Annotated in this window: 48 protein-coding genes, 2 tRNA genes and 1 rRNA gene; 19 read left to right on the top strand and 32 right to left on the bottom strand. The window is 49.7% G+C overall.

The window, feature by feature from the left end; genetic code table 11:
- Positions 1-26 precede the first annotated feature (26 nt).
- The gene (locus ACFVVF_RS26890) at positions 27-1,766 is read right to left on the bottom strand and encodes an ABC transporter ATP-binding protein (protein WP_387816054.1); all 1,740 of its coding nucleotides are present in this window, start codon (positions 1,764-1,766) and stop codon (positions 27-29) included.
- A 164-nt stretch (positions 1,767-1,930) separates the two neighbouring features.
- Here ACFVVF_RS26890 and ACFVVF_RS26885 point away from each other — a divergent pair, with 164 nt between their 5' ends.
- From ACFVVF_RS26885 to ACFVVF_RS26865, 5 genes are all read left to right on the top strand, one after another.
- The gene (locus tag ACFVVF_RS26885) at positions 1,931-3,376 is read left to right on the top strand and encodes an ABC transporter permease (RefSeq protein ID WP_387816052.1); all 1,446 of its coding nucleotides are present in this window, start codon (positions 1,931-1,933) and stop codon (positions 3,374-3,376) included.
- 14 nt (positions 3,377-3,390) lie between these two features.
- Positions 3,391-4,899 carry an ABC transporter permease gene (locus ACFVVF_RS26880; protein ID WP_387816050.1) on the top strand — a complete coding sequence of 503 codons (1,509 nt, stop codon included), beginning with the start codon at positions 3,391-3,393 and terminating at the stop codon, positions 4,897-4,899.
- 135 nt (positions 4,900-5,034) lie between these two features.
- The gene (locus ACFVVF_RS26875; protein ID WP_387816048.1) at positions 5,035-6,861 is read left to right on the top strand and encodes an ABC transporter substrate-binding protein; all 1,827 of its coding nucleotides are present in this window, start codon (positions 5,035-5,037) and stop codon (positions 6,859-6,861) included.
- Between the two features lie 105 nt (positions 6,862-6,966).
- The gene (locus ACFVVF_RS26870; RefSeq protein WP_387816046.1) at positions 6,967-7,446 is read left to right on the top strand and encodes a hypothetical protein; all 480 of its coding nucleotides are present in this window, start codon (positions 6,967-6,969) and stop codon (positions 7,444-7,446) included.
- Between the two features lie 436 nt (positions 7,447-7,882).
- A tRNA-Arg gene (locus ACFVVF_RS26865) sits at positions 7,883-7,959 on the top strand.
- A 609-nt stretch (positions 7,960-8,568) separates the two neighbouring features.
- Here the strand turns inward: ACFVVF_RS26865 and ACFVVF_RS26860 are convergent.
- Positions 8,569-9,519 (bottom strand): hypothetical protein, encoded by a 951-nt coding sequence (locus tag ACFVVF_RS26860; RefSeq protein WP_387816044.1) that lies wholly within the window; start codon positions 9,517-9,519, stop codon positions 8,569-8,571.
- Positions 9,520-10,180: 661 nt separating this feature from the next.
- Here ACFVVF_RS26860 and ACFVVF_RS26855 point away from each other — a divergent pair.
- The 9 genes from ACFVVF_RS26855 (at position 10,181) to ACFVVF_RS26815 (ending at position 19,012) form a co-directional block, all read left to right on the top strand.
- A complete protein-coding gene (locus ACFVVF_RS26855; protein WP_387816042.1) occupies positions 10,181-10,552 on the top strand; it encodes a hypothetical protein in 372 nt (123 codons plus the stop codon).
- 378 nt (positions 10,553-10,930) lie between these two features.
- On the top strand, positions 10,931-11,755 hold the full coding sequence (locus tag ACFVVF_RS26850; RefSeq protein ID WP_387816040.1) for a hypothetical protein: 825 nt from the start codon (positions 10,931-10,933) through the stop codon (positions 11,753-11,755).
- A 134-nt stretch (positions 11,756-11,889) separates the two neighbouring features.
- A complete protein-coding gene (locus ACFVVF_RS26845) occupies positions 11,890-12,342 on the top strand; it encodes a GNAT family N-acetyltransferase (RefSeq protein ID WP_387816038.1) in 453 nt (150 codons plus the stop codon).
- A 91-nt stretch (positions 12,343-12,433) separates the two neighbouring features.
- Positions 12,434-13,456 carry a LacI family DNA-binding transcriptional regulator gene (locus tag ACFVVF_RS26840; RefSeq protein ID WP_387816036.1) on the top strand — a complete coding sequence of 341 codons (1,023 nt, stop codon included), beginning with the start codon at positions 12,434-12,436 and terminating at the stop codon, positions 13,454-13,456.
- 197 nt (positions 13,457-13,653) lie between these two features.
- Entirely contained in the window at positions 13,654-14,991 is a 1,338-nt protein-coding gene (locus ACFVVF_RS26835; RefSeq protein ID WP_387816034.1) for an ABC transporter substrate-binding protein, read from the top strand.
- Positions 14,992-15,055: 64 nt separating this feature from the next.
- Complete coding sequence (locus ACFVVF_RS26830; protein ID WP_387816032.1) at positions 15,056-15,919, top strand: carbohydrate ABC transporter permease; 864 nt, start codon at positions 15,056-15,058, stop codon at positions 15,917-15,919.
- 3 nt (positions 15,920-15,922) lie between these two features.
- Complete coding sequence (locus ACFVVF_RS26825; protein ID WP_387816030.1) at positions 15,923-16,747, top strand: carbohydrate ABC transporter permease; 825 nt, start codon at positions 15,923-15,925, stop codon at positions 16,745-16,747.
- A 30-nt stretch (positions 16,748-16,777) separates the two neighbouring features.
- Positions 16,778-17,893, top strand: coding sequence for a Gfo/Idh/MocA family protein (locus ACFVVF_RS26820; RefSeq protein WP_387816028.1), 1,116 nt, complete (start codon positions 16,778-16,780; stop codon positions 17,891-17,893).
- Between the two features lie 54 nt (positions 17,894-17,947).
- On the top strand, positions 17,948-19,012 hold the full coding sequence (locus tag ACFVVF_RS26815) for an NAD(P)-dependent alcohol dehydrogenase (RefSeq protein WP_387816026.1): 1,065 nt from the start codon (positions 17,948-17,950) through the stop codon (positions 19,010-19,012).
- Positions 19,013-19,106: 94 nt separating this feature from the next.
- On the opposite strand, the gene ACFVVF_RS26810 is transcribed toward ACFVVF_RS26815, so the two are convergent.
- Positions 19,107-20,402, bottom strand: coding sequence for an amidohydrolase (locus ACFVVF_RS26810; protein WP_387816151.1), 1,296 nt, complete (start codon positions 20,400-20,402; stop codon positions 19,107-19,109).
- A 177-nt stretch (positions 20,403-20,579) separates the two neighbouring features.
- Between ACFVVF_RS26810 and ACFVVF_RS26805 the strand changes: the two genes are divergently transcribed.
- The 3 genes from ACFVVF_RS26805 (at position 20,580) to ACFVVF_RS26795 (ending at position 22,745) form a co-directional block, all read left to right on the top strand.
- Positions 20,580-21,119, top strand: coding sequence for a YcxB family protein (locus ACFVVF_RS26805; RefSeq protein WP_387816024.1), 540 nt, complete (start codon positions 20,580-20,582; stop codon positions 21,117-21,119).
- Between the two features lie 66 nt (positions 21,120-21,185).
- Positions 21,186-22,079, top strand: a complete 894-nt coding sequence (locus ACFVVF_RS26800) for an alpha/beta fold hydrolase (protein WP_387816022.1) — start codon at positions 21,186-21,188, stop codon at positions 22,077-22,079.
- 6 nt (positions 22,080-22,085) lie between these two features.
- On the top strand, positions 22,086-22,745 hold the full coding sequence (locus ACFVVF_RS26795) for a nucleoside/nucleotide kinase family protein (RefSeq protein ID WP_387816020.1): 660 nt from the start codon (positions 22,086-22,088) through the stop codon (positions 22,743-22,745).
- Positions 22,746-22,820: 75 nt separating this feature from the next.
- Here ACFVVF_RS26795 and ACFVVF_RS26790 read toward each other — a convergent pair whose 3' ends face one another.
- From ACFVVF_RS26790 to ACFVVF_RS26750, 9 genes are all read right to left on the bottom strand, one after another.
- A complete protein-coding gene (locus ACFVVF_RS26790) occupies positions 22,821-24,326 on the bottom strand; it encodes a Vps62-related protein (protein WP_387816018.1) in 1,506 nt (501 codons plus the stop codon).
- A gap of 144 nt (positions 24,327-24,470) precedes the next feature.
- Positions 24,471-25,469 (bottom strand): ABC transporter ATP-binding protein, encoded by a 999-nt coding sequence (locus ACFVVF_RS26785; protein ID WP_387816016.1) that lies wholly within the window; start codon positions 25,467-25,469, stop codon positions 24,471-24,473.
- The gene (locus tag ACFVVF_RS26780) at positions 25,462-26,565 is read right to left on the bottom strand and encodes an ABC transporter ATP-binding protein (RefSeq protein ID WP_387816014.1); all 1,104 of its coding nucleotides are present in this window, start codon (positions 26,563-26,565) and stop codon (positions 25,462-25,464) included. Before ACFVVF_RS26780 ends, ACFVVF_RS26785 begins: the two co-directional genes overlap by 8 nt.
- On the bottom strand, positions 26,523-27,752 hold the full coding sequence (locus ACFVVF_RS26775; protein WP_387816012.1) for an ABC transporter permease: 1,230 nt from the start codon (positions 27,750-27,752) through the stop codon (positions 26,523-26,525). Before ACFVVF_RS26775 ends, ACFVVF_RS26780 begins: the two co-directional genes overlap by 43 nt.
- Before the next feature lie 6 nt (positions 27,753-27,758).
- Positions 27,759-28,757, bottom strand: coding sequence for an ABC transporter permease (locus ACFVVF_RS26770; protein WP_387816010.1), 999 nt, complete (start codon positions 28,755-28,757; stop codon positions 27,759-27,761).
- A gap of 119 nt (positions 28,758-28,876) precedes the next feature.
- On the bottom strand, positions 28,877-30,853 hold the full coding sequence (locus tag ACFVVF_RS26765) for an ABC transporter substrate-binding protein (RefSeq protein WP_387816008.1): 1,977 nt from the start codon (positions 30,851-30,853) through the stop codon (positions 28,877-28,879).
- A 218-nt stretch (positions 30,854-31,071) separates the two neighbouring features.
- A complete protein-coding gene (locus ACFVVF_RS26760; protein WP_387816006.1) occupies positions 31,072-32,259 on the bottom strand; it encodes a substrate-binding domain-containing protein in 1,188 nt (395 codons plus the stop codon).
- A gap of 159 nt (positions 32,260-32,418) precedes the next feature.
- Positions 32,419-32,958: a PadR family transcriptional regulator gene (locus tag ACFVVF_RS26755; protein WP_387816004.1), complete on the bottom strand. Its 540-nt coding sequence runs from the start codon at positions 32,956-32,958 to the stop codon at positions 32,419-32,421.
- Positions 32,959-33,022: 64 nt separating this feature from the next.
- Positions 33,023-34,180, bottom strand: a complete 1,158-nt coding sequence (locus ACFVVF_RS26750) for a YhgE/Pip domain-containing protein (RefSeq protein WP_387816002.1) — start codon at positions 34,178-34,180, stop codon at positions 33,023-33,025.
- A 252-nt stretch (positions 34,181-34,432) separates the two neighbouring features.
- On the opposite strand from ACFVVF_RS26750, the gene ACFVVF_RS26745 reads away from it, so the two are divergent.
- Positions 34,433-35,482 carry an NAD(P)/FAD-dependent oxidoreductase gene (locus tag ACFVVF_RS26745; protein ID WP_387816000.1) on the top strand — a complete coding sequence of 350 codons (1,050 nt, stop codon included), beginning with the start codon at positions 34,433-34,435 and terminating at the stop codon, positions 35,480-35,482.
- Positions 35,483-35,521: 39 nt separating this feature from the next.
- Here ACFVVF_RS26745 and ACFVVF_RS26740 read toward each other — a convergent pair whose 3' ends face one another.
- From ACFVVF_RS26740 to ACFVVF_RS26725, 4 genes are all read right to left on the bottom strand, one after another.
- Positions 35,522-37,111 (bottom strand): glycosyltransferase, encoded by a 1,590-nt coding sequence (locus ACFVVF_RS26740; RefSeq protein WP_387815998.1) that lies wholly within the window; start codon positions 37,109-37,111, stop codon positions 35,522-35,524.
- Entirely contained in the window at positions 37,104-38,210 is a 1,107-nt protein-coding gene (locus ACFVVF_RS26735; RefSeq protein ID WP_387815996.1) for a glycosyltransferase, read from the bottom strand. Before ACFVVF_RS26735 ends, ACFVVF_RS26740 begins: the two co-directional genes overlap by 8 nt.
- Positions 38,211-38,283: 73 nt before the next feature.
- A complete protein-coding gene (locus tag ACFVVF_RS26730; protein ID WP_483875037.1) occupies positions 38,284-41,283 on the bottom strand; it encodes a beta strand repeat-containing protein in 3,000 nt (999 codons plus the stop codon).
- Positions 41,284-41,567: 284 nt separating this feature from the next.
- Positions 41,568-42,359 carry a glycosyltransferase family 2 protein gene (locus tag ACFVVF_RS26725; protein ID WP_387815994.1) on the bottom strand — a complete coding sequence of 264 codons (792 nt, stop codon included), beginning with the start codon at positions 42,357-42,359 and terminating at the stop codon, positions 41,568-41,570.
- A gap of 139 nt (positions 42,360-42,498) precedes the next feature.
- Here ACFVVF_RS26725 and ACFVVF_RS26720 point away from each other — a divergent pair, with 139 nt between their 5' ends.
- Positions 42,499-43,827, top strand: a complete 1,329-nt coding sequence (locus ACFVVF_RS26720; protein ID WP_387815992.1) for a nucleotide sugar dehydrogenase — start codon at positions 42,499-42,501, stop codon at positions 43,825-43,827.
- Positions 43,828-43,868: 41 nt separating this feature from the next.
- On the opposite strand, the gene ACFVVF_RS26715 is transcribed toward ACFVVF_RS26720, so the two are convergent.
- From ACFVVF_RS26715 to rrf, 16 genes are all read right to left on the bottom strand, one after another.
- Positions 43,869-44,330, bottom strand: a complete 462-nt coding sequence (locus ACFVVF_RS26715; RefSeq protein WP_387815990.1) for a NucA/NucB deoxyribonuclease domain-containing protein — start codon at positions 44,328-44,330, stop codon at positions 43,869-43,871.
- 130 nt (positions 44,331-44,460) lie between these two features.
- Entirely contained in the window at positions 44,461-45,825 is a 1,365-nt protein-coding gene (locus ACFVVF_RS26710) for an FtsW/RodA/SpoVE family cell cycle protein (protein WP_387815988.1), read from the bottom strand.
- On the bottom strand, positions 45,822-46,154 hold the full coding sequence (locus ACFVVF_RS26705) for a PadR family transcriptional regulator (protein WP_387815986.1): 333 nt from the start codon (positions 46,152-46,154) through the stop codon (positions 45,822-45,824). The genes ACFVVF_RS26710 and ACFVVF_RS26705 overlap by 4 nt, the downstream gene beginning before the upstream one ends.
- 205 nt (positions 46,155-46,359) lie before the next feature.
- Complete coding sequence (locus ACFVVF_RS26700; protein WP_387815984.1) at positions 46,360-47,070, bottom strand: DsbA family oxidoreductase; 711 nt, start codon at positions 47,068-47,070, stop codon at positions 46,360-46,362.
- Positions 47,071-47,138: 68 nt separating this feature from the next.
- A complete protein-coding gene (locus tag ACFVVF_RS26695) occupies positions 47,139-48,191 on the bottom strand; it encodes a hypothetical protein (RefSeq protein ID WP_387815982.1) in 1,053 nt (350 codons plus the stop codon).
- Positions 48,192-48,337: 146 nt separating this feature from the next.
- Complete coding sequence (locus ACFVVF_RS26690; protein WP_387815980.1) at positions 48,338-48,490, bottom strand: small acid-soluble spore protein P; 153 nt, start codon at positions 48,488-48,490, stop codon at positions 48,338-48,340.
- Between the two features lie 34 nt (positions 48,491-48,524).
- Complete coding sequence (locus ACFVVF_RS26685; RefSeq protein WP_387815978.1) at positions 48,525-48,701, bottom strand: hypothetical protein; 177 nt, start codon at positions 48,699-48,701, stop codon at positions 48,525-48,527.
- A 14-nt stretch (positions 48,702-48,715) separates the two neighbouring features.
- Positions 48,716-49,063, bottom strand: a complete 348-nt coding sequence (locus ACFVVF_RS26680; RefSeq protein WP_387815976.1) for a hypothetical protein — start codon at positions 49,061-49,063, stop codon at positions 48,716-48,718.
- A 192-nt stretch (positions 49,064-49,255) separates the two neighbouring features.
- Positions 49,256-49,344, bottom strand: a tRNA-Ser gene (locus tag ACFVVF_RS26675).
- Positions 49,345-49,428: 84 nt separating this feature from the next.
- Positions 49,429-50,712, bottom strand: coding sequence for a serine--tRNA ligase (gene serS, locus ACFVVF_RS26670; protein WP_387815974.1), 1,284 nt, complete (start codon positions 50,710-50,712; stop codon positions 49,429-49,431).
- 20 nt (positions 50,713-50,732) lie between these two features.
- On the bottom strand, positions 50,733-51,314 hold the full coding sequence (pdxT, locus tag ACFVVF_RS26665) for a pyridoxal 5'-phosphate synthase glutaminase subunit PdxT (protein ID WP_387815972.1): 582 nt from the start codon (positions 51,312-51,314) through the stop codon (positions 50,733-50,735).
- A gap of 32 nt (positions 51,315-51,346) precedes the next feature.
- On the bottom strand, positions 51,347-52,228 hold the full coding sequence (gene pdxS, locus ACFVVF_RS26660; protein ID WP_042170906.1) for a pyridoxal 5'-phosphate synthase lyase subunit PdxS: 882 nt from the start codon (positions 52,226-52,228) through the stop codon (positions 51,347-51,349).
- Between the two features lie 157 nt (positions 52,229-52,385).
- Positions 52,386-53,681, bottom strand: coding sequence for a D-alanyl-D-alanine carboxypeptidase family protein (locus ACFVVF_RS26655; protein ID WP_387815970.1), 1,296 nt, complete (start codon positions 53,679-53,681; stop codon positions 52,386-52,388).
- 199 nt (positions 53,682-53,880) lie between these two features.
- The gene (gene guaB / locus ACFVVF_RS26650) at positions 53,881-55,338 is read right to left on the bottom strand and encodes an IMP dehydrogenase (RefSeq protein ID WP_387815968.1); all 1,458 of its coding nucleotides are present in this window, start codon (positions 55,336-55,338) and stop codon (positions 53,881-53,883) included.
- A 134-nt stretch (positions 55,339-55,472) separates the two neighbouring features.
- Positions 55,473-56,684: a GNAT family N-acetyltransferase gene (locus ACFVVF_RS26645; protein ID WP_387815966.1), complete on the bottom strand. Its 1,212-nt coding sequence runs from the start codon at positions 56,682-56,684 to the stop codon at positions 55,473-55,475.
- A 910-nt stretch (positions 56,685-57,594) separates the two neighbouring features.
- Positions 57,595-57,671: ribosomal RNA gene (gene rrf / locus ACFVVF_RS29240) — 5S ribosomal RNA — on the bottom strand; the annotation flags it as partial.

Below are 57,671 nucleotides of genomic sequence, written 5' to 3'. Positions count from 1 at the left end.
GTCGCGCCCTGTTCTTCGGTTTCCGGTTATGCTTCTCCGGCTACCGCTACCCAGTGCCCCTTCGATACCTCCAAGAAGCTCGAATGCTCAAGACCATAAGGATCGGCCTTCGATGCTTCTGTGCTCACGATGAGCTTCTTGCGCGACTCAATCTTCGGATCTGGAACCGGAATGGCCGCGAGCAGCGTCTTCGTATAGTCATGAAGCGGATTCGCATACAGCTCCTCGCTCTCCGCCAGCTCTACGATCTTGCCCTTGTACATGACGGCTACACGGTCGCTAATATGCTTCACCATGGACAAGTCATGGGCAATGAACAGATAGGTCAGGCCAAGCCGCTGCTGCAGCTCTTCAAGCAGCTTCACGATCTGCGCCTGTATGGACACGTCTAGTGCAGACAACGGTTCGTCGCAGACGATAAACTCCGGTTCAACGGCAAGCGTCCGTGCGATCCCGATCCGCTGCCTCTGCCCGCCCGAGAACTCATGCGGGTAACGCATAGCGTGAGATGCGTTAAGCCCCACCATGTCGAGCAGCTCCTCGATCCGCTTCTGGCGTACCTCCTTGCCGGAGGACATGCCGTGCACGTCCAATGCTTCGCCGATAATGTCCGCCACGCGCAGCCGCGGATTAAGCGACGCATATGGATCCTGGAAGATCATCCCCATATGACGGCGCATCCGCTTCATTTCCCCGCGGTTCAATTGCTGCAGCGGAATACCGCGATAGAGCACCTCTCCTCCCGTCACTTCATTCAAACGGAGGATGGAACGGCCCGTCGTCGACTTGCCGCTTCCCGATTCGCCTACAACGCCCAATGTTTCGCCTGCACGAATATCAAAGCTGATGTTGTTGACCGCCTTCAAAATTTGACCCTTGCCCAGATCAAAATGCTGTCTCAGCGATCTAACCTGCAGCAGCGGCACATCGTCCTCGGAGCGCTTCACAAGCGGCACCGGCTTAGGCTTCTTCTTCTCATCCAGACGAGGCAAAGCGTTCAGCAGCTTGACTGTATACGGGTGCTGCGGATTCGCGAACAGCTCCTCCGTCGTTCCCGTCTCCACGATCTCCCCGTCCTTCATAACAACGACGCGGTCGCACATCCCGGCTACAACGCCCAGATCATGCGTAATTAATATAATAGAAGTGCCAAGTTCCTTCTGAAGCACCTTCATTTGGTTCAAAATTTGCGCTTGGATCGTCACGTCGAGTGCAGTTGTAGGTTCATCTGCGATAAGCAGCGACGGCCGGCATGCAAGCGCAATTGCGATCATGACACGCTGGCGCATCCCGCCGGAGAACTCATGCGGATACTGGGAATAACGCGTCTCGGCGTTCGGGATACCGACCATTTTCAGCATCGCAATGGCCTCGCCTCTAGCCTCCGCTTTACCCATCTTCCGGTGCTTAATGAGACTCTCCTCGATCTGCTTGCCGATCCGCATCGTCGGATTAAGCGACGACATCGGGTCCTGGAAGATCATGCCGATCTCCTTGCCGCGAATCGCCTCCATCTCCGCGTCGCTTTTGTCCGCCAGATTTTTTCCTTGAAACAGCACTTCCCCTCCCTTCACCATAGAAGGAGGAGACGGCAGCAGACGCATAATGGTACGCGCCGTTACGCTCTTGCCGCTGCCGGACTCGCCGACGATGCCGAGCGTCTCGCCCTTGCCCACCTCGAAGCTCACATTTCGAACGGCCTCTACTTCCTTATCTCTGGTAAAAAAAGATACCGATAATTGATTAACCTGAAGCAATGCATTCATGATGTCACCTTTTTTTATATATTTTTACGAATTTGTTCAACTCTTCGCGGTCAGATTAAGATTAAATATGAGAAAATAGAATGAAACTTGACTTTTATCTACCCTTAAAATAAAATCTACTATATCTATCGGAATAATGCAATTAAAAAAGGAGCGAATATAGATTGACTGGCGATGCTGCTGCAACGGGATACGGCTTCACAGATCGTATTGCCGCCATCTATCGTAAAATGTATATCAACCCCGCCTACCGGCTGCTGTTACTTCTACTTGGGGCACCAATTACACTAATTGTATTCGGGGTTTATCAATATCGCAAATCTTCAGACGGCTCTCGCAGACAAGCGGAAGAACTAAGAGCCAGCCTCATTGCCTCCGGCAGCAAGGAACGGCTGTTAGAGGAAGCGAGGGACCAACTGAGACGCAAGCATGCTTTCTTTGGACAGACCGTCTCAGCAGAGCAATTGAACCGCGAGGCGGAACGATTGGCTTCGACCAAGTTCGAGGCTCTTGTTCAGGAACGACTTCGTGATGGAGCCTTGGGCGGCAATTACAAGCAACACTTGGATTTTGCCGAAACATTCCACTCTCTGCTCGGCAATTCGTTATTTTTCGCCCTATCGTGGCTGCTCGGATTGCCGATGTACGTGCTAATGGCGGTATATGCCAGCGCTTATGCCAAATATATCGCAGAACGGCTGTTCATGACGCTGTTCGTTATTTTGGGCGTCTCGTTCGTTGTATTCACGATTCTATACATCTCACCCATGAGCCCTGCCGCCAATATTCTTGGCGAGACAGCGACGGATGAGCAAATCGCGAACTTCAACCATCTATACGGACTGGACCAGCCTTACCTGGTGCAATTATGGAATACGCTCAAGGGCATTTTCACCTTCGATCTGGGACGCTCTTTCTCCGGCAATGAGAACGTGACTGTGTCTATCGCTAATAAGTTTCCGGTTACGCTGACGCTTACGTTGATCTCCACCTTGATCGCCGTATTGATCGCGCTGCCAATCGGCATTATTTCGGCAACTAGGCCGAACTCGTTTTTCGATTATACGTTTATGTTCATCGCACTGCTCGGATTGTCGATCCCGAACTTTTGGCAGGGCCTGATCTTTATTCTGAATTTCTCGATCAAATGGTCCTGGCTCCCGGCTACATACAGCCCTAACAACTGGCTGTCTGCAATCATGCCGATCATCGTGCTTGGCACGGGATTAACCGCTGCAGTAGCCCGGATGACGAGATCTTCGACGCTTGAAGTCATTCATGAGGATTATATTATTACAGCCCGGGCAAAAGGACTCGCTCGCAGATCCGTGCTGTGGAAGCATGCCGTTGGCAATGCGCTTATTCCGATCATTACCGTAATCGGCCTTCAATTCGGAACCATGCTCGGCGGAGCTGCTGTTACCGAGAAGGTATTCAACATTAGCGGTATCGGCAGCTATATTGTAGACAAGCAATTTATACCCGACATCCCGAGCATTATGGGCGGCGTGGTCTATACAGCCATTACCATCTCAATCATCAACGTTATCGTTGATTTGATGTATGCATTCTTTGATCCGCGAATTCGTTCGAAGATGAAACAATACTAAAGCAGGTGCAACTCGTGACGAATCCAGCAAGTACGAAACAAGAAATTAATTTTCGGCTGAAATCAGCCTCTGAATATGGACAAGCCAGCTTCGCAGGCATCGTATCGTTGGGGCTGGCGCTAGTGTTCCTTCTTAATAGCTACTCGGCAGCGGAAGGCGCGTTCAAGCCGGCTGTGCTGATCTTCAGCATCGCTTACTTCGTCTTTGCCGGCTTGCAGCTTGCAGTATGGGCGCTCATCCGCAGCAACCTGATCCGCAGGGGTGAAATCACCGCCGCAACGAGAAGCCTGGGGTATGTGCTCCTGTTGAGCTTGTTAACCGCCAATATTTTCATAGCTGCTGTGGCTTTCCAACTCATTAAGCGGAAGAAAACCGCAGCCTATACGTTAGCTGTCTATGCGCTGATGACCACCTTGCTCGTATTCGCAGTATCGGCGCTCAACCTGTTTAAGCCTTACGTTTCGGACACTTTCCTGATTGGCATGGTTCTGCTGCTGTTATCAGCAGCGGTACAGCTTATCGCCGTGCTGCTTGTCGCTAAATTCGCGAATGGAACGCTGCTGCCTTCATGGATGTGGCTGATCGCCGTGCTGCTCATTATTACCTCGGCTTCCGGCAATCTGTTCGCCCTGTTCCTAGGCCTGCTGCTGATCGCGAAACTTCGGGACAAAGGCTACACGGCCGGCTCCAAGCTTAACGACATCGTCGACCGGTTGTCCAGAAGCTCGACCTCGATGCTGGGCTTGCTCTTCATTCTGTTCCTGCTTACCGTATCGGTCACAAGCTACTTGACCTTCGATTACGGAATGGCCATCGACAACAATTACAGCGCGATCTTCCAGCCGCCAAGTCTCGAATATCCGCTCGGCACGGACAACTTCGGCCGTGACTTGTTCTCCAGAATCGTATTCGGAGCACGCATTTCCCTTGTCGTTGGTTTATTGTCAACCTTGATTCCGGTACTGATCGGCGGCGCGCTTGGCGCGATATCCGGTTATTACGGCCGTCAAGCGGACAACATTATTATGCGTGCGCTCGATATTTTGTACTCGATTCCTGGTATCCTGCTGGCAATCGCTATCATCGCCGCATTCGGAGCCAGCACGACCAACCTGATTGTTGCGCTCAGCGTTGGAGCCATTCCAACATATGCCCGTACGATGAGGGCGAACGTCATGCTGGTATCCACACTCGAATATGTGCAAGCAGCGCGTGCCTTTGGTTCCGGTGATATGAAGATTCTGTTCAAGCATATCGTGCCGAATTCCTTGGCGCCGATGATCGTCAAATCCACCCTTACAATCGGAACGGCCGTCATCTCAACGAGCAGCTTAAGCTTCCTCGGACTGGGCGTTGAGCCGCATATTCCGGAATGGGGCAATATATTAAAGCTGGGCAGCGCATATTTGGAGACTCATTCCTATACCGCTATCTATCCGGGTCTAGCCATTATCGGCCTGGTGCTGTCGTTCAACTTCCTTGGCGACGGCTTGCGCGATGCGCTTGATCCGAAGCTGGACTAGCTTTTAGCCAAAAGCAACATCTACCTTTAGTAACCTCATTCATATTCTATCTACATCTACGTTTCGAAACCATGAATGGACGATGAATGAATGTGAGTTAAATATAAATAAACATCTTTTCAGGAGGGGAATATCATGAAAAACAAAGGTAAATTCGCAGCCATTCTGCTCAGCTTGACCATTATGATCAGCGGCTGCTCGCTTACGACCAAGAAAGACGTTTCGGAGTCCCCGAAACCAACTGAAGGCACTGCCGTCGTTGACAGCAATCCCGTAGACATCGAGGTGCTCGGCATGAGCACCAACGAGGCCGATCTCAATATTATCCGCGATCAGCTGAACAAAAACGGTTTTAACGTTAAACTTAACGTGCAAGCCGACTACAGCAGCTTCAAAGCTCAGCAAGATGCAGGCAACTTTGATGTCTCGCTTTCGAGCTGGACAACTGTAACAGGCAACCCGGACTACGCCGTTCGCTCGCTCTTCAAAACTGGCGGCGATTACAGCATTCTGTCCGACTCGGAAATCGATGCGCTTATCGACCAGGCAGCTTCCCAGACGCCTGAGCAATTTGCAGCTACGTACAAAGATTTCGAGCAAAAGCTCGTTTTCGATAAAGCCTATATCGCTCCGCTTTACAGCTCGCTCAAAGCGCAAGCTTTCAACAAAGACGTGCTGAACCCGGCTTCCGTACGCCTGTCTAAATCCCGTTCGCTCCCATGGGAAGAGCTGGACTTCAACGACATATCCAAACGCAGCAAAGACGCACTGGTGCTTCAATCCACCATGCCTACACTGACGTCGCTTGACCCGATCAAAGGTAATGACGGTTCCATCAACATCATCAATACGAACCAATATGTTCGTCTCGTTAACCTGACAGATGACGATCAAATCACTTCTGTCGGTTCCCTGTCGCGCAACCACGCAATTGCTGATGGCAACTCCGACTACTACTTCATCCTGAGAGACGACATCAACTTTGCCCAAATCAAGGACAAGCTGGCTGTCGATACAGGCGAGCGCGTAGGCGCAGACGACGTTATCTTCTCGCTGAACCGTGCGAAGGACAAAAACTCCGTACCTGACCACCGTACCTTTACTTTGCACGAGCATATTAAATCTGCTGAAGTTGTAACGGATCTTGCTGCACTTGATGCAATCAAAGTATCCGGCGGAGATTCCACAGTTAAAGCTGCTCTTGAAAAAGGCCTGGATTCGAAAATTTCCGAGCTTGTCTCCGACAAGACGCAAGCAAACAACGCATCGGGCAAATACCAAGTTGTGAAGCTGACGACAACGACACCGTTCCCGCAAGTGCTCAACTACCTGGCACACCAATCGGCTGGTATCGTATCCAAGAAGCAAGTTGAAAAAATCAACACTTATGACGTTGCGAAATTCGATCCAAACAAAGATATCCCTTACGGCGACCAAAACACAGTAACAGAAGGCAGCGCGTACAACAACACGCTGTATACAAGCGGTCCTTACATCCTGTCGTACAAAAACGATTACGATGCAATCTTCTACAAAAACCCGGCCTACATGAAAGGCACGGAGCATGAGCCTAAAATCAACAACATCAAAATCCGCTTCATCAAAGATGCAGACAGCTCGTTGTCCGCGCTTCGCAGCGGCGAGATTCACCTGTACTACGGCGTTTCCGAGACGAAGTTCGATATCGTGAAGGGCGACGCTAAGCTTTCGCTCCAGACGCTTCCGAGCAACGCGGTTTCGTACCTGCTGTTCAATACGAAAAACCGTCCAGTTGCAGAAAGCGCAGATCTGCGCAAAGCTGTGCTGTACTCCCTGAACCAAGAAGACTTCATCACTTACTATGGCGGCAACAAATTCAAAGCGACATCAACGCTTACCCCTATGGTAAATACAGGTCTTGAACTGAAAGCTGATGCAGCAAAAGTGAAAGAATTCCTGAACGCTTACAAAGCAAGCAAATAAGCAGTTAGGAATAGATAAGAGACGCCCCCTGGTCGAGCGATTGGCCGGGAGCGTCTCTTTCATATAGGCGAGCCTAATTTAAATTAGAAATAAGGAGTGATCATTATGTCTCATACGAATGACAATAAAGCAAAACTGTCGCAATGGGATGCCTTGCAGCTGGAGTCGCTCAAATCGCTGGGTTGGACGAAGGAGCAGTTGATCCAACGTGTGAACAGCGGAGATCTGCCGCAAGACGACAGCAAGTTCAAGTTCGACTATGCCGGTCTGAAGACTTTGGCGTCCGAGGAACCAGCAGTGTTGAAAGATGCCGTGGAGAATGGCTATCAGATCAAATACAATACGATCCGCGGGATTCATAGCTGGATCTTGGCAGCACTTCAGCAAGATGCGGAGCTTATCCTCGAGCCGGACTCGGAGATCGTTGTCGCATCGCTGACGGAAGCTGAAGCAGCTCAGCTCGAGTCCGTGCTCTCGTTCGGCTGGGGATTGACTGTTGAGGATGGCGCTGTGGCCGATGCTAACGGGCGATCTGCGTATCGCGTTGCGCCTGCGCAGCGGTATAATGAGCTTTTTAGGAAGTGAAGCTGAAGTTACAGTCCTCTATTGAGGAAGGAAATGCACCCTGTAGAATGGTCATTGGGTTAACCGATGGGATTCTAAGGGGTGTAGCCCCTTAAATGTACATACTCGACCTCACGGCCAACTCTTCGGGGCTATCCGTTTCCAATAAGACCTTCAAAAGGCCTTATCACGACTATATGGCACGTTTCCCTCTTACTTAAGACCCTGGAAATACCTTAACTAAAGCTGACGGCCATGTAAATCGAGGATTTAGGCCATTCTCTTGTTAGTTAGAGCCCTGCTGAGCCTTTAAGGTAGCGTGCAAGTACTCCCCTTCTATACTTAACGCCTTTTGGGACCTCTAAGCGGACGGATGATATTTGAACAGAGAGCTATGCTAGCTCGCGACAGTTGAGTTGCACCCCAAAAGCCCCCATGTTAAAATAATACTTGCTGCGCGCCCGTAGCTCAGCAGGATAGAGCGACAGTTTCCTAAACTGCAGGTCGTACGTTCGAATCGTATCGGGCGCGCCATAAAAATGACTAAGAACCCTTGATATATCGAGGGTTTTATTTTATCTACCGCTTCTCTAACTATTGTTTTACAATGTTGGGAACGGAAGTGGAAACTGAAATGAGTTTTCTTGTACGGGCTGCTGCCTGTGAATAATATGTACAAAGAAACGTTTTCTTTCGTAAATGGTTGGGTGGTACCTCCATTTTACCAATAATGGGTTTCTTTTTGTTTGACAAAATAAAGGGGCGTCCCTTAATCATTTATGACTTTTAGGACACCCCCTTATTAATTTCGTTACAACGATAGTTCCTTAATTATTTGCTCTTGTCATTTGGGATTTGAGGTAATATCGTTAGAAAAAATCCGGCTACTAAAAACTGAATACAAAAATACTCAAAAACTATCGACTCATATCTTAAAAGCAAGAAACCAGCAATTAGAATTAATGCTAATCCAATAACGACTTTCTGAATGGGCGCTCTATTTCTAATGAAAAAATACAATAAGGAAAAAATTAGAACGCTCATTATTACAGTGAGAATTAAAAATGTGAATGGTGAAAACACAATTTTCCCCCCGTCTAATCAGAGTTGTTCTATTTAACTAAATAAAAGTTGAGTGGAGAATTAAAACAAAGTATCACCGCTGAAAGCAGGGAAAGATTTAGTCTGAACTGATGTTTGAACAGATACACCAGACATTTGACTACCTACACCAAAGGTAACATTACTAATTACCGAATTATCATATGTGTGAGTAAAATAACTTGTTGCGTTTCCATCATATGCTGAAAATTTAGCATTATATCTTGCTAGCCCAGCAAAATGTTTACCGATATAAGTAACAGTGGAGTTAATAGGACGGGCAACTTTAATTCTAAGGCTATCCTGAAGTCTGAATCCAAAACCTAAAGCACCATTACCATCTGATCGCACTGTAGTACTGATCTCATTCCCATCTCCATCAGACATGAAAGCATAAACCGAGTTAAGAGCTACACCAGTATAACTACCGCTTACATTTGTAAATCCCACGCCAAAAGCTTGTTCCCCTCCTACAGAACATGTTTGCCCAACTGTTATAGGACCTTGACACCACACTGTAGGCATATGTTGCTGCCAATTATCATTCTTCCAATAACCACCACCAGTAATAATCCATTGGCTTGAATTACTGTCAAACATAATAATAGGGTTGGTCATTTGCATATCAGTGGTTCCGACAGCAAATGGAGATATTGTTGTTTTACTTTCCGGCAAATCTAGTAAGTATACGCCATATTCCTGCATATTTTCAGCAATAACATCTTTGCTTGCGCCAGCGCTTACCATTCTTGTTAAAAGATGATTAATTTCCTGTTCATCACCTGAAGCACCAGTCAGTTTTTTTAATAAAGTAGCCTTTTTTACCAAATCTTGCTTCGCTTGAACTATATCAAAATCTCCTTGCTTTGCTTGAACTATATTTGAATCCCCTGATGCATTAACTTCTTCATAAGAATTTGCACTTAATACATTAGACAGCATAATAAACAAACACAATGCAATAAATAATGACTTAATTCCGCTCTTTTTCATCCCTATCACCTTTCAAATTAAGTATTTTATTTCAAAAAAAATATTTTGAAACTCCTCCTTTCCATTTATCTATTTCCAATTATAACACAACTATCTTATTTTAATAGTAAGTATTAAAAAAATGTAAAAATTAAAAAATCCTTTAATGGATTTAGTTAGAAAAATAGGTATATAAGTTCTTGTGATCAATATTTCCATATCCTTAAAGGGATAAGAAACTCGAAATTCTACCAGTGGCGATATGTTAACAGAATCCAATATTAAACTACAGGTCGTACTTTCCAATCGTATCGGGCGAGCCATACTAAAAAAATGAAGAATCGTACTGTTATGGTTTTTTTGTATTATTGGGCAATCTCTCTCTGTGGCACTGCCGTTCGGTAGAGGTCATACGTCAGCATCCTATCTGCCATTCTTTAAGACTTCTAAACCTGACTATTGTGTGGTTCTTTTGTTTTTGTGGGTATGTTTTCAGGAGCTGCCTGTCTTTCTACTGTCCTCGGTTGCCCTACAGGACAGCAGAAAGACAGCAAAGAGAAAAAAAATATAAACCAGTAAAACTGAGATATGGAACACAATTTTATAGACTTATAATCAGGAATTTTATTACAATGAAAGACGCACATGATCTGATCAGTCTCATCCGAGGAGTGAATTTCAAATGGGTAAAGCTATTAATGCGGAAATGGTTACCGTTTCATACGATTATGCAAAGAAGATTTATAAAGGACAGATCGATCAAGACAAGGCTCTCAATTACATCACCACTTCGAGCGATATGGATCGTGGGTCGGCTCTTACTTATGTGTATGTCTTCAAACATATGATGGAAGGGTCAGAATACCGCAGGACTATGAATACCGCAGCCACCCGTTACTATTTGTCAATGATTTTCCTCGATTTTGGAGAAAATCAGCTCATAAATGCCATCAGTGCCGTCAGACAGCATGTCGAATATTATCGAGCACAACGGAATGGAAATCTCCGGGCAATTGAGTCGCTAGTTAGAGAATTTGAATCGAGTCTCAGTTAACGTATATCCTAACGAGTCATCGTTACCTTATGCCACCATGGCGTGCCAACGTCCACTGTTTTCGGTGGCAAGCAAAACTACTAATATTAAAGAACCATCTTCAAGTCAGGACAGGTAAGATACCGCAATGACAACAATCGTTAACAAACGGTATTAAACTAGATTATTTTCCAATTTAATATAATTTCTATGCGATTAACCCCGCAGTGGGACGAAAAGAGGGAGTTCTTTCTGATGAACCCAATAACAAAAATTACCCAAAAAGTGTTTACTTATTTGATCTGAGAAAAAGCACTTATATTTGCTTTAACAGAGTAGTGAATCTATTTTTGTATCTCTAGCTTCCTAAAAGTTACGTAATAATCAGGAGGGTAACAATTGGAGAAATTAACACAGAAAGATTGGCTAGACTATATTAACCGATTACAAGAAAGAGAACGACAGAAAATAGCTTCGGGTGGGATCAACAATTGGGTATTATGTGTTGCGATAGGGACATTAGGTTATTTAATATTCCCGGAAATCCCATTAATGTTTCGGAATTTGGACAGACTCATTTTATATATTGCTATCTTTTTAAACTTTAGTAATAGTATCTTCCACGCTTTTAATCAAGAGTTTCGAATTCATAAAATTATTAATTATAGAAGAGTAGATGTGCCACCTCTTGAACTTCAATACAGAAAAATAATGAAATTTTTTGAACTCAATGTAGGAATAACATCAATTGTACTAACAAGTCTTGCAATCATCTTAAATTTAGACCTCAGAATAGATATACTTATGATCTTAGGTTGCAATGTACTTTTCATGTTAACGTTTGGGTTACTGGGTGTATTTGGAAAAATTTCCGCGATGAAGTATCAGAGAATTGAATCAACATTTAAAGGTAATGATTTTAGTCTTTATCTTCGTTACATAAAGTCTATCGGCACATATACTAATTTATATCCTCTTGTTATGATAGTTATTTTATATCATTTCAGTAATATTGACTTAAAAATAGCACTCTTTGGTTTAATATTTGTTCTTATCATTTTATTGCTTCAATTTCTTATCGTTATATTTACAAAGCGTCTTAAGATCGGTTGGCTAGAGGATTTCGAAAGAGAAATTATAACATCAAGTTTAAGTGATAATGAAATAAGGAAGAAGCTTAAAGAATCATATTTTAAGTTAAGCCATATAGATGATTTTTTTTGAAGCAGTAATTTCATCTATTAAATAATACTTCTCATTGATGCCTCTATCTATTACCAGCAAATTATCCCATATTCCACTTGATGATATACTCTACCCATGGACTTTAAATCATCCACATCAAGGAGTGAACCACCATGCATTTCCGAAAAGCACAAGAATCCGACCTGCCCGCTATTGTCCGCATGCTTGCGGACGACGAGCTCGGCTCGCAGCGCGAGCGCTTTGAAAACCCCCTTCCCGCACTTTACCACAATGCCTTTGCCGCCATAGAGGCGCAGACCGGCAATCAGATCATTCTAGCCATCGAAGACGAAGCAATTATAGGCTGCCTTCAACTGGTTATCATACCCGGCCTCGCCCGGCAAGGCATGCTGCGTGCTCAAATCGAAGGAGTGCGGGTCGACGGCAGCTATCGCGGAAAAGGGGTGGGCGAAGCTTTGTTCAAAGAAGCAATCGCCATTGCCAAGTCTACCGGATGCGGGCTTGTACAGCTGACAACGGACAAGCAACGCGGGGACGCCCATCGCTTCTACGACAGGCTTGGATTTACCGCCAGCCATGAGGGTATGAAGCTCATTCTTGAATAGAGGGCAAGCCTCATCTCAACAATTAGGTTGACAATCCCCCGTTAATATTTAAAGATAATATTAAACGTTTAAATTTTTCGAGGGGGCAATCATGAAGGCTACCATTAAAGATGTCGCTAGAGAAGCCAAAGTATCCATCGCTACTGTCTCCAATGTCATTAACGGCAAGGATATTGTAAAGAAAGAGACGCGGGAAAAGGTCACGCGAGTCATTGAAAAGCTGAATTACGTCCCGGATCAAGCGGCCAGAACGATGATCCGGAAGAAGACCAACACAATCGGTATGGTCGTCCCTTCCCTTTCCAATGAATTCTGGGGCTCTCTTGCCGGCAATATACAAAGACAGCTGCTGAACTTCGGCTACACCCTGCTTATTTTAACGACCGAATCCGACCCGAAGGTGGAGCAAATATCGTTGAACACGCTCAAAGAGCGCAATGTCGATGGCGTAATTATCGCCTCCCTTGGCCTTGGAAGCAAAGCAGACAAACGCTATGTCGAAGCGCTGCTGGAGTGGGGGATTCCCCTCGTTTCCTTCCACCCTTACGAGAAGAAGCTGACGACCGTATGGGGAGACTACATGGCTAGCTCCATGGAGGTAGTGGATCATCTGATCTCGCTTGGCCATACGAAGATTGCCTATATCGGGTCTTATTTGAGCGGCATTGAACGGGAGCTGGGCTACCGTAATTCGCTGATGCTGAATCGGATTCCTGTTGACGAACGGCTTATGATCAGCGGCCAGGAGGAGAAATTTGAGTTCTTCAGCCAATACGGCTACGACTGTGCCAAGAAGCTATGCAAGGATAACGTGGAATTCACTGCGATTTTTTGCTCTAACGATCTGATTGCAATCGGCGCAATTAAAGCCTTTGAGGACTTGGGCATGCATGTCCCAGCCGATAAAGCTGTGGTTGGATTCGATGACATTAATATGGCCAGCCTGTACCGTCCTGCTCTAACGACCGTCAGACAGCCGATTACCGAGATGGCGAGCTCTGCCGTTACCATTCTGATTGAGCAAATTGAGAAGCCGGATACCGATCATTTTGCAAAAACAGTCACGTTCCCTATGAAGCTGATTATTCGAGAAAGCAGCGGCGCCCAAATCTAATATTGACAGATGGGTGCCGATAGGCTATTCTTCAAAATATAAACGTTTCAATTTTATTTATAGTTGTAAGCGTTTTAACATGTTGTTCTAATTATAATTAAACGTTTTATATTATTTTGAGGTGGTGATGACAGATCCGTCTAACGGCTACGAAATCGGCAAGAGGCTACTACGAACATAAACAGGGGTGAATGTAAATGTCTAAAAGAATGTCGAAGAAATGGTTGACGGTTTTGTTCATTATCGTAATTGCTTTTTCTGTAACCGCTTGCAGCAAAGGCGGTAACGGTGAACCGCAGATAAACGGCTCCAAGCCGGGAAGCGGCACTGCAGAGAAGCCTGTAGAAATTAATTTTTGGGATATGGTCTGGGGTCCTCCATCCTATGTGGAGGAAGCGCAAAAGCTGGTTGAACAATTCAACAGCGAGCATCCGACAATTAAAGTGACCTACCAGTCCACGCCATGGAATAACTGGTACCAGACCTTTACGACCGCCATTGCAGCAGGCGCTCCGCCGGATATTAGTACAGGCGCAGGCTACCAGGCGTTTCAGTTCACGGACAATGATGCCATCCTTCCAATTGATGATGTCATTGAAGAGCTGAGAAGCGAAGGCAAGCTGGATGATTTCGTCCCAGGCAGCGTAGAGGCGCTCAAGTATAACGGACATTATGTCGCTTTCCCGTGGATGATCGACATCCGGGTTCCTTTTTACCGCAAGGATGTTTTCCAAGAGGCTGGCATTACCGAGCTTCCGAAGACATGGGACGAGCTTAGAGCTGACTTGAAGAAGATCAACGGCAACGGCAAATACGGCCTTGTACTGCCGGGCAATGACCCGAACTTGGGCCTTCAAGCACTATTCTCCCTCATGCTGAACAACGGCGGCGGCCTCTTCACACCAGACAAGAAAGTCGATTTGCTGAACGAACGCAACGTTGAGGCTGCTCAATTTTTGGCTGATATCGTTAGTGACGGCTCTGTCAATCCGGCTATGCTGGGCTTCAACGGCGACAGCGGCGTTAAAGAATTCGGCGCCGGACGCGGCGGTGTGTTCATTCACACGCCAAGCTTGCCGGACAGCTTCCCGGAACTGGCGGATAAAATCGGCGTGTTAGAGCCGCTCGCTGGACCTCATGGCGATAAAGGTACGCTCGGCTGGGTTAACAACATCATGATCTATAAAGCAACCAAACACCCGGATGAAGCAAAAACCTTCCTCAAATGGTGGTCCGAGAACAACAAAACGCTCTGGACGGAAGGCAAACAAGGCGGATTCCCTGTTAAGCAATCCTTCACTCAAGATCCTTACTGGCAGAACAATCCGATCCTGAAGCTGATTGCCGACGAGTATCTTGGCATTATGAAAACAACGGGCTTCCAAGCTCCGGGAGGATTCCCTGAGCTGAACGAAATCGAAGGCGACGGAACGACGCTGACGATGATTCAGAAGCTGATGTCCGGCAGACCAGTCAAGGAATCGATGGAAGAAACCGCAAAGAAATACGAGACGATCATGGGCAACAAAAAATGATGAACTTGGACGCGGGGAGTGCCGAAAGGCGCTTCCTCCGCATCCGGGAAAGTGAGTGACATCCATGAAAGAACAAGGCGTGAAGTGGCTGCAGCTTCGCATGCTGGGCCCGGCAATTCTATTTATATCCCTTGTCAGTCTGTATCCGTTCATCTCTGGCATTATCTATAGTCTGAAAGACGGGTCTCTGCTGGATTCCGGTTCCTTCGTCGGCTTGGAGAACTTCGCCGAGATATTCCGAATGAGCGAATTCTGGAAAGCCTTCACTTTCAGCATCGGATTTACGATCTGCTCTGTTCTCGGCAGCTATGTGGTCGGACTGTTCCTCGCCGTGCTGCTCAATATGAACATTCCGGGCAGAGGCATTTTCCGGGTAGCCTTGCTCGTGCCTTGGGTCGTATCCTCCGTCGTCTCGATGGTTGGCTGGCGCTCGATGATTGGAGATCAAACTGCACTAGTCAATACTGTCATTCAAGCGTTTGGCTTCGAACCGATTCTATTCCTAAGCTCGGAAAAATGGGCCGTATTCTCCGTTATCATGGTCAAAATCTGGAGAAGCTTCCCGTTCATGATGGTCTCCCTGCTGGCAACCCTACAGACGATTAACAACGATATGTACGAAGCAGCGAGCATTGACGGAGCCGGCAAATGGCGGACTTTTGTCAGCATTACGCTGCCGCAGCTCAAGACCGCAACCTTCGTAAGCTGGATTCTGATGAGCATTTGGAGCTTCAATGACTTTGACGTTCTGTGGCTGCTGACATCTGGCGGACCGCTTGATGCTACCCAAAACCTGATTATTATGAGCTATAAATATGCCTTTATCAAAAGCTCGACCGGCATCGGCTCGGCACTCGGCATCCTAAGCTTGATCGTTCTGCTGGCTCTTGCACTCATTCTAATGAGAGTCCAGAAGAAGGAGGATTAGACGATGAACAAAAAACCGCTAATTGCTCTGGTGTTCCTCTTTTTGCTGGTCATATCGATTGTCGTGAACCTGCCTGTCATCACAATGGTGCTGAATTCCTTCAAATCGAATACGGAAATTATGACCTCGACACAGGTGCTGCCGCAGCATTGGACCATGGAAAATTATCTGTTTGTCAACGACAAATCTGCCTTCTGGCAGCAGTTTATCAATAGCATTATTGTTACTTCTCTAACGGTAGTGGCAACCATTCTGATCGGTGCTTTGGCCGGGTATGCGATCTCACGCTTCCGTACAAAGCTGACAGGCTCCTTCTCAGTCGTACTGCTGCTGCTTCAAATGTTTCCATTTGTGCTGGTCATGCTGCCGCTGTTTCTGGCGTTCCGTTCGCTGCATCTGATCGATACGTTAACAGGAGTCATCCTGATCCAAACCTCGATTAGTCTGCCGGTGTCCGTTCTGATGTTCAGAGGATTCTTCGACTCCATCCCGGGCGAAATTGAGGAAGCGGCCTGGATGGACGGCTGCAACCGCTGGAGTACCTTCACTCGAATTGTGCTCCCGATCTCAGGTCCGGGCATTGCAGCGGTATCGATCTTTACGATTCTATTGTCCTGGAACGACTATATCATTCCGAATATCTTCATTAAGAAAGAAAGCCTGATGACCTTGCCGCTTGGACTGCAAATGTTCATGCAGCAGAACGCCACGCAGTGGGGCGGACTGACGGCTGCAGCGACACTGTCGGCATTGCCTATACTGATCTTCCTGCTATTCGTACAAAAATATATCGCTTATGGCGCAGCCTCCGGCTCTGTCAAAGGCTAATACTTGAAAACACATAAGGAGAGAAACTCGATGAACACGAACATTATTAATGTCGGCATTATAGGACTCGGAGAAGTCGCACAAGTCATTCACCTGCCCGTACTGGACTCTTTGCCTGGCCAATATAAAATCGTAGCCCTCTGTGATATTTCACCTCAACTGGTTGCAGCCATGGGAGAGAAGTATCGGGTAACGAATCTGTATACGGAAGCCTCTGAGCTTGTTAAGCAAGCGGATATCGATGCTGTATTTGTATTGAACAGCGATGAATATCATGCTGAATGCGTGATTGCGGCAGCCAACGAGGGCAAGCATGTGCTTGTCGAAAAGCCAATGACGCTGACGCAATCCGAAGCGGACGCTATTATTGAAGCCCGTGACCGGAACAACGTCAAAGTAATGGTCGGCTACATGAGACGCTATGCGGCAGCATTCGAAGAGGCGGTAAAGGAAATTGGCGGCTTTGACAACATCCACTATATTCGCGTACGCGACATTATTGGGCCAAACAGCTTTTTCGTTCAACAATCCAGTAACGTCTTGACCTTCCATGATATTCCGGATGAATTGAAGGAGGACAAGCGAGTCCGTGCAGAACGGCTCGTCAAAGAAGCAACGGGACTGGACGCCTCTTCCCCGTACAGCTCGCTATATCGCCTGCTGTGCGGCTTATCCAGCCATGACCTCTCCGCTATGAGGGAATTGATTGGTATGCCGAAACGGGTTATCGGCTCCAAGATGTCCGAGATTCCAACCGCTTCGGGGGGCAACTTCTTGAGCTCCATTCTCGACTATGGCCATTTCGGCGTCACTTTCGAGACTGGCGTTGATGCACAGGGCCGGTTTGACGCCCATATTGAGCTGTATTCCAGCACCAAATCGGTGCGGATTCAATACAACTCGCCTTATATCCGCCATCTGCCGACCGAGTTGCATATCGTCGAGACCGCAGGTGAAACATTCAAGCAATCCGTCGTTCGTCCAACACTTACCGACCCCTATACGCGAGAGCTTCGGTACTTCTATGACGCGATTACGAAGGGTACGGAAATAAAGACAACTCCTGAGGATTATAAAAATGACCTGGCCATCTTCAAAATGATCATCGACTCGCTGATTGAACAAGAAGCTGCAGCGGCTGTATAGTTTTTTACCAAGGCAGCCTTTCTTCCCATTCTGACATAAGGAGCGTATAACGCTATGGTACAATCGGAAATTCCTGCCGTTATGAAGGCGGCTGTCATGGTGAAACCGGGAGAAATCGTCATTCAGGAGCTTCCCGTTCCAGAGCCTGGCCCCGATGAGGTGCTTGTTAAGGTAATGGCTGTCGGGATCTGCGGGTCCGACATTCACTACTACGAGCATGGCAAGATCGGTCCGTATGTCGTCGAGAAGCCGATTATACTCGGACATGAATGCGCGGGTATCGTTGCTGCAACCGGCGAAAAGGTCTCCCGCTTCCGGAATGGCGACCGGGTGGCGGTGGAACCCGGCATCGTATGCGGCCGCTGTGCATACTGCAAGCAAGGAAGATATAACCTGTGTCTGGAGGTACAATTCCTGGCTACTCCGCCCGTTGACGGTGCTTTTGTTCAGTACATCATCATGCGTGAGGACAACTTATTCCTCATTCCAGACCACCTGAGCTTTGAGGAAGCGTCGTTGAACGAGCCCTTCTCCGTTGGCCTTCATGCGGCTGCACGCACGCAGCTCAAGCCAGGTTCGACGGTTGCCATTATGGGCATGGGCCCCGTCGGCCTGATGGCGGTTGTAGCGGCTAAAGCCTACGGCGTAAGTCAAATTTTCGTTACGGATCTAGAGCCAATCCGTCTGGAGGCTGCGATCCGGCTTGGCGCAACCCATGCAATCAACGTACGCGAGCATAACGCAGTAGAGGAAATCCGCAGGCTGACTGGCGGGAGTGGCGTGGACGTCGCTTGGGAAACCGCGGGCAGTCCCCACGCCTTGCAGGCGGCCCTCAGTTCGCTCCGACGCGGCGGAAAGCTGGCTATTGTCGGGCTGCCACCCCAGGCAGAAATTCCGCTCAACATTCCTTCTATTGCTGACAATGAATTTGATCTGTACGGCGTATTCCGTTACGCCAATACGTATCCAAGCGGCATAGCCGCCCTTGCTTCCGGTATTTCCGATGTCGGGTCGCTTATTACCGACCGCTATCCGCTTGCTCAAACGCAGGAAGCGATGGAGAGAGCCCGGACGAACAAAGCCGGCAGCCTTAAAGTCATGGTATATCCGAATAGCTAACTGGTGTTATAAAAAAGGGAAGACGGGCTGGCTATTGCCGGATACTCCGTCTTCCCTTTTTGTATCATCAAAATCCACGCTTTCTGCTGCAGCTCTAGATCCCCGCTACGATTCTTTTAGCCCGAACAGAGACTTGTTTCAACAGCTCCTCTTCATCGATCGTCGTTAGCTTCCGATTCCGCATCAGCACCTTCCCGTTGACGATTGTCGTATCCACGTCGGCACCATTCACGCTGTAGGCTAGCAAGGATTCGACGTTATGAATCGGCTGCAGGTGCGGTTTGTGCATATCAATCAGAATCAGATCCGCCTTCTTTCCGACTTCGAGGGTCCCGACTTGATGAGCAATATTCAGCAGCTTCGCTCCTTCACTTGTCGCCATGCGGAGTGCCTGGCCTGCGGGAAGTACGGTCGGATCGCCATAATCCAGCTTTTGCAGCCATGTCGCGGCTTTGATTTCCTCGAACATATCAATCGTCGTGGCGCTCCCCGATCCGTCAGTACCCAGCCCAACTGTAATTCCTTGCTTTATCATTTCAGTAACAGGAGCAATGCCGCAGCCCAGCTTCAAATTGCTGACGGGGTTATGCGACACGCCCCCGCGCATCCCCTTCAAATAGCCGATATCCCGGCGATTTACATGCACACTATGAGCCAACAGAACATGCGCTTGATTAAAGAGCCCGAGATTGTACAAATACTCCGCAGGCGTCTGATTGTATTGCTCTCTAATCTTGACGATCTCCTCTTTCGTTTCGGCCAAATGAATATGCACAGGAAGCTTCATCTCTTCGGCCATTCGAATGACTCTGGATAGCGGCTCAGGCGGGCAGGTATAAGGAGCATGCGGGCCCAACATCGTCGTGATTCTTCCGTCCGCTTTTCCATGCCAGCGCTCCACAAGCTCAAGCGCCTCTGCTAATCTTTTGCCCCCATCATCCTCTAGAAACACGAGCCCTCGGGTTAAAGAAGCGCGCATTCCGACTTCCTCTACGGCCGCAGCAATTTCATTCATATGGATGTACATATCGGCAAAAGCAGTCGTTCCCGACTTAATCATCTCCGCCATCGATAGCTTTGATCCCCAGTAGATGTCCTCGGGCGTCATTCTGGCCTCTGCAGGCAGCATTTTACGTTCGAGCCAATCCATTAGTTTAAGGTCATCTGAGAAGCCTTTCAATAAGCTCATTGGCGTATGCTGATGCGCATTAATAAGCCCCGGCATAGCAACAAAACTGCCCCCGCCTTCAATAACCTCATCGGCTTCCTCCACAATCTCCGGACCCAGCTTCGTGATCGTATCGCCTTCTATTAGAATATCGCCCCGTACAGGAGATTCATTGCCCTCTGCCATGGTCAGGATCAAGACATCTTTAATTCGTGTTCTCATCATATACCTCCTAAGATATTGGATAATCGGAGGATAAACGATGACGCTGCGGCAAAGTCAATGAGAATGTATTGATGCACTTGCGACAATTAGGTTAAAATAAGGAGATTCTGCCTCTATATCTATTTTTTTCATATATTAAATCGAGTATTTTCTACATTCAGGAGGAACCGCAGCATGAACGACTCTCAACAAGTTTCATTCGATATCCGCCTCACCCGGAAAGATATTCAACATCTCAATCTGCAGCATCAGAAGAAATTATTAGTCATTAGTGTCTTTGTCTATTGGTTACTGTTTGCGGTAATGTTCATGGCAAATAACAGGCCCTTGGATGGGCTTGCAGTGACGATTGCTGTACTAGGCGGGGCAGCTGTAGGCGCACTTGTCAGCGGTCTGATGTATCTGTTCGTCACTTTCCGCTCCAATCGGATGTATCAGTCGGATGCGCTTCTTCAACATAATCATTCCTACACGTTCTCCGATACGGGTATATCCACAGCGTCCGATTCCGGATCCTATCATATTAATTGGAAGGATATTTTTAAAATTACGGAATCTAAATTTCTAATTTGTATCTATGTAGGAAGCAATCGCGCACTCCTATTGCCGAAAGCCACGATTACGAACCAGTTACCGCAAGGTGTAGCCGCTTTGAAGCTTATCCTTAACGCAAATATAGCCACGGACAAATTAAAGCTTCGTAAGGCATCTTAGAAACGATCATTAGACTACCATCCTGTCAGTCGGAAGCTTTCAAATACCGCAAGGAGGGATTATGTGATGCCGCAGACCGCCACCACGACCACATCAGAGAACCCGCTCCACTTCAAAACCTTAAAGAAAGAATCCCGCTACAGGGACCAATATGCGAAAAGTCTTGCTCAGTGGGATGTTCCATATTCCACCTGCTATGTCCCGACTAGCTTTGGCGACACGCATGTGGTCACCTGCGGCCCCGAGGATGGAGAACCGCTGGTGCTGCTGCACGCGATGGGATTTAGTTCAACAGTCTGGCACCCTAACATCGCAACGCTGGCGGAACAACATCGCGTCTATGCCCTTGATTTCATCGGCGATCTGAATAACAGCCGGCCGAGCAATCTGCCTGCCAGTCTGGAGCAATGCGCGCAATGGCTGGAGGAGACGCTGGCAGCGCTGCATGTGGATAGCTTCACGCTCGGGGGCATATCCTACGGGGCCTTCCAGGCCATTAATTACGCAGGCCATGCGCCGCAGCGGGTGAAGAAGCTGTTTCTCTTAAGTCCAGCTGCCTCTTTCGTACCGCTGCATAAGGCTTTTATTAACCGCATCATTCTAATGGCAGCGCTGCCGGTCAAATGGAATGTAAACCTGTTCCTCAGATGGCTGTCCCGTCATCGGCTGAATAAGCTGCTGGCGGAGCAATTCTATGCCGCTTTCAAGTATGGAACGCTATCCTTGCGAGTTGCACCCAGCGTATATAGCGATGAAGAGCTTCACCGGCTGACGATGCCTGTTCTGCTTCTGTTTGGTGATCAGGAAGTGATCAGTGATGCTTCTTCAGCGTTCGAACGAGCCAAAGGACTAGGACTCGACCTGCAGGTCGAAATGGTCTCAGGAGCTGGACATATGATGAACTTGGAGAAACCGGAAGAGGTTAATTCGAAGCTAAATCGGTTCTTGAGAGGAGATTAAACCTAAATGACCCTTGATAAAGCTAGAAGCACTATCATTACGATCTGCGGCTCGGCATCCGCTGTCGGCAAGAGCACACTCGTCACCCGGTTAGGCCAGCTCATACCGGATTCAGTGACTTTTTTCTTTGATGCTTATCAAGAAACGACGGTGTACCCTCCTAATCTGTATCAGGATCTAGCAGATGGCAAAGAAGTCGACGTTAAGCTCATTGAAAGTCCTGTCTTCTTCCGGGATTTAAAAGCTTTAGCCTACGGGGCCGAGGTTACCGACGCCTGGAACCGCAGGCTGCAGCCGGCCAAGTACATTATTCTGGAGGAGCCGTTCGGGAGAAATCGGATAGGCATGGCCGATCTGATTGATTTTGTCGGCTGCATCGAGCTTCCCTTAGACACTGCCTTAGCCCGCAGGCTGCTGCGGAATTTGCGCCATGATTTCACCCATCTTCCAATAGATGAACGAGTTCAATACGTAGAAGACTTTCTGGAGGAATATCTTCGCGGCGGACGCATCTCCTATCTGAAAATGTTTGAAGCCGTTGCACCCGACTGCGATATTTTGCTGGACGGACTTCAATCGACGGACGAGATGGCCCAGCAGGTCATCGACAAGCTCATCGCTCTAAATCTGCTCGAACCTGCCGCGTCTCCACAAGCCCGGCTCTAGCTGAACATATCAAAGCAGAGAAAGGCTGTCCAAGCGCACATCATGCGCTTTGGACAGCCTTTCTTCTTCTCCGTACTAATCGAGTATAACGTCGCTCGTCAGGGACGTTTTTTCCTGCGGTCCGGAAGGTCCGCCTGCCAGCAGCGGCTGGCCGAACAGCGAGCCCTGCGACGGATTGCCGAAGCGGTAGATCGCGCCGCTATTCGGATTCGTATAATCCTTATTCAGCCAAGTCGGCCACGGATTGCCGAGGCCAACTCCCGTTGACTGCAGCGGGAAATATTCAAATGCCTGCACACGGTTCCACGTATCCCAAGCCGTTCCTTGGTTCGTCACGTCCGTCAACTGGGCAACGACAATATTCTGATACACATGATTCCCTGCGTCCTTCCACATGCCGTGCGAGCCGAATGCGGAATAAGCAACCGGATGCGTTCCGTTAATTTTGTCGACTTCATTCCAATTGTAAGTCGTTCCGAAGGAGTGGGCACCGTAGTACACTTGAACGGGCTTCAGGTACTTCGTGCCTCCGTGCTCGAATTTCGCCAACCGGACAGTGACGCGCTCGAAGTCACCGACATGGTTGCCGAATTCCTGACCAACAACCGTTTTACCAAGATCATAAGCGCTAAATTGGAAGTAGACCAGATCGACGTTACCGTATTCCTTCTCTACCCAGAACGAATAGATTGGGGCATTGGCCAGATCGCCTTGGAAGTAAGGCAGCTTCTTGTCGTACGGATTCAGCTCGGTTTTCGTCTTCAGCTCATATTTGCCGGAGCTAGGGTTCAAGTACCGGTCAACGTAGGGGAAGGTGTACTCCACTGAGGACGGGAAGTATACTTCACCTTGTGCGAACCAGATTCGCGGAGCAAAGGTTTGCAGAAGCTCGCGCTTCGAGTTCTCCGAATAAGCATTGCCAGGCACGGCTACAGCCGTAGCGTCAAGCGGCGAGATCGCCTCGACCTTCAAGCTGGAGGTCGCATCATTGAAGCCATCGAGATAAATCGCGTCGGATGTATAGACTTTCGAGTCTCCGGAGAAATTCGAATTTTTATACAGCGTTACTTTATAGCCCGGAGCAACCCGCATAGCGGAGATCTGATCGTTGCCGACAACATTGAGCGCCTCTACGTTGTAGCTGCCAACATCAAACTCCTGCTCCAACCCGCCGTAAGGCGCATTTGCATATACCGTAACCGGCTTATGCGGTCCGCCGATGACTTCTACTTTCAAGCTGGATACTTCATCATTGAAATCGTCGAGCCATTCGGTGTCGGCAGTGATGACCTTGGAGCCGCCAGAGAAGTTGTAGTCCTTATACAGCGTTACCCGGTATCCTGGTGCAACCCGGACAGAGGAAATCTGATCATTGCCGACGACAGCTTTCAGCTCGTTGACATTATAAAAGCCTGCAGTCAGTTCTTGAGACACGCCTGAGAAATTGCCGTCGCGATAAATCGTGACCGGTCCTGCTGCGCTAACCTTCGCCGTACTGCCAGCTGCCGCTAATGAGGTAACAAAGAGGACCGCCGCCATCATGCCAGCCCATTTTTTCGTCATACCTGATTTCAACTTCATTATTTCATCCACTCCCTCTCCTGTTATAACCGATAATGAATGCAAGCTGCTGTTTCTAAGCGTTTTACCGTTCACCCGGTGTCAGAAGTAATAAGGCTCGTGGTGTATTCGCACTCCGGGAGCTGTATAGCTCTTATTCTTGGTCTAACCCTTGTCGATTCCTTTGAGCATCAACTCCTCTCCATAATGACAAGCCGCCATCCGGCCTGGTGAAACCTCGCGAAGCTCCGGCACCTTCGTCTCACATAGGGAAGTGCGGAACCGGCAGCGCGGATGGAAGTGGCAGCCGGTTGGCGGGTCAGCCGGGTTCGGCACTTCGCCCTCCAGCAGGATGCGCTCTCGTTTGCCGTCAGGGTCCGGCACAGGTGCCGCTGACAGCAGCGACTCCGTGTACGGATGAAGCGGCCGCGCAAACAATTCCTTCTTGGGCGACAATTCGACGATCCGTCCCAAGTACATGACTGCAACCCGGTCCGATACATGCTCGACAACGGACAGGTCATGGGAGATGAAGATGTAGGTCATCTTCAGCTGCTCCTGCAAGTCCTTCAGCAAATTAATAATTTGCGCCTGAATAGATACGTCCAGCGCCGATACCGCTTCGTCGCATACAACAAGCTGCGGTTCGGTTACGAGCGCACGGGCAATACCGATCCGCTGGCGCTGTCCGCCGGAGAAGGCATGCGGATAACGCCGCAAATATTGCGGGTTAAGTCCGGTCTTCTCCGCAATAGCGGTCACCCGCTCCTCCAGCTCTTGCTTGCTCAGCTTGAAATTCGCTTTCAACGGCTCGCTAATAATATCGAATACCGTCATTCTCGGGTTCAGCGAGGAGTACGGATCTTGGAAAATCAATTGAATATCCTTGCGCAGCCGTTTGAAATCACGCTTCTCCGCACGGAGAAAATCAACCGTTCCGCCATCGGCTGGCGTATACAGCACTTTGCCTGAGCTTGCTTCAAGCCCTCGTACAATGCATCGGCCGAGCGTCGTTTTGCCGCAGCCCGATTCGCCGACGATACTGAACACTTCTCCGCGCTGCACTTCAAACGACACGCCGCCAACGGCTTGCACAGGTGAATCTTTGCGCTCTCCCGGGTACAGCTTCGTCAGCTTCTCAACCTTCAGCAGCGGTTCAGCCATGCGTCCTCGCCTCCTTCGCATCCTTATTTCCGTTAACCGCCTTCGAGCCTTCTTCGTTGTAAAGGAAGCAACGTACACGATGATCGGGACCGATCTGCGTCTCTGGAACTTCCATTGCATTGCACACGCCTTCTATCCGATCCGTGCAGCGCTCGTAGAAACCGCACATCGGCGGCCGGTTGAGCGGCAGCGGCACAGTCCCTTCAATAGAGGCCAGACGTCCCGTCTCGCTCCCGATTCTAGGAATAGACTTCATAAGCCCTTTCGTATAAGGATGCTTCGGGTTGCTGAACAATTCTCTTACCGGAGCCGTCTCGACAATGCGTCCCAAGTACATGACCGCTACATCGTCAGCCGTCTCTGCAACAACGCCAAGGTCATGCGTGATGAATAACGTCGCCATGCCCAGCTCCCGCTGCAGCTTTCTCATCAAATCCAGCACCTGCGCTTGAATCGTTACGTCCAGCGCGGTGGTTGGCTCGTCCGCAATGAGCAGCGTCGGATTGCAGGACAACGCCATCGCAATCATAACCCGCTGCCGCATCCCGCCGGAAAACTCATGCGGATATTGATCCAGACGCTGCTCGGCATTGCCGATGCCTACGCGCTTCATCATATCCAGCGCAATCTGCCGTGCTTCCTTCCGATTGCGCGTCCGGTGCAGCAGGACGTTCTCCATAATCTGATCGCCCACCGTATGGAGAGGAGATAATGCTGTCATCGGCTCTTGAAAAATCATCGATACAGAGCCGCCGCGCACCGCCCTCATCTCTTTGCTGTCCGGCTTCAGCTTCACCAGATCAACACGTTCCTTGCCCTTCGAATCCGCAGTCTTCAGCAATATTTCGCCGGTTACCTCGGCATGCTTCGGTTGAAGCGCCAGCAGCGCTTTGCCGGTTACACTTTTGCCGCAGCCGGATTCGCCAACCAGCGCGAGCGTCCGGCCCGGTCCGATCTTCATATCAATTCCGTCTACCGCCTGCACTACGCCAGCTTGCGTCCGAAAACCGACACGCAGGCCGTTTACTTCAACGACCGGCGCAGCCGATGACGTTAGACCTCCAGCTGTTTTTTCTTCGACCTTAAGCTCGCCCACTTGCGCTTCCCCTTTCTTTTCGCCGATTTCGCCCCATTGCCATGACTATAAGGGTCCGCTGCGTCGCGAAGACCGTCCCCGAGGAAATTGAATGCCAGCACCGTTACAATAACGAATAGAAGCGGAATCAGCTTCCACGGATACAGCGCCACGTTCTCAATCTGCTGCGCTTCCTGCATGAGCACTCCCCAGCTTGTAGCCGGCGAACGAATGCCGAGGCCAAGGAAGCTCATCGCCGTCTCGCCGATAATCATGCCCGGAATGGCCAGTGTTGCCGCTACGACCAGATAACTAATAAAGCCCGGCACCAGATGGGAGAAAATAATGCGCAAATCGCTTACGCCGGCTATCTTCGCCGCTGTTACATAATCCTCAGAACGCAAGGAAATAAATTTGCTTCGTACGACACGGGCAAGCCCGGTCCATTCGATGAATGCCATAATAATCGTAATGTAGAAGAACATCTCCACGACCCCGACCCGCGGAGGGATCGCCGCCGCCAGTGCCATCCAGAGCGGCAATGTCGGGAAGGAGCGGACAATATCGATAAAGCGCTGAATAATCGCATCCACCCGGCCGCCGGCGTAGCCGGATATGCCGCCGATAAGAAGTCCCAGCAAGAAGCTGATTGATACACCGACAAGCGGCAGCGTTAGCGATACCTGGCTGCCAAGCACGACGCGGGAGAACATATCCCGGCCCATGCTATCCGTACCGAATAGAAAAATCCGGCCCGGCTCGTCTACGCCAAACAAATGAATATCCGTTTTAAAGAGGCCTAGAAAGGAATAGCTCGATCCATGAACGAACAGCTTCACGGGGAAGATCTGCTCCGGATCCTCGACGAACCGTTTCCGCAGCGTCTCCGGATCACGCTCTGACTTCAGCCCGTATACGAATGGCTGCAGATGGAATTTGCCGTTCGCATCAATCATGCGAACCTTGGTCGGCGCGCTGTTCATATACTCGCCGCTGTAGCTTTCAAGCCCTTGCGGTGCTATGAATCCGCCCAGCAGGGCAACGAGATAAAAAAATCCCAGTACAAATAGACTAATTCGAGCCAGCTTATGCCGTTTCAGCTCACGGTACATGAGCTTCCAGTGGGACGTTGCATAGTCCTGTCCTGTGCCCTTATTGGCACGCCGCTGGACGAAACGCTGCATAAGCGCCTTCGTTTGTGTAACCATACCCCGCTAAGTCCCCTTCCGTGTCATGCGAATCCGAGGATCCAGCCATGCCAGCAAAATATCGGAAATCAAGGTGCCGAGCAGCGTAAACACAGCCATCAGCAGCAGCCAGCTTCCGGCCAGATACATATCCTGGCTAAGCAGCGCCTTGTGCATAACAGGGCCCTGTGTCGGCAGATTGAGCACAATTGCCGTAATTGTCGAACCCGTAAAAATCGTCGTTAACGACCAGCCGATCGTACTCACAATCGGATTGATCGCCGCTCTAGCCGAATATTTCAGCAGGATGCGCCATTCCGGCAGGCCTTTGGCCCGAGCCGTCAGAATATGCGGCTTCGTCATCTCGTCGAGCATTTGACCGCGCATAACGCGAATCAATTCGCATGTATTGGAGGTTCCGATTACGATAACCGGAATGATCATATGCTTAAGCAAGTCCATCCACTTGGCTAAATTCCAAGGCGCATCTGTAAACTCCGCTGAGAATAAGCCGAGCATCGGATCGCCCCACCACTGGAAGGAGATGAACATGAGTATAATCGCCAACAGGAAGTTAGGCGTTGCCATACCGAGAAATCCGAACCCGGTAGCCAGATAGTCAAAGAACGAATATTGCTTGACTGCGCTCAGAATGCCGATCGGAATCGCCACCACGTAAGTGAAGACCATTGAGACCAGTGAGACAATGATCGTAATGCCCATGTATTGCCCGATAATATCCGATACGGGACGGTTGTAGCTAAGCGAGTAGCCGAAATCGCCCTCCGTAAGAATGCCTTTCATCCATGTAAAATATTGCACATACCACGGCTTGTCCAAGCCGTACGATTCACGAAGCAGCGCCATCGCCTGCTCGTCCATAATTTCACCGCTCGTTGCCATCTTGGCGGCATATCCGCTGACGAAGTCTCCAGGCGGCAATTGAATAATAATAAACACGATCATCGATACGAATAAGGTGACCGGAACCATGATCAACGTTCTTCGCAGCATATATCGAAGCATAAGCAGATAACTCCTCCCGGCTATAAACAAGCGGAAACCGCCGCCGCGTTAGTAGGGCGCGGCGGCGATCCTGCCGGCCTGAGGATAGAATCCTCGAGACAGGCCGCTTATCAAATCAATTATTTTTTAATGAAGAACTGAGCCGGGTGCGCATGACCGATATAACGAGTTTCATCGCTGGCGATGAGCGAAGGCACGTTTCTTACATCGTTTCTGGCAACCACGAGGCCTGGCGTTGGAGCCGTATAGCCGATTACCCATTGGTTTTTCTGGTGGATCTTAATAATGTCGTCTGTATACTTCTGTACTTCTTCTTTCGTTTTGGAAGCCTTCAGCTTGTCCCAATCCTCAAGAATTTTTGCAACGTCGCCTTCAGGCTTCACGCCTTCTTTGCCCTGCGAAGAAGTGTACAAGCCGTAGTGGCCGAACCAAGGTGTAATTACACGGAGCGGAACCAGCTCGTCCGGACGGAAGGCAACGTTCAGAACGCTGACCGTCTTCACTGTAACCGGAATTTTATTCGCATATTTCAGGTCGAAGAAGGTGCCTTGATCCACGATCTTAACATCGGTTTTCAGGCCAATACCTTCGTAATACTTGCGGATCAATTCGATAAACTTCTCATTGTCGGACGGATCTTCGCGGTAGATCGTCAGCGTCAGGTCAGAGCCGTCAGCAAATGTCCGGTATTTTTTAGCCGCATCCCATTTCAGGCCGATTTCATCAAGCAGCTTGGCAGCGCGGTCTGTATCATAAGCAGTCCATTGATTCGACCAGCCCTCTTGATAGTTCGGCAATCCTTTTTGAATCGACGCTTGGCTTGCTTCGCCGAGACCGTTCGTGATGATTTCCGAAATTTCTTTGCGATCGGCTGCAAGCGACAGCGCTTCACGGAAGCGGATGTCCTGGAACAGCGCACGAAGCTTCGGATCTTCTGTCGTCTGGTTCAATTGCACGCCGGTGCTGGACCAGTTAGGTGTCGACCAAGGAATAACGCGGTAGTTGCCTTTCGCTTCGTTTTCCTTCAGTACGGTGTAGTCTGTAAAGTCGAACGAACCAACTTCAACATGGCCGGCCATCGTCTCAAGCAGCTTGTGGCTCTTGTCTTGCATCTTCGTCAATACGATACGATCCATGTAAGGCAGCTGTTGGCCTTCGGAATCGGTTTTGAAGTAGTAAGGGTTCCGCTCCATAATGAAACGGTCGCTGTTCATATCGTTTTTGGCAACCCAAGCGCGCAATGTTGGACGCTGCGGGTACAGCCAGTAGTAGTAACCAGTCCAGATGCCGAAGTTTTTCAGATCCTCGAAGCCGTACTCTTTTGCTTTTGCAAGAGCTGCTTCTTCGCCGATAAACTCAGGAAGGATCGTTTTGTAGTAATGAGCCGGTGCGAAGAACCATTTGTTGTCGATGGCAAGACGCTCCAGGAACAATACGCTCGGATGCTTGAACGTAACTTTTACCGTGTAATCGTCCACTTTGACGATTTCGGCACGGGCTTTCTCGCCTGTTACCGGGTCTACGGAGTAGTAGCAGTCGTACAGAGCTTTACCGAATGTCTCCGGAATCAGCATGTGCTCCCAGTAGAAGATGACGTCGTCAGCTGTAAATGGAACACCGTCGGACCATTTCATGCCTTGACGAAGATAAATTTTGTATTCTGTCGCATCTGCGTTGACATCATATCCTTTGGCTACGTTAGGCTCTACGCTTGTCCCGTCTTCCTTGAAGCGGAACATTGCTTCTTCCGTTGCCATGGAGATTCCCCATTTGTCGTCTGGACCGTTCCATGGGAAATTCCACTCGCCGCCGTATTGGCCGATTTCCTCGAAGACAGGCTCAATCATAATGTCCTCTTTGACAGGCATACGCTCTTCAACCGGCTTCAATGTTCCGGCTTTGACCAACTCGGCCAGCATTGGCGCCTCTGGCACGATTGCCGCCTTAACGGTAGCCGCAGGTGAAGGTGACTGCTCAGTGTTGGCGCCGTTATTGCCTTTGTTCCCATTGCTTCCTGAATTGTTGCTCGTGCAGGCGGCCAACAAGGATGCGGCCATCAAAACAACCATGAAGCACAAGACCCATTTCTTTGCCACGAAACTTCTCTCCCCACATCAATTTGATACTTCCTGTTCGACCAGACGCTCCCAGCCGACAGCTAATATGGTATTTTAGACCACTGGTATATTCAATGGTCTACGGATTGAAGAATATGTAAAAACTAGTTGAAGAATATGTAAAGGCGAAAAAGAGCCTGAATTCCCGCCTTATTAGGCAAAAATCCAAGCTCTTTAACTCGAAATCGTCATTATCGTCAGCGCGCCAGCCTAATGTCCAGTACAGATTCACGCTCAACAATATCAATCGGAATTTGCTCAGACACCGGGTGGACGCTGCCATGGTTAATCCGCTTCAGCAGCAGCCGGACGGCGCGCAGGCCAAGCTGGTCCGTCGGCTGCCGGGCCGTCGTAAGCGGTACAGACAACAGCGCAGACAGGGCCAGATCGGTGAAGCCAACTACCGATAGATCCTTCGGTACGGCTATGCCTTCCATAAGCGCAGTATGGATGAGAGAAGCGGCAAAATAATCATTCGCGCACACAACTGCTGTAATCTCGGGATTGAGCTTCAAATAAGCAGCGTGCTGCTCGTTCCGCTCAAGAAACCGCATCTCATGCTCGCGGTTGAAGTCCAGCATAATGTAAGACTGGTTCACCGACAGGCCGTTGTACAGCATCGCTTGGATATATCCGTGATAGCGCTCCTCGCGGCTCGTAATGCCGTCGATTGGACTCGAAATATAGCCGATGTTCCGATGCCCCTTGTTCAGCAAATACTCGACGAGATTATACGTCCCTTTGTAATGGTCGTGATAGACGCTGTCGATCTGGATATCGCGGAAAATCCGGTCAATAATGATGATCGGATACGATTGCAGCTTTAACCGCAGCACTTGATCGCTGCATGTCTTCGGATCGCGGGGGTAGAAAATAATGCCTTCGACGCCGCTCTTCGCAAGCTCTGCCAGACATTCATCCTCCCGTGCCCCTGCAACGACGAGCTGCAGCCCCTTGCCGTTTGCTCTAGCTTCCGCTTCAACCGCCATCACGATCTGGGACACATAATCGTCCAAGTTCGGAACGACAATTGCGATCATATCTGCTCGGGCAGCTGCGGTCTGCTTGGCGGGGAGTCCGGCATTAGACTCTGCCGCTGCAGACAGCGAAGCCGCCTCCTCAGCCGGAGGGCTCTCTTCCTTATAAGGGGATAGAAAGGTCCCTCTGCGCGGCATCCGGTAAACAACACCCTCGCTTGCCAGCCGCTCCAGTGCAAGCTTAGTCGTCATCTTACTGACGCCGAACAGCTTGGCCAGCGCGCCTTCCGAGGGAACCGGCTCATGAGGACGCAATCCCAGATCTTCGATTAATGCTTTAACATTGTCGGCAATTCTGACATTTAACGGTTTGCTTCCTGCACCCGGAATCTGCTGTTTTTCCATCATCGCTATAGCCATCCCTCGCTAGTATGATATCGGACAATCATTTCATTCAGCGCCATTATATCACTGGTATACGCATTCGCATTTTAAGTTAATGTTAAATTACAGCTCCATATGCTGAAAAGGACCGGGCCTGCGGCCCGATCCTTCATCTATCCTCGTTCATTCACTCCGTAAAATATCCAATAGTGCTTCATAAGCCTTTAGCTCGGTATGCAACGTGTCCAGCGTGTGGGTCGCGATGAACCGGCCATAGCTTAACTGCTTCTTCGTCAGGCCATCCGGAATTTTCTTCGCTGCCAGCTTGCTCTCAACCATGTCGATTCGCTTATGCAGCTTCTCCATCGCTTCCTCTACAAAGAAAGCGAGCCGGCTTTTATCCACCAAATCAATAAACGCGATTGAAGCATACAGAGACAGCACCGTTTTCGCATTTTTAAAACTTGTGTAAATTTCGTCTTCCAACGCTTTTTTTCCTGAATCTGTTATGCGATAAGTCGTTTTCTCAGGCCGGTTATCCGTCTGAACGACTTGCGCCTTCTCGATATGGCCTTTCTTCAGCAAAACATCAAAATTATAATACAAATTGCCATCTGTAATATTCACCACATTATCTGTGTTATCCAGAATCATTTTCTTCACGTCGTAGGGATGATGCTCTGCTTTGTTCAATACGCCGAGAATGAAAATTTGCAGGGACATTCTGAAATCCTCCTTGGTATAAAAGAAAGAACCGCCGCTTCATTAGAGCGGTCCTTTCATTAGTTTACATCATAAGAGGCTGCGGAATCGAATCTTTGCTCTCATTCACTTTTTTAAATTGATGAATGACGCTATTAATAACCAAGGCGCCCAATCCGATAACCGCCATCATCATAATCGATTTCCAAGTGCCGCTGCCGCCAAACAGCAGGTTGTAGTCGGTTTGCGTACTGTAATACATAACCGAGAACGAGCTGAAAAATTTAAAAAATCCAGGCATCATTTCCTGCGTCATAACGGAGCCGCCGCTGATCGTCTGAATAAGCAGGAGCGGCAGGTTGACTATCATGCCGGCTTGACCGAGCAGCAAGCAGAATACAGAGGTCACTTCCATCGCGACGAACATTTCCAGCGCATGCGACAGCCACATTTGTACAAAGACTTCCGCACCATAGCCTTGAACGCTGAAATAGATTGTCAAACCAATTAACGGAGCAATTAAGGAAATGAGCGCATTCGCTCCCTGCCATCCGAGAAAAGCCTTCCACTTTCCGAACTTCGACCTCAGCTGCCCTAAGGTGCTGACCGCCATCATAGAATAAATCATCGCCCCGACATAGGAGACCATTGTCACGAACATAGGAGCCATCTGATTGTGCATGCCCGCCGGCTGCGGATTGGACAAAACCATGTTCGACTTAAATTTATTCGACGCTTGATCTGCCAATTGCGACGCCTGATCCTCAGGCAGCTTCAGCCCTTGCAGAATACCCTTAACGTTCTCTACCGTCAGCTGCTGGCTGAGCTTGTCCGTAATTTGCGAGGCCACGCTTTGCATCGTCCCGCTTACCAGCTGAGGATTCGATTGATTGATTAGAAAGTCCAGTTGTACCTGCTCGCCTTGCTGCGTTAGTTTTTGCGTAAAATCATTTGGGATATGCACAACGAGGTGAACGTCACGTCCATTCAGCTCCTCTTTGGCTTCCTCATAAGAAAGATTCGTTTTCAGATGGAAAGGAAGCTGCTCTTGAATTTGCTTCGCAATCTCCGCGCCATATTGCGCATCTTCATTGACGATCGCAACAGTTAGATCGGCTGCGTTCTTCGGCACAGCACTATAACCCGAAATGAATATCCCCACAAATATAATCTGGTAAAACACAAGCATAAACGCCCCTCCCAGCAGCGTCTTGCTCTTTAAAAAAGCCAGTATCGTTCTCATCTCATCCTGCTCCTTTATGTTTTTACTTTGTATTTTTTACTCTGTATAGAGTAATTTGATGAGATTATTCTAGTCCTAAACAGCAGCGCTTGTCAAATGGTTAAGACGGTGTGATTTTTTAGTTGAAACACGTAAATATTTTCTCGAGGGCAAAATAAAATTGACGATGATAATCGTTATCAATATAATGGAAATAACGACTACAACCATCGCTGCATTTTGTGCAGTTGATATAGAAAGAGGGACCGGAGCATGAGCGAAGCATTGGAATTGTATGATGTGACCATAATCGGCGGAGGGCCAGCCGGCATGTATACCGCCTTTTACAGCGGCATGAGGGATTTGAAGACGAAGCTGATTGAAGCCAGAGAAGAGCTTGGCGGCAGAGTGCTCATCTACCCGGAGAAGATGATCTGGGATGTGGGCGGCCTTACGCCGACACTAGGCGAGAAGCTGATTGAGCAGTTAGTTCAGCAGGCCAAAACCTTCGATCCCACGATTGTGCTGGGTCAGCATATTACCAATTTCGAGCGCCAGGCGGACAATACGATCATTCTGACGGCAGCGAGCGGAGAGCGCCACTGGACGAAAACCGTCGTTTTGGCTATTGGCTACGGCATTCTTCAATTAGCTAAGCTGGATATCGAGGGCGCAGATCGCTTTGAAGTAAGCAATCTGCACTACACAGTTCAGGAACTGGAGGTTTTCCGGGGCAAACGGGTGCTGATCTCCGGAGGCGGCGACTCCGCTGTCGATTGGGCCAACGCATTGGTGCCGATTGCATCCAGCTTAACCGTTGTTCACCGCCGCGATCAGTTTGGCGGGCACGAACGAAATGTATCGCAGATGAAGGCATCTTCTGCAACTATTCTTACGCCTTACGCTGTCGATTCCCTTCACAGCAAGAACGGCCAAGAAATTGATGAGGTAACGATCAGCCACGTCGACACTGGCGAACAACAGCGCATTGAAGTCGATGCCGTCATCGTCAATCACGGACTGCGCTACAATTTTGGCCCGATTAAAGAATGGGGCCTGGATATGGGCGATTGGAATGCGAATGTATCGAGCAAGATGGAGACGAATATCCCCGGCATATTTGCGGCGGGCGACTTCGTGAAGCATGACAGCAAGGTTCATCTGATCGCCGGTACTTTTACCGATGCCGTCAATGCGCTCAACAGCGCCAAGCTATATATTGATCCAGCCGCGGATCGAGTGGCCTATGTATCCTCCCACAATACGAGGTTCAAGGAAAAGAACCGGCAGCTTGGTGTCCTTGTGGATGAGGATGATCATTAAAATTTGAGATTAAGAAACTGCACACCGCAGTTTCTTTTTTTATTGCTGCTCCTGCCATTCCACAAGTCTGGGGGAGGGGTCAAGAATGGACATATATTGCTCCTTCCACCCGTATTTGGCATCAGGGTCGAGCTGCATATAACGGTTCAGCTTCTCTTGCCGGTGTACGGCACTCGCCCAGCCGAAATGCTTCAGGCGCAGTTCCGACAACCCGTTCGGCAGCTCAAAAATATTTTCCGGAAACCGTCCGCAGTGCTGTGGAGTTTCCCTCCATCGATACGCGAACGCCGGCTCGTATCGCATCAGTAAAGGGCGGAAATGATGATGAGCACTCCAGTATTGATCGTCCCGGTAAGCCGTCGGCGACCAGAAATCATACAGCCGAAAGCAATAGACCTTTATATCCTTCTGAGACAGCAGCGACTCAAGCTCGCGTTCGAACCGGTCCTCAAACCATTCATCCGCATCCAAATTAAGTATCCAATCCGGCTTCACGGCTAGCGTCTCTTCCCACTGCTGCTTGCGCAATGTAATCTCATTGCTGAACTTCGGTGTTTCATTGCGGATCAATCGAACCGGAAGCCCTTGAAGCATTTCCTGAATGACTTCGACCGTACCGTCCGTACTGCCGTCATCAATAATGACTGCGTCTTGGATGTAGCGGCGGTGCCTTCCAAGCGCCTCCCTGAGGTAACGATTTGCTTCGTTGCGAACGACCATCGATAACGTAAGCCGTGGCTTAATTGACGACGGGAGAGGATCGGAAAACTCCGGGAATGTAATGACCGATGACGAGGAGAATTTGGGGACATGGCTTTTCTGAAGAAATGCCTCCGCGCCCGGCAAGTCCGCATCGCGATAGATATGATAGGCCGGGTAATGGGTATCCACGAATAAAGAAAATCCCAAAGCAGCTGCCCGAATACAAAAATGACGGTCCTCGCCCCAGAACGATACGTTGCTGATCGGGCCGAAGTGTACCCCCTTCTCCAAGGCCGGCCGGCTTAACAAGGTACAAGCGCCAAGCCCGCCAACCTCATAAATACCAGGCTTTTGCATGCGGCTTAGAAACTGCTCCATACGTTCCGCTATTTGATCACTGCTCAACTGTTCGCCTCGCTGCTGCTCCCACTGCTTATATTCATCACGAAGCCACACTTGCGGCTGCGGTCTCGCTTCTTGCTGCCATCTGGTCCAGAAGATTTCGGATATGATGTCCTTCTCGGCAGAGATGAGCTGGAGCAAGGTGGGCTCCTCTAATAAAAGATCGGAATCAATTAAGAACAGATAATCGAATCGCTCAGCCAGAGCATAATTAATGATTTCGTTTTTAAAATCAGCCACCTTCCACACAAGATGCTCATTCCAGCAATGCGTCACACCCGAACGGTTATAGACGTCCTTCATACCCGAGTATTGAATCGTGACCTTCCCGCTTCCCTGTCCATTGGCAAATTGCTTAAGCAGCTCACTGCTTGCCTCTTCCTGGTTATCATCTACAAAATAATAATGGAGCTCCAGTCCTTCCGCCTTCAAACGGTTCAATGAAGTCAGAAACAGGGAAAGCACATTGGCTTGCTGATGCACAGGACAGCCGATAAGCACCCGTCTGTTCGCCTGATCAGCCAAGCAGCACGCCCCCTTCGCCTATACGACTAATACGATTCTTCAAATATTCCCGGTTGGAGATTATTCGCGGATCTTCAGGACGATAGCGGGCAGCCAGCTCGTTATGAAGGTTAGCTTCGTCGTATTTGCCCATACGGTCATAACAGACACAAAGCTGCAAATGCGGCAGCCATGTCGTGCATGTCAAGCTGGCGAAGCCCCAGTCTTGCTCGGGCTTGTCTGCCTCCGCCGCCAAACGGTACCAGTAGGCTGCTGTCTTCGGTTCATTTTGCTGGAGGAAATAAAAGCCTAGCCGGCAGCAAAATTCCGGGCGCGGATGATCATAATAAAAGGAACGCAATATCGCATCTACCATTAGCTTAGGTTCATCAAGCTCTGAATAGCAGTCAGCTAATTTGGCACAAGCAGCAACATTGTCCTCCAGCCATCCTTTTCCCGTACCTAAAAATTGCTCATAGTATCGGATGGCGGTCTCATATCTGGCATGATCCTTCAGCTCATTAGCGTAATAATACAGGTCCCGGGGTGAGAAGCGTTCCCCATTGACCAGTCTTTTCTCATAAATAGAAATATTGCGATTGCTGTTCGAATCCTGCTCATCCGGCTGATGGGTAACGGCTATATCCGAAGCCATGATGTTCCCGTAAACCTCGAGATATTCGTGAACGGCACCGATCCAGCGATAATTCCGCTCTCTTTTGACAAGTCGATTGCGCCTTAATCTGGAGGTTACCTTTCCGTATTCGTCGAAGGCGAGATCATAGTACATCGACACGGAATCTACACTAGGATCGAGTGTTCTTTTTAGGGACAACAAGGCTCGCAGATCAAGCGAGGTCCATATATCATCGGCATCAAGCCATAATATATAGTCCTTTGTTGCATGGGAAAACGCATAGTTGCGGGCCGCTGCAAAATCATCAATCCATTCGAACAATTCGACCCGATCCGTGTAAGCACTCGCGATCTCTATCGTTCGGTCCGTCGATCCTGTATCGACGATGACGATCTCATCGACAGCCTCGGCGACGGATGACAAGCAGCGGCCTAAATGATTTTCTTCGTTGCGGACAATCATGCACAGGCTAATACTCGGCATTATCATCACTCTCCTGGAGCCATAACGTTGCTTCATCCTATTCCTGTGCTATTGTCCATGTTCGGCTCATTCATTAACTTAACTCAATAATTGTCACCGCGGCACCAGCACCGTTGTTGATTAAGGTGGCTGCTCCAAGCAAGCCAAATAGCTGAAGGGATACGGTAGAGTTGGCGGGCAGTGTGACAATAACATCATTGTTAAAGCTGGAGAGTGTTAGCACTGGCGTTATCGTCGATGCCAGGTTTGCCGCACCATTGATGATAAGACGCGAACCAAGCAGTAAACCTGCGGTCAGGTTAACCTGATAGGTGATATAGTAGCGCCCGGCTGGAGCTATTGTAAACGTGTTGTTAGCCCCGTTTATAGTAATGCCTGCCGCCAAGTTTTGGGAATCCGGCAGTGGTACTAATGTTCCTACAAGAACAACAGCAATGACCGTCCCAGATGTATTTCCTGCATATGCCGACACACTGGTTGTGCTCGTGCCGGTTGCGCCCGTAGTGCCTGTAGTTCCGGTGGCTCCTGTTGGACCCGTGGCTCCCGTTACTCCTGTAACACCAGTGGCTCCCGTGATCCCTGTTACTCCTGTAGCTCCGGTCGCTCCCGTGACCCCTGTTGCTCCTGTTGCTCCTGTTGCTCCTGTCGGACCCGTGGCTCCCGTGACTCCTGTAGCTCCGGTCGCTCCCGTGACCCCTGTTGCTCCTGTTGCTCCTGTCGGACCCGTGGCTCCCGTTACTCCTGTAGCTCCTGTTGCTCCTGTCGGACCCGTGGCTCCCGTTACTCCTGTAACACCAGTTAGACCCGTGGCGCCTGTCTGGCCTGTTACCCCAGTAGCTCCCGTGACTCCAGTGGCTCCCGTAATGCCTGTGATTCCGGTGGCTCCGGTGACACCAGTCGGTCCTGTTTCACCTGTTGGCCCAGTGGCTCCCGTAACCCCTGTTACTCCTGTGGCTCCTGTAAGACCTGTCGTTCCCGTGGCTCCTGTCGGCCCCGTTGCTCCTGTCTGGCCTGTTACCCCAGTAGCTCCCGTGACTCCGGTGGCTCCCGTAGTGCCTGTGATTCCGGTTGCTCCGGTGACACCAGTCGGTCCTGTTTCACCTGTTGGCCCTGTGGCTCCCGTAACCCCAGTTGCGCCTGTTGCTCCTGTAAGACCTGTCGTTCCCGTTGCTCCGGTTACTCCTGTAACACCAGTTAGACCCGTGGTTCCTGTCTGGCCTGTTACACCAGTAGCTCCGGTGACTCCGGTCGATCCTGTCTGGCCTGTTGCTCCTGTTATTCCCGTCGCTCCTGTTTCACCTGTGGCCCCAGTTACTCCTGTTACTCCAGTGGCTCCTGTGGCTCCTGTTGGCCCTGTCACGCCTGTTGCTCCGGTTACACCTGTTGCACCCGTGACCCCAGTGGCTCCAGTGACTCCGGTTGCTCCCGTTACACCTGTTGCACCCGTGACCCCAGTGGCTCCAGTGACTCCTGTTGCTCCCGTTACACCTGTTGGCCCCGTCGCTCCTGTTTCGCCTGTAGCTCCTGTTTCACCTGTTACTCCGGTGGCTCCTGTTGCTCCGGTGACTCCCGTCACCCCTGTTGATCCTGTTACACCAGTGGCTCCCGTGATCCCTGTTACTCCTGTAGCTCCGGTCGCTCCCGTTACTCCTGTTGGCCCCGTCGCTCCTGTTTCACCTGTTGCTCCTGTTACCCCTGTTATGCCGGTTACTCCCGTTACACCAGTAACTCCGGTTGCACCGGTAGCTCCCGTTACTCCTGTTACTCCTGTTGGCCCCGTCGCTCCTGTTTCACCTGTTACTCCGGTGGCTCCTGTTGCTCCGGTGACTCCCGTCACACCTGTTGATCCTGTTACACCAGTGGCTCCCGTGACCCCTGTTGCTCCTGTGGCTCCTGTCTGGCCTGTTGCTCCCGTGACTCCGGTAGCTCCCGTAGTGCCTGTAATTCCGGTTGCTCCGGTGACACCAGTCGCTCCTGTTTCACCTGTTGGCCCTGTGGCTCCCGTAACCCCAGTTACGCCTGTTGCTCCTGTTGCTCCGGTTACTCCGGGTACTCCTGTAACACCAGTTAGACCCGTGGCTCCTGTCTGGCCTGTTACACCAGTAGCTCCCGTGACTCCGGTGGCTCCAGTGGCGCCTGTTGGCCCTGTCACGCCTGTTGCTCCGGTTACACCTGTTGCACCCGTGACCCCAGTGGCTCCCGTTACACCTGTTGGCCCCGTCGCTCCTGTTTCACCTGTTGCTCCTGTTACCCCTGTTATGCCGGTTACTCCCGTTACACCAGTAACTCCGGTTGCACCGGTGGCTCCCGTTACTCCTATGGCTCCTGTTGCTCCCGTGACCCCCGTTGTACCTGTTTCACCTGTAGCCCCAGTTCCCCCTGTTGCTCCAGTCGCTCCTGTCTGGCCTGTTGCTCCCGTGACTCCGGTGTTTCCTGTAGTGCCTGTGATTCCGGTTCCACCGGTGAATCCCGTGACCCCTGTTACTCCTGTTGCACCAGTCGACCCAGTCGACCCAGTCGACCCAGTCGACCCCGTCACGCCTGTTACTCCCGTTACTCCCGGATCACCTGCACCCGTTGGCCCGGTCACGCCAGTCGCTCCGGTCACACCTGTTATACCCGTGGCTCCCGTTACACCCGTCGCGCCCATGGTGGCGCCAGTTGGGCCTGTCACGCCAGTTGCACCGGTCGCTCCCGTAGCACCAGTGCTGCCCGCTCCTGTGGCTCCAGTCGGACCTGTTGTTCCTGTTGCACCCGCAAAGCCTGTTGCACCGGTAGCCCCTGTTCCACCCGTCGCACCCATAGTGGCACCAGTTGGGCCTGTCACACCAGTTGCACCGGTTGCTCCCGTAGCACCCCTTACCCCAGGATCACCTGCTCCCGTTGGTCCAGTTGGCCCCGTAACACCAGTTACCCCGGTCGCTCCCGTTGCTCCAGTAACTCCGCGATGCCTCTTATGGCATTTTTTCTTTTTTCGCCCATGCTTAGCTGGCTTGCATTTTTTATGCACCTTTTTAAAACGGCAGCCATCATCAACCACCACGATTGCAGCATCTGCTATATCCAAATACACTTTTTTACGTTTCCGTCGACTAGCCAGCCGCCGGGAAACAGATCCAATATTTAAACGACGATAAGACTTCCCACGACGACTGTGCATGCCTCGTCACCTCTTACAAAATTATGTTGCCCTAACGCGTAAACACTTGCCTATTCGATACAATTTATGGTTTTCATATGGAAGCAAACACGGTATATGCCTAGCGCATGTAAAAAAATAACAGCATAGAACATGCTGTTATTTAACGATTTACTCTATTACGCTTTTGACAGCGTCCTTCAGGTATTTGCAATCTGCTAATCCTTGCTGTACCTTAAATCATCCTGCACACCCATTGGCATAGGGTACGGCTGAATTCCTTTCAATTGATCCAGAGAACGATTCACATGACGCTTGTAATTGCGCGTGCGGAGCAGCAGCGCTTTCTTAGCTGCCAATAGCCGTTTATCGCTTATTTTCCACGTATGCGAGTTCCGGTTAGCCCGGCGAAATGCCGCAAAATTATAAGGGGAGGTCGTAAACATTCTGAACCCCCTGCGAATTGAAGCTTTAACAAACCGAACGTCAGAGCCCTGCCGTACTCTCGTTGAGAATTTTACTTTCTTGAATACACGTCTGTGGAACATGATCGTTGCTCCAGCGATTTTCCGGCACCTGCTATACGGACGCACAGGCATTTGTCTTAAAAACAGCAATGAACGGTGCGGCATATAGAAGAAACAGGCTCGCTTACCGACAAGATCTGCTTTCTTTTTCGCGAATAATCCCATTGCTTCGGGTATATAGCTTGGCGCGTAGTAATCATCATCGTCAAATTTCGCTATATACGGATATTTGGCCCGCGACGCAGCGTAATTGAGACAAGCCCCCAGCTTTTTCGACTGCGGCTGACGCAATACAGTGACACCGGGATACTGCTGGGCCATCTTCAAATAAGGCGCTATCTCTATCTTGTTTTTATTTAATACGATAATTAATTCCTTTGGCGCCCATTTTTGACGCACATAGTTCTGAAAGATTTGATGGATGAATTGCGGACGAATGGTAGACGTAATAATCGTAACGCCTGGGACGATCTTATTATTCAACGGTGTTCTCCTCTCTTGCCCGGTCGCATTTCTAAAAAATAAATACACCGCAATAGACAGGTATCGTGAGCATCCCGCACTGATTTTTAATATTTTAACAGAATAGTAGATAGATGTGCTCCGGAGGAGTTGGAACGAAATGATAATAGAAAATGCTGCTAATAGTACTGAAGCGGTTAAGGGGAAGGTTGGCATTATCGGTCTCGGATTTGTCGGCCTGCCGCTGGCAATGGCCTTTATTAAGAAAGGCTTTACCGTTGTAGGCATCGATCTTGATCCGCTCAAAATCAATGCTATTAATGAGGGCAGAAGCTACGTGCAAGATATTGAGAATGAAGAGCTGGATGCCGCGATGGCTACCAGCCGCTGGTTTGTCTCTACAGAATATACCGCAATCATGGGCGTCGACACAATTATCTTATGCGTGCCAACCCCGCTGTCAGCTACACACGGACCCGATCTGTCCTATCTGACGGATGCATGTACACGGCTTTATCCGCTGCTGAGGCATGGTCAGCTGATTATCGTGGAAAGCTCAACGTATCCCGGCACTACAAGAGAAGTCGTAAAGCCGCTGCTGGAGAAAGGCGGACTGCAAACAGGGCAAAGCCTGTTCATCGCGTATTCCCCCGAACGAATTGATCCCGGCAACCGGGACAATACGCTGACCGGCATTCCCAAAGTGGTAAGCGGCGTAACTCCACAGTGCCTTGCCCGTATCGAGAAGCTGTATAGCCAATTATTCGATCATGTCGTTTCAGTGTCCACAACAGAGGCCGCAGAGACGACTAAGCTGCTGGAGAACAGCTTCCGCTTTATCAACATTTCATTCATGAATGAATTTGCCGACATATGCGAAAAGCTGAATGTGAACATCTGGGAGGTCATCGAGGCTGCGGCATCCAAGCCTTACGGCTATAGCCCCTTCTATCCCGGCCCGGGAATTGGCGGCCACTGCATTCCGATTGATCCGCTATATTTGCAGTGGAAAGCGGAGCAGTTCGGCATAACGAGCAAGTTCATCCAGCTTTCGCAGCAAATCAACGATGCTATGCCAGCCTCAATCGTTACCAAGCTGCAGCTTGCTCTCCCCGAAGGAAAAGCGCTCGCTGATGCGCGCATAATCGTATATGGAGTAACTTATAAAAAGAATATTGCCGACCCGCGGGAATCAGCGGCTATTGCGATATTGGACGTCTTGCAGCAAAGCGGCGCTGACATCAGCTATCATGATCCCTATGTCTCGTCTGTCCGTCTTGCGGACGGAACTAGGCTAGATAGTATCGCTCTGACAGAGGAAGAGCTGGAGCAAGCCGATTGCATCCTCATAAGCACCGACCATACCGTCATGCCTGTGCAGCACATCGCCGACCATAGCAAGCTCATTCTCGATACCCGTCATGTTTTCACGAAAAATATCGGTAAGGCTCGAATCATCCGCCTAGGGGACGGGACCTCCGCCTATTAATGTTTGTGAGCAGTATATGTGGCGTACGCCGGACAGCGTGCCTACCGAACGATAAATTCCACTCGTGTCCCGTCTGGATACTGCTCTAGCTGGTTACTGACCCATGCTCCCGCACCACGGTTGTCAGATGGTGATATGTATTCAATATCTGCGCCCGCTCCGCCTTCTGAGCACATGGCCATCGGCCATTCATCGCGGTCGTAGCCCTTTTTAGTCGGAACACCCTTTAGGGAATCCTTGCGGTTATCCTCGGCACCGACCCGGTCGATCGTACAGATTTTCGACTCTCCGCTTTCAATGGCATCTTCAATATGCTTGGCGGTTTCCGGGAATCGATCAGCTGGAAAATAAAGCTTATAATCCGATTCGCCAGACTCGCTGCTCGTCGAATGTGTACCTGCACCTTGATCCAGTTCCAGTTGGGGAACAATGTACATCGCAACGAACACGATAGCGAGCAGCATGATTAAATTCCAAAACTTTTTCTTCGTCTTCTTTTTCACCTGTTAGATTTCCCCCTGATGCGTCATTTCGTTTCGTTAATCTCTGACCATTGTAACCCAAATTCTTCCTGTGTGGACCTATCAAATAACACAAAAAAATAGCGCTGCCGCTGCAGCGCTATTAACCTTGCTATGTTTGTAGTTGCTGTGATGGACTTGCTATCATATCTTTTCGCCGATATATATTAAGGAACAAACCCATAGCAGACAGTTCAAGAAGGGTTGATGTTCCCCCGTAGCTGATGAAAGGAAGCCTGATACTTATGATCGGCAGCCAGCCGAAAGACATGCCAATGCACCAAATGAATTGCAGGCATAGTAGCGAGAACAAGCCTATAACCAATCCTTTCGCATAGCGGTCGCGCAGCCTGTTGATCATAATCCCGATTTGCGCCATAAACGTGATTACGACAACAAGGATTAGACCCGCCATGACCCAACCCATACTGTAGGTAAGATAAGTAAAGATCATGTCATTTTGAATAAAACGCAGCGTCTCGTTGGACGCGCCGAGGCCTTGCCCCCACAACCCACCTTCCCGAATCGCCTGCACAGACATTCTCGTCATATACATGGAATCCGGATTACCCGTTAGATTAAAGAAGCTGCTCAGTCGTACGAAAAGAGTATATTGAAACGGCTTGTTGGTCAATAGATACAGGCTGAACATAACGGATGCTGTCAACAATCCCGACGATAGCAGAAGCCATCTGTGTGCATACACAGTCATAAGAATTATAAGACAAATCAAGTAAATAACCAGATACGTAGGGCTACTCATCCTTAGAAAGAGAAAACTGGGAAGAACGAAGAGGACTAGCATATCTCTGAACCCGAAAGCAATCCGTCTCAGCTTGCCAGACGCTGCTGCCTTGTCGCCAGACATGCTTAAAAGTCCAACTATCGAGAGGATAAATAGATGCAGACATATCCAAACACCATCGAAACTTAAGGAAGCGATAGGGACCCATCCACTTCTGCCGTTAATCTGGTAGCTCAAATACGGTAGCATAATCATAACTAATACAGTCAAGCCATAGAGATGCCACGAATACTTTTTCAGCTTCCGGTAATCGAAGAAAAAGTACAAGCCTGCCATGATACCGAGGCCAATGCCGATATACACCATTTTATCCATCAAGAAATCGGCAGATATACGTGGGTTCCTTGCCAACTGCACCGAATACATCGCCGTCAGTGCGATTGCTATGAACACAGCGACCACAGCGAGCAGCCCCCAATTCGCCTTGGGCTTATGGGCTTGATGGAACTGTCTGCCGACATCATCGGGATCGCCCATTTGGGCAACGGCCAGACGGATTGCCTCCTTTTGCCCGAAGCCCTCCTGCTCCTTCTCTTCAACGAGCTCCTCCAAGTGCGCCAGCAGCTCCTGCTGAATGTCGTCATGAACGGACTTTGCTCCAATATGTCCGCATACCCGCTTCAGATACAACCGTACAACCTCATGCTCCTGAATCGCTTCGCTGCGGCTCATGCTTGTCCCTCCCCCAGCACACGATCAACCGTACTGCGGAACAGCGCCCATTCCCGCTTCTTCTCCCCGAGCTGTTTGCGTCCATGATCGGTAATGCGATAGTACTTGCGCTTGCGCGCCCCCTCCTCATTCCAATAAGCCTCCACAAGCCTTTCCACTTCCAGCGCATGAAGAATGGGATACAGCGTTCCCTCTTTAAACGTAAAAACACCGTCAGAGCTTTGCTCGATTTCCTTCGTCATTTCATAGCCGTACATTTCCTTGCGGTCCAGCAGCGTCAAAATAAGAATGACTGTACTGCCTTTCATCAGCTCTTTGTTGATCGTCACAGCAAACTCAACCTCCAATCGCTTCACTTCTCATATACATTGAATATCTATGTATCGAATATCTAGGTATAAGTATAGCGCAGTGCCCCATTTTCTGACAACCCTTATCCCTCTGAAAATATAAAAAAGCCGCAGACTATGGGGCTGACAGCTGTCTCCTAAACAGTGGTCAGTCCCATACCTGCGGCCCTCTCATAAAAATCTATTATTGCTTAGGAGCGCAAACGCCGTCTGTACAAGCCGCGTCGTCGCCTTCATCGCCGCCAATAACCGTTAGAGGCTTGCTCTCCTGATAAGCCTGCTGTACGGCTTGGAGGAATACCTCACTTGGCTGTGCCCCGGATACCGCATACTTGCGGTCAATCACGAAGAACGGAACCCCGCGAACACCAAGCTGGCTCGCTTCCTGCTCATCTGAACGCACTTCTTGCGTATAGGTAGGGCTCTTGAGCGCTTCCAGCGCCTCGCTGCGTTCAATGCCTACTTCAACCGCCAGATCAGCCAGCGTATCATGATCACCCAAGTGCTTGCCTTCTGTAAAATAAGCCTTGAACAGCCGCTCAGCCATCTCCTCGCGTTTGCCGGATTTCGCCGCCAAATGCGTCAGACGATGCGCGTCGAATGTATTCGTCAGCACCATTTTATCCATATGATAGTCCAGACCCAGTGTGCGGGCTTGTTCCGTCAAGTTGCGGTTGTTAGCCTCCGCTTGCTCGCGGCTCATGCCGTATTTTTTGGACAGCATATCATTCACATCATAATCGACATCGCGCTTTGCGTTTGGATCCAGCTCGAAGCTGCGAAATTCTACCTCTACATCATCTCGGTGAGCGAATTGCTCCAGTGCGCCTTCCAGCCGCCGTTTGCCTATATAACAGAAGGGACATGCAAAATCGGACCATACTTCGATTTTCATGCAGCACCATCCTTTGCTTTTTAGTATGAATTAAATGTAACATACTTTACTTTTTAAAGCTACCTGACTTACAGCCCGCTTTGCGCCTTCAGCAGCTTTGTCAGATCCTCAAGCTTAACGGCATCCGTCGGAAGCTCATGTGTAAATGTCGGTGTCTCGCCAACGGCTGAGTACTCGATATCGATATGCAGATTCAGCTTCAGCGCCTCTCCGCTTTCTTTATCCGTATAGACAGCGTTAATAATCTGGGATTGATACGACAAATAATCGCCGGTAATCGCACCCGTCACGGATACTTCCTTCACCTTCAGCTGCTCTTTGAGCGTATCCTGAATTTGAGCCTTATTCGTCTCCAGATCCGCCTTCCGCTTCTCCACATCCTCTTTCTTCAGCTGGAAGGTATCCAGATAAGCTTCGTTAGAAGCTAGAATGCTGTAGAGCTCCGGCAGCACTTTGCCTACAATCGTCTCAATGGAAGAAGAATAATTGCTGTCGTCAATGGCGAAACGCACGACCTGATCGGCTGTTATACCTTCCGGAAGCCCGGCCTCATCGGATTTCACCTTGCTAAAGTAATTTTTCTCGTCAAAATGCTTCAATAGCAAGCCATTCAGCTCATCCATCAGCTTCATTTGCGCACCCAAATCAAGGGCTGCTGCATTTTGCTGCTGCGCAGCCAAAGCTTCCATATCAATCTCAATATATTTGCCCAAAATCGTATTTGGAAGCTTAAGCAGTGGTATTGCCGGAATTTGAACGTACATTTTTTCATTGCTGATTAGAATAGGTACTTTAACCGTTAAGCCTCCCAGAACAATATTCAGCTCCATATCGGTCCGCAGCGGCTCTTTCTGGTACACCGTATTAATCTTCAGGGTGGCGCCCTTCAGCATGCCGGCAATTCCCGCTGCGATGGCCTGATTAGGCTTACCAGCCGTGCTGGCAGGAAGCTGCAGCTCATCAATGCCGATCGTTATCGCTTGTGTATAACTGTCGGATTCACTTGTTTTTTTGATCGCATTCTGCAGCGCTTGCTTTGGCGAACCACTCGAGCTGCAGCCTGCAATTAGAAATAGAACGGCCGCTAAGAGTAACACAGCCATCCGTTGCCCATTTTTCATATTCGTAATGTCCTCCTCGTCGCTTGTCCAATACCTCCATTCTATAACAATTGATTTTGATTTAGTAGTAACAATATAAACCGAACAATCCCGCTTCAGCGAACTGAAACGGGATTGCAGGAAGTCTTATTTATAGAAAACGCCGATTAACCCTGAGGGTTGTTATGGTCGACATGGTTGCGCTGCTTTGTCTTTTTGGAGCCAGACAAAGGCTCTTGTTGATTTCCGCGATGCTTCTGTCCGCCTCCGCCCCCATTGCCGTCCGCATCTGGAACGGGAACGCTTTTCGGCTTGCCCATCTACACTACCTCCTAAATAAATGAAGATGATAAATTAATTGCGCTGATGCTTTAAATCCGTTGGCTGGTCGTGGTTGATCGCGTCCTGGTTGCGGCGGTCATTGACATCCTGCTGCAATTGCTGCGCATGATGGCTGTTTACCGGCGTTTGTGCCAGATCCTCCACAACGTTGGATAAATTTTTATCCACAGATCCCTTCGCCTTGGTCATCTTTATTCAGCTCCTTATGCGTGCGTTAACTGCTGCAGCGCCTGCGCACATTCATGCAGATGCCTAGTATAGTCTTGAATGAGCTGTTGAATGGTCTCCGTACGTTCGTCTACCGATACATGATCCTTCTCCACATCCACAAGCTCGACGCGAACTTCGCGGCTATCCACATATTGCACCTTAAAATCAAGGGAATAAGCTTGCCGGCCTGCGATTTCAATCGTCACGCGAAGAGCGGAGGAGTCCGATTCGTCGGCTTTTACCTCACATTGATCCGATTGCTGTACCCGTTCGGGCAGTGTACGCTGCCACGCATCCACCAATTGCTGCTGATCGATACGAAGCTCATCTTGTTTCGCCATTGTTAGCACCTCCCGTATTTAAGATGCGGCAATCCGAAATGATTTATGCGATACGCCCCGTAAAGTTATCCACATAGTTACGCACATTTTATTAAGTTTATCCACATTTTTAAATATTTTATCCCCAACCTGTGAGGAAAAATAAAAAAAGCGTCCGGGACTATCCCCAGACGCTTGGCTGATTGAATGAAATGGCGGAGAGGAAGGGATTCGAACCCTTGTGGGCTTGCACCCTAACGGTTTTCAAGACCGCCCCGTTATGACCGCTTCGGTACCTCTCCGTAATGAAACCGTAACAGAATATATTGTACCACAGGCTAAATTCGAGAAGCAACTCTTATTTAGCCTGTGGACAAAAATTGTTTTTAACCGCGTGGTTGAATCGACGTCAGTCCGCCCATGTATGGACGAAGTACTTCCGGTACGATAATCGTTCCGTCGGCTTGCTGGTAGTTCTCCAGAATAGCGGCAAACGTGCGTCCTACTGCCAGTCCCGAGCCATTCAGCGTGTGCACGAACTCAGGCTTGCTCTTTGGCTCGCGGCGGAAACGAATGGCCGCACGACGTGCCTGGAAGTCCTCTACGTTCGAACACGACGAAATCTCGCGGTATGTGCCTGCGCTAGGCAGCCATACTTCAAGGTCGTACGTCTTTGCAGCTGTAAAGCCCATATCGCCCGTGCAGAGCGCCAGAACGCGGTATGGCAGTCCCAGCAGCTGAAGTACTTTTTCCGCGTTCGCGGTCATTTTCTCCAGCTCCTCATAGGAATCTTCAGGCTTCGCCAGCTTGATCAGCTCCACTTTGTTGAACTGATGCTGACGGATCAAGCCGCGTGTATCGCGGCCTGCAGCGCCTGCTTCCGAGCGGAAGCACGAGCTGTACGCGACAAAATGCTTCGGCAGCTCGTCAGCCGACAAAATCTCTTCCCGGTGAAGGTTCGTTACCGGAACCTCAGCCGTAGGAATGAGGAAAAAGTCGGATTCCGCGATTTTGAACAGGTCCTCCTCGAACTTCGGAAGCTGGCCGGTACCGATCAAGCTGTCGCGATTCACAAGGTACGGAGGCAGAACCTCTTCATAGCCGTGCTGATCGCTGTGCAGATCCATCATGAAGCTGATAAGCGCACGCTCCAAACGTGCCCCAAGTCCGCGATAGAACGTAAAGCGCGAGCCCGTCACTTTGCCTGCACGCTCGAAATCGAGAATGCCAAGCTCCTGCGCCAAGTCCCAGTGCGCTTTAGGCTCGAAGTCGAATGTCGTCTGCTCGCCGTGACGGCGAATTTCGACATTGTCCTCCTCCGAAGCGCCTACTGGTACGCTGCTATGCGGCAAATTCGGGATCGCCAGCATAATATGCTCGATTTGAGCCTCCAACTCGCGAATCTCATCGTCCAGCTCTTTAATGCGGTCGCCTACCTCGCGCATTTCCACGATTAGCGCGTCCGCATCACCGCCTGATTTTTTCAGCTTGGCGACTTCTTGAGAAACCGTATTGCGGCGGTTTTTCAAATTGTCCGTCTCCACCAGCAAATCGCGGCGTTTCACATCAATTTCGTTAAATCCGGTGATCAGGTCCAGCGAAGCGCCGCGGTTTTTCAGCGCCTGCTCCACCTGTTCATATTCGTTGCGCAACCATTTGACATCCAACATGAACTTTGAACCCCTCTCTCTTAGCGGCTCGCTGCCGCTTCTTTCACCATGTCGACAAAATAAGCATGCAGGCGGAAATCGTCCGTAAGCTCCGGATGGAAGGAAGACGCCAGCAGATGCCCTTGTCTAGCCGTCACGATCTCGCCCTTGTACGTAGACAACACGTCTACGTTTTTGCCGACTTCTTTAATAAGAGGGGCGCGGATGAATACCGCTCTTACCGGCTCATCGATGCCTTTAATGTCCAGATCGGTCTCGAAGCTTTCACGTTGACGGCCAAAAGCGTTGCGGGCAACGATCATATCCATCAATCGCAAATGCGCATCCTCTTGTCCTTCAATGCGGTCGGCAAGAATAATCAAGCCCGCGCAAGTGCCGAACAGCGGCTTGCCTTGCTCTGAGAACGACTGAAGAGCTTCTAGGAAATTATATTTTCTAATCAGCTTGCCAATCGTCGTGCTTTCGCCGCCCGGAATGACAAGTCCGTCTAGTTCGTCGAGCTGCTCCATTCGTTTAACGGCGACCGCTTCCGCGCCCGCCGCCTCCAAACTTCGCATATGCTCTGCTACCGCGCCCTGCAGCGCCAGTACCCCTATTTTCATATGCTTACACGCCTTTCTAATCGCCGCGTCTATTAAATACCGCGGTCCTGCATACGCTGCGAAGCTTCCAGCTTCGAGATTTCAATGCCTTTCATCGGTGCGCCCAGGTTTTTGGACACTTCCGCGATCAGCTTGTAGTCTTGGTAATGCGTAGTTGCTTCTACGATTGCGCGAGCGAATTTCTCCGGGTTGTCGGATTTGAAAATACCGGATCCAACGAATACGCCGTCAGCGCCCAGTTCCATCATCAATGCCGCGTCAGATGGCGTAGCTACGCCGCCTGCTGCGAAGTTAACAACCGGCAGCTTGCCGCTCTCGTGTACGTTCAGCAGCAGCTCGTAAGGAACGCCCAGAACTTTCGCTTCGTTGTATAGCTCGTCCTTCGACAAAGCTTGTACTTTACGGATTTGACCGTTGATCAAGCGAAGGTGACGAACAGCCTCAACGATGTTGCCTGTTCCTGGTTCACCCTTCGTACGAAGCATAGCCGCGCCTTCTTGAATACGGCGAAGCGCTTCGCCAAGGTCTTTAGCACCGCATACGAACGGTACTGTAAATTCGTTTTTGCTGATATGGAATACTTCGTCGGCAGGAGTCAGAACTTCGCTCTCGTCGATATAGTCAACGCCCATTGCTTCAAGCACTCTTGCTTCAACAATATGTCCGATACGGGCTTTCGCCATAACCGGGATGGAAACAACTTTCATGACTTCTTCCGTTACCGTTGGGTCAGCCATACGGGCTACGCCGCCTGCTGCACGGATGTCGGAAGGTACGCGCTCAAGAGCCATAACGGCTGTTGCGCCTGCTGCTTCCGCAATTTTCGCTTGCTCGGCGTTCATAACGTCCATGATGACGCCGCCTTTTTGCATTTCTGCCATACCGCGTTTTACGCGCGAAGTTCCTGTTTCCATGCTGATGAATCCTCCTCAAAATGTGGCGCAGCCCCGTCGGCCTCGGCTCGCAGGCTTGCGCTTATTAAAATGTATAAGTATCGCCACTTATTCTAACCATTAATTTTACAGGAAGGCTCACCAATCGACAACCCTAGATTTCCCTGCCTGCCTTGAATTAGAACAGATTTACGATCCCGTTGAACAGACCGGAGAAGAAGCTGCCGATGCCGCGGAACATCAATTTGAACCAGCCGGCTTTTTTCACATCTTCCGATGCAATCAGATTGATTGTTTTATCCAATTCCTTGCCTTGATCATCCGTGTACTTGTACGTAACGGTACCAACCTTTTGGCCGGCTTTAATTGGCGCTACAAGCTCGTTCTCGCTCATAATCTGGTTGCCTGCCAGCTCGATCTTCGGCTGCGTGCCTTTCTTCACCGTGAAAGTAATATCGGACTCGGTTACGACTGGCACCGTCTTGCTTGCGCCTTTCTTAATCTTAACCGTTTTGACCGATTCTACCACGGATTTCGCCGCAACGACCGATTTCTTCTCGAACGTGTTGAACGCGTAATTGTACAGCTTCGCCGTTTCATTGAAACGGGCAGCCTTCGATTTCGTGTTCATAACGACGCTGATATAACGCGTGTCGCCGCGTTTAACTGTACCAGTGAACGTATAGCCCGCTGCAGAGATGTAGCCCGTCTTCATGCCGTCTACACCGTCATAAGCGAAAGCTTTCAAGTTAGTGTTGTTCTTGTTGGAACCGAGCATCCAGTTCAGGTTGTACATCGGTTTTTTGTCACGCGGGCGGAACTTGTGCTCCTGCAGGCTGGAGTATTCCAGAAACTCAGGGTGCTTCTTCAGAATCGTCTGCGCCAGCTTAGCCATATCGCGAGCCGAAATGATCGTCGTATCCGACAAACCCGTCGCGCTTGTGTAGTTTGCTGTCGTTAATCCGAGTTCTTTTGCCGTTTCATTCATTTTTTCGACAAAACCTTGCTCGCTGCCTGCGATTTGAGATGCAAGAGCAATCGTAGCATCGTTAGCCGACTGGATAGCCATTGCTATATATAGTTCCTTTACTGTATGCTGGTCGCCTTGCGCCAGATAGATTTGAGATCCGTCGGGCGGCGTGCTGGCCGCTTCCTGGCTTACAGTAACGATGTCGTCCCAAGATAAATGTTTCTGCGTAATTTCCTCAAGTACGATGTATTCCGTCATCAGCTTCGTCATACTTGCCGGAGGACGGGGCGCGTCTGCATTTACTTCATAGATGGCTTGTCCGGAATCCGCATCGATTAGAATAGCGGAGCTCACTTCCAAACCTAGTGAATTGTCTACCCATTCGCCGCCAGGCGTATCTGCTGCACTAACAGCTCCTCCTACTGAGAATACCGCTAACCAGACCGCCATAAACGCGACTGCAACCGACCTCATTTTGGGCGGGCTAATCTTTGCCTTCAACATTCCTCTCCCCTTTTCTCCTCAAGTTTGTCGTTGTTAATTGTATCACATGCGAGAGGGTGAGAGAAACCTGAATAGAATGAGAATATTGGAAGTATTGCGCGGGTGAATGCTGCTAAATAGACATGAAAAAAGCAGATAATAGGCAATACGGCTTAACCGTATCGTCTATCATCTGCCGTTACTCCTGTTTATCAGGTCATTACAGCGAATAGTTAGGAGCTTCTTTCGTAATTTGCACGTCATGCGGGTGACTTTCGCGAAGTCCGGAGCCCGTGATGCGAATGAATTGCGTCTCATTCTTCAATTGCTCCAGGTTCGAAGTGCCGCAGTAGCCCATGCCGGAACGCAATCCGCCGAGAAGCTGGTGAACGGTATCCGCGAGAGGACCTTTGAAAGGAACGCGGCCTTCAATGCCTTCCGGAACGAGCTTGCTCTCGTTCTCTTGGAAGTAACGGTCTTTGCTGCCTTCCTTCATCGCGCCCAGCGAGCCCATGCCGCGGTATACTTTAAAGCTTCGGCCTTGGAAAATTTCCGTCTCGCCCGGGCTTTCGGCTGTACCTGCGAACAGACTGCCGATCATGATCGCACTTGCCCCAGCTGCGATAGCCTTCGTAATGTCGCCGGAATACTTGATGCCGCCGTCAGCGATGACCGGAACGTTGTACTCGCGTGCAACTGAAGCGCAATCGTAGATTGCTGTAATTTGCGGAACACCGATACCTGCGATTACACGAGTCGTACAGATCGAGCCTGGACCAATACCGACTTTAACGACGGAAGCGCCAGCTTCGATCAGGTCGCGTGTCGCTTCACCAGTTGCTACGTTGCCGGCAATGATCGTCAGTTCCGGGAACTTCGCGCGCAGCTTGCGAACCGCATCGATGATGTTAATATGATGGCCGTGAGCGGAGTCTACGACAAGTACGTCGATGCCAGCTTGTACAAGCGCTTCAGCGCGGTCCGTCGTATCTTTGCCAATGCCTACTGCAGCACCGCAAAGCAGGCGTCCTTGCTTGTCTTTAGCCGCATTAGGGAATTGGATTGCTTTCTCGATATCTTTAATCGTAATAAGTCCTTTAAGCGTGTTGGACTCGTCTACGAGTGGAAGTTTTTCGATTTTATGCTTTTGAAGCAGCACTTCTGCTTCTTGAAGTGTCGTACCGACAGGAGCCGTTACCAGATCCTTGCGAGTCATAACTTCGTTGATCTTGATGGAATAGTCGTGAACAAAACGCAGGTCGCGGTTTGTCAAAATACCGACCAGTTTCCCTTCAGCATCCACAATTGGAACACCGGAGATACGATATTTGCCCATCAGCTCTTCGGCATCATACACATGATGCTCTGGCGTGAGCGAGAACGGGTTCGTAATAACGCCGCTTTCTGAACGTTTTACGCGATCGACTTCTTCTGCTTGTTGTGCGATAGACATGTTCTTATGAATAATGCCGATTCCGCCCTCACGAGCGATTGCAATCGCCAAAGCCGCTTCGGTTACGGTGTCCATTCCTGCGCTAATAAGTGGAATGTTCAGTTTAATGCTCCCGCTAAGCTGAGTTGAAATGTCTGATTCCCGTGGCAGCACTTCTGACTTCCTTGGAATGAGCAGTACGTCATCGAATGTTAAGCCTTCTTTGGCGAATTTCGTTTCCCACACGAGTATGTTCCTCCCTTTGTATATCTTGCCTCTACGTATATTATTGCAATATTAGCAGAGGGGGTAGGGGCTGTCAAGGCTGTACGAAGGCAGTTTGCGCAGCGCTGCGGCTCAATTGGAGCCCCATCCTGATATTAGAAAAAATCGATTAAAAACGGCGTTTTAACCGGAATTCTCGCTTCCAAAAAACGGATGGAGGACTCGTCGCCTGCTACTCTTCCATGCCGGTTCAGCTCGCTCGGCCGCATATAGCTGTGCAGCATGGCCGTCAAGCTCCCGATGTCGGTGTGTATGCGAAGCGGTTCTTTTTCGCCGGATGCCGTTGTATCCGCCTTCGGAATTTTGACAACCTTAGCGGTTCCGTCTGTCTGAATGTCCAGCTTATAGACGCCTGCATTCCATGGTGCATGCTCATCTGTAAGCTCGATTAGTATGGAAGAAGGCTCACCTTCTTGGGCCTCCGTAAATGCATATTGCGATAGAAAAGCTTCAGCATCTACGATTCTAGCCATGAAATACGGCTCAATCTCCTGCTTGATTCTCGGGTTTGGCAGCAAGAAGGCGAGTCGGTCATCGACCGGAACCACAGCCTCCGCACGTTCGATCATAGAGTCATGCTGCCCCAAGTAGGACCAGAGCGCACGCGCCGCCTCTTCCGTCAGCGTTACGAATTCATGAATTTTCAATTCCTTCTGCTTCACATCATAGAGAACGTAGCCTTGCGGGGCTTGATCCCCTCCGTAATAGACGGCTGTCTGACCCGGCTTGCGGCGTTTAACGCGATCCGTCCACCAGGCCTCCGTGCGCTCCAGCATCCCGTTGTATCGGCGGGCGTAGGCATTATATAGCTCGTTAAGCAGCGGAATATTATCACTAAGCCTTTCGATTCGGCCGGCATAGTCCTCGCGTTTTGGCATAAGCGCCGCTTCTATTTTGTATCGCTTATTATCCGTATAAAGCTCCCAGCCAAATTTCCGGTAAAAGCCTATGGCAAAGGGCGCGAGATACGACAGCGTTTGGCCTTGCTCTTTCATGTGGAGAAGCGAAGTACGCAACAGCTCTGCAACCAGTCCTTGCCTGCGGTATTCCGGCCATGTAGCAACTCCTGCTACGCCGCCTACGGCAAAACGCTTGCCGCCCACGTATGTATGCAGGGTAAGCAGCGTCAGATTCGCAGCGTATTTGCCATCAACAAATGCGCCCCAGCGAACCGCCGGCTCATGCTTATAGCGCTCGCGAGCCTTTTCTTTCTCCTCAGGCGTCATCGTAAACTGAAACGCAAACTGTGATAGCTCCATACCCTCATCAAAGTGACTTGCTTCAAGCTCTCTAATTTCGATTGGCACGTCGAACAGCCTCCTTCAGCATTCTTGTAAGCTGATTATGGCATAGTGCGCTATGCCGTCACAACTCAATAGCTAAAAACATGCCTCCGCTGTTGCCTATAACACACTAAAAAACGCTGCAGCATGCCTTCGTTGCAGCCTTTAACACACTAAAAAACACTGCAGCATGCCTTCGCTGCGCGAAACAGCCCATGCTGCCGTTCTTGCTTCCATCCCCCGCCGCTAACCCGGCTCCAACATCCAATGAAGCTTCAAAAAGTCATCATGGGCTCGTTTCGCTCCGCTTCTGCCTTTAAACACACTAGTTCCTTTTAAAGACAGCTTGCTGGCTTACTCTACCGTTTTCACGCTCATCGGGCGAACAAAATGTAAAAGTGCAGTTTGTTTAGTTCAAATTCGGCCAATATGGGCATCAACATGCAAAAGTGCAGTTTGATCCGCGTTTTAGAGGCCATTTCGGCGATTTTAGCCCCTTTCACCTGCACTTTTACATTTTGAAGGTGGATATCGGGGTTTTTAGCTCAATCAACATGTACTTTTGCATTTTGATAGGACTTAAGGATCTTCGGTAAACACATTCTGCCTACATATGCGAGCAACGTCGGTTTTCGGAGAGAGAATCAGCGCATTTGGTTACTTTGTAGAGCTCTTACTAGAGCGCTTAGGAGGTAGGGTAGATGAAGGAGCAGCTAAAGATATCGAATCCTTCCACTGCATCCCGATGGAGAGGATAGAGCGCTTCTCTGGTTTAGCGATAGCGATAGGGTCAGGGTTAGGATTAGGATTAGGGTTGGAAGGTTTAAGGCATAGAGGTTCTAGCAGTCGGTGAGACTTGTGGGAGCAAAGTTTGTGTTCTGTGTGTTATCTAAACAACAAAAAACCTGCCGCAATCATGCGGCAGGCCTCTCGTGCTTGGCGACGTCCTACTCTCCCAGGACCCTGCGGTCCAAGTACCATCGGCGCTGGAGGGCTTAACGGTCGTGTTCG

Origin of the sequence: Paenibacillus sp. NPDC058174, from assembly GCF_042883865.1 — a bacterium.
In the GTDB taxonomy this organism is placed as follows: domain Bacteria; phylum Bacillota; class Bacilli; order Paenibacillales; family Paenibacillaceae; genus Pristimantibacillus.
The sequence above is the reverse complement of the archived record's forward strand: the minus strand, read 5'-3'. Positions and strand labels throughout refer to the sequence as shown.

Excerpts from the sequence above, each read along its gene's own strand:
- ACFVVF_RS26680 (WP_387815976.1), bottom strand. The coding sequence starts at position 49,063 with ATGGCGAAACAAGATGAGCTTCGTATCGATCAGCAGCAATTGGTGGAT.
- ACFVVF_RS26745 (WP_387816000.1), top strand. The coding sequence starts at position 34,433 with ATGAGCGAAGCATTGGAATTGTATGATGTGACCATAATCGGCGGAGGG.
- ACFVVF_RS26750 (WP_387816002.1), bottom strand. The coding sequence starts at position 34,180 with ATGAGAACGATACTGGCTTTTTTAAAGAGCAAGACGCTGCTGGGAGGG.
- ACFVVF_RS26810 (WP_387816151.1), bottom strand. The coding sequence starts at position 20,402 with ATGAGAACACGAATTAAAGATGTCTTGATCCTGACCATGGCAGAGGGC.
- ACFVVF_RS26860 (WP_387816044.1), bottom strand. The coding sequence starts at position 9,519 with ATGAAAAAGAGCGGAATTAAGTCATTATTTATTGCATTGTGTTTGTTT.
- ACFVVF_RS26830 (WP_387816032.1), top strand. The coding sequence starts at position 15,056 with ATGAAAGAACAAGGCGTGAAGTGGCTGCAGCTTCGCATGCTGGGCCCG.
- ACFVVF_RS26875 (WP_387816048.1), top strand. The coding sequence starts at position 5,035 with ATGAAAAACAAAGGTAAATTCGCAGCCATTCTGCTCAGCTTGACCATT.
- ACFVVF_RS26655 (WP_387815970.1), bottom strand. The coding sequence starts at position 53,681 with ATGTTGAAGGCAAAGATTAGCCCGCCCAAAATGAGGTCGGTTGCAGTC.
- ACFVVF_RS26795 (WP_387816020.1), top strand. The coding sequence starts at position 22,086 with ATGACCCTTGATAAAGCTAGAAGCACTATCATTACGATCTGCGGCTCG.
- ACFVVF_RS26825 (WP_387816030.1), top strand. The coding sequence starts at position 15,923 with ATGAACAAAAAACCGCTAATTGCTCTGGTGTTCCTCTTTTTGCTGGTC.
- ACFVVF_RS26695 (WP_387815982.1), bottom strand. The coding sequence starts at position 48,191 with ATGAAAAATGGGCAACGGATGGCTGTGTTACTCTTAGCGGCCGTTCTA.
- ACFVVF_RS26870 (WP_387816046.1), top strand. The coding sequence starts at position 6,967 with ATGTCTCATACGAATGACAATAAAGCAAAACTGTCGCAATGGGATGCC.
- ACFVVF_RS26855 (WP_387816042.1), top strand. The coding sequence starts at position 10,181 with ATGGGTAAAGCTATTAATGCGGAAATGGTTACCGTTTCATACGATTAT.
- ACFVVF_RS26845 (WP_387816038.1), top strand. The coding sequence starts at position 11,890 with ATGCATTTCCGAAAAGCACAAGAATCCGACCTGCCCGCTATTGTCCGC.
- ACFVVF_RS26760 (WP_387816006.1), bottom strand. The coding sequence starts at position 32,259 with ATGATGGAAAAACAGCAGATTCCGGGTGCAGGAAGCAAACCGTTAAAT.
- ACFVVF_RS26785 (WP_387816016.1), bottom strand. The coding sequence starts at position 25,469 with ATGGCTGAACCGCTGCTGAAGGTTGAGAAGCTGACGAAGCTGTACCCG.
- ACFVVF_RS26790 (WP_387816018.1), bottom strand. The coding sequence starts at position 24,326 with ATGAAGTTGAAATCAGGTATGACGAAAAAATGGGCTGGCATGATGGCG.
- ACFVVF_RS26775 (WP_387816012.1), bottom strand. The coding sequence starts at position 27,752 with ATGGTTACACAAACGAAGGCGCTTATGCAGCGTTTCGTCCAGCGGCGT.
- ACFVVF_RS26820 (WP_387816028.1), top strand. The coding sequence starts at position 16,778 with ATGAACACGAACATTATTAATGTCGGCATTATAGGACTCGGAGAAGTC.
- pdxT (WP_387815972.1), bottom strand. The coding sequence starts at position 51,314 with ATGAAAATAGGGGTACTGGCGCTGCAGGGCGCGGTAGCAGAGCATATG.
- ACFVVF_RS26835 (WP_387816034.1), top strand. The coding sequence starts at position 13,654 with ATGTCTAAAAGAATGTCGAAGAAATGGTTGACGGTTTTGTTCATTATC.
- ACFVVF_RS26770 (WP_387816010.1), bottom strand. The coding sequence starts at position 28,757 with ATGCTTCGATATATGCTGCGAAGAACGTTGATCATGGTTCCGGTCACC.
- ACFVVF_RS26700 (WP_387815984.1), bottom strand. The coding sequence starts at position 47,070 with ATGAAAATCGAAGTATGGTCCGATTTTGCATGTCCCTTCTGTTATATA.
- ACFVVF_RS26690 (WP_387815980.1), bottom strand. The coding sequence starts at position 48,490 with ATGGGCAAGCCGAAAAGCGTTCCCGTTCCAGATGCGGACGGCAATGGG.
- ACFVVF_RS26755 (WP_387816004.1), bottom strand. The coding sequence starts at position 32,958 with ATGTCCCTGCAAATTTTCATTCTCGGCGTATTGAACAAAGCAGAGCAT.
- ACFVVF_RS26720 (WP_387815992.1), top strand. The coding sequence starts at position 42,499 with ATGATAATAGAAAATGCTGCTAATAGTACTGAAGCGGTTAAGGGGAAG.
- serS (WP_387815974.1), bottom strand. The coding sequence starts at position 50,712 with ATGTTGGATGTCAAATGGTTGCGCAACGAATATGAACAGGTGGAGCAG.
- ACFVVF_RS26710 (WP_387815988.1), bottom strand. The coding sequence starts at position 45,825 with ATGAGCCGCAGCGAAGCGATTCAGGAGCATGAGGTTGTACGGTTGTAT.
- ACFVVF_RS26800 (WP_387816022.1), top strand. The coding sequence starts at position 21,186 with ATGCCGCAGACCGCCACCACGACCACATCAGAGAACCCGCTCCACTTC.
- pdxS (WP_042170906.1), bottom strand. The coding sequence starts at position 52,228 with ATGGAAACAGGAACTTCGCGCGTAAAACGCGGTATGGCAGAAATGCAA.
- ACFVVF_RS26805 (WP_387816024.1), top strand. The coding sequence starts at position 20,580 with ATGAACGACTCTCAACAAGTTTCATTCGATATCCGCCTCACCCGGAAA.
- ACFVVF_RS26890 (WP_387816054.1), bottom strand. The coding sequence starts at position 1,766 with ATGAATGCATTGCTTCAGGTTAATCAATTATCGGTATCTTTTTTTACC.
- ACFVVF_RS26735 (WP_387815996.1), bottom strand. The coding sequence starts at position 38,210 with ATGCCGAGTATTAGCCTGTGCATGATTGTCCGCAACGAAGAAAATCAT.
- ACFVVF_RS26815 (WP_387816026.1), top strand. The coding sequence starts at position 17,948 with ATGGTACAATCGGAAATTCCTGCCGTTATGAAGGCGGCTGTCATGGTG.
- ACFVVF_RS26840 (WP_387816036.1), top strand. The coding sequence starts at position 12,434 with ATGAAGGCTACCATTAAAGATGTCGCTAGAGAAGCCAAAGTATCCATC.
- ACFVVF_RS26685 (WP_387815978.1), bottom strand. The coding sequence starts at position 48,701 with ATGACCAAGGCGAAGGGATCTGTGGATAAAAATTTATCCAACGTTGTG.